The sequence below is a fragment of the Pseudoalteromonas caenipelagi genome (genome assembly GCF_013140855.1).
GTDB lineage: Bacteria > Pseudomonadota > Gammaproteobacteria > Enterobacterales > Alteromonadaceae > Pseudoalteromonas > Pseudoalteromonas caenipelagi.
The window spans coordinates 1-57,494 of record NZ_JABBPG010000015.1; the positions used below are offsets into that span (position 1 = coordinate 1).

Sequence of the window (57,494 nt, forward strand, 5' to 3'; positions counted from 1 at the left end):
GTCTGGTGGTAAGTCCCTCAGCAGCAGCTAAACCTGCTCATTTCACCTTGCGCAAATGGAATGACTTCGCTTCGCTCACTGTCATTAAACATTTGCACCTTAGCTTCGCTCATGTCGCTAACCTTTTCACGTTCTACACTTAGCTAAACTGAATTCCTCAAAAAGGATTTTGCATCTTAGGCTCGTATTTTCTAATGCAAATGAATATTCTTACTACAAATTATAGTGAGGATTTATACATGATGGACCTTATCCACTGGTTTGATTTATTGGGAGTAATGGTTTTTGCAATATCCGGAACTTTAATCGCTCATAGTAAGCACATGGATGGTTTTGGTGTGGTTGTATTAGCGACTGTTACTGGAATAGGCGGTGGTACACTAAGGGATATTATTTTAGATGTGCCCGTTTTTTGGTTACATGATACGAGTTATTTTGTAGCAATATTTGGCGCTATTCTCATTTGCATCCTATTTTTAAATAGCCATAGAGGCCTCCCCAAACAGATGTTACAAGTAGCAGATGCATTTGGCCTCGCATTTTTTGCGGTTATGGGCGTGCAAAAAGCATTAAATATTGGAATGCCAGATACGACGGCGATTATTATGGGGGTGCTTACTGCTTGTTTTGGTGGTTTGATACGCGATGTGCTTGCTAGAGAAATACCGTTGCTATTAAAAGGTGAGCTTTATGCAATCACTTGTATATTTGGTGGTATTGTTTACACACAAATGTTGAATTGGTCATTTTCTGTCGAAACGGCGATGTTGTTAGCTATGGCAGTAACCCTTGCATTGAGATTACTGGCAATGCGCTACAACTTGATATTACATATTTTTAAATATGCAGATTAATTAACATACGAGGGACAAGGATATGTCACTTGCCAAAATATACACTCGGGCTCAGGTGGGGATCGATGCACCACAGGTATCTGTAGAGGTGCATTTAAGTAATGGTTTACCTGCTTTTCATATCGTCGGTTTACCAGAGACTTCCGTAAAGGAGGCAAAAGAGCGTGTTCGCTCAGCGCTTACCAATTCACGGTTTTTGTTTCCAGAGCAAAGGATCACTGTCAACCTTTCCCCAGCGGATTTACCCAAAGAAGGGGGAAGGTATGATCTAGCGATTGCCGTTGGTATTTTGGTAGCATCTGGACAATTAGTTAGCCAAGAGCTTACATCCTACGAGTTTTATGGAGAGCTGGCACTCAGTGGTGAGGTGCTAGGGGTCCATGCCGTTTTACCCTGTGTTTTAGCTGCAGAAAAAGCAAAGCGATGCTGTTATCTGCCAGTTGCCAATGACGAATTAGCGAGTTTAGCACCAAATGCCAATAGGAAGGCAGTGCCTTCTTTAGAGGCGCTTTGGTTAGATATGCAAGGGCAACAATCTTTACCGCTTAATCAAGCTTATCAAAAAGATGTCATTGAGCCTGTAGAATATCTCGATATGGATGAAGTTAAAGGACAAGAAAGCGCAAAACGGGTGCTTGAGATTGCGGCTGCCGGTGGTCACAATTTGTTGTTTTTAGGGCCTCCAGGAACAGGAAAGTCAATGTTAGCTCAGAGAATGCCGACAATAATGCCGGCATTACCTGCAGACGCGGCGTTGGAGACAGCATCTGTATATTCGCTTATTGGCCAGCATATTGACATGCAAAACTGGTGTCGGCGCCCCTTTAGAAGTCCACATCACACTTGTTCTGCCGTTGCTTTAGTAGGGGGCTCATCAAAGCCTAAACCTGGGGAAATCTCGTTGGCCCATAACGGCGTTTTATTTTTAGATGAACTACCTGAGTTTGAAAGAAAGGTACTTGATTCACTTAGGGAGCCGATGGAAACAGGACAAGTAACTATATCTCGAGCAGCTCGGCAAGTCGATTTTCCTGCTCGTTTTCAGTTAATAGCTGCACTTAATCCAAGCCCGACCGGTAATTACGATGATAAGCGAGCGACAGCAGATCAGGTTTTAAAGTACTTATCAAAAATATCAGGTCCATTCATAGATCGAATTGATCTGCAGATAGAATTACCGCGATTGTCTACTTCTCAATTGCAGAGTGAACATCAAGAAGAGAGTAGTGCACAAATAAAACAACGCGTTGAGCATGCATATATGATTGCTTTGCGGCGACAGAATAAGAGTAATGCAATGTTGAATAATAGAGAATTGCTCTGCTATTGCGCATTAGGGTTGCAAGAGAAACACTACTTGGCAAAGGCTGTAGATAAGCTACAGTTATCGCCACGTTCTTACCATCGCATTTTGAAGGTAGCGAGGACAATAGCTGATTTAAGTGCTGAGCCAAATATAACCCTCAAGGCGTTACAAGAAGCGTTGAGCTATCGAGCATTCGAGCGGTTAATTAGCCAGTTAACACGTTATTAAGTAGAAAGCATGTAGCCCTTACCTCGGACTGTAACAATCCGTTTTTGGTCTTTTTCATCACCTAGCTTTTTTCTCAAACGACCAACAAGCACATCAACCGTCCGATCATTAGGACTCCAATCGGGTTGGCCGATATCTTCAGAAATTTTCTCTCGAGAAGTCGCTTTACCTGCGTTTGCAATCAAGCATATGAGTACTTTATGTTCAGCTTCTGTGAGACGAGACTCTTCACTGTTCTGATTAATCAAAGTGCGATTATCTGGGTGTAACTTAAAATCTGCATATTCGATAAATTCTTCTGACTCATCTTCCTCGTTACTTTGAGAAATACGCTTATAAAGAGCCCGCATTCTAAGTTCTAGCTCAAGTAAATCTACTGGCTTGCAAACATAGTCATCGGCGCCTTGTGCAAGGCCTGCAATACGATCGGCTTGTGAATCTCTGCTAGACAGCATAATGACACCGATGTTAGTTAAGGTGTTGATTTCTTTAGCTAACTCAAGTCCATCTGTAGCAGGTAAAACAATATCTATGATTGCCAAGGAGATTGGAGCATCGGAGTTGCTAGCTTGTTGAATTAACCCAAGTGCATTTGCACCAGTGCTATCAACTTTTATTTCGAACTCAGTTTGGGCGAAATGACTTAAAATACGCTTGGCTAATAGTTCGTCGTCTTCTACCAGTAATACTTGAATACTCATAATTTCGTTATCTATTCAATAATTACGTTTATATTAGCACTGTAAAATCGTCACTGAGAAGCTTCAGGTGAATTTTTTGCAATAAAAAGCGATAGAAACAGATAATTGAAAAAAATATGTATATAGGAATCTGTTTCTTCGATAGGGATATTGCATAAATATGCGAGCGAGATACGACTTAGAAAACAACTTAAAAAGTTTGTTTAGAGAGAGCAACAGAGTATTGCTCTCTCTGTTGATGCTATTTCTTATAGATATATTCCCACCATTGAGGCTGATCTTTTAGGTGCATATCAAAATACGCTAGCATGGTATCCCACCATTGAAACCTTCTATCTCGGGCTAAAATTTGGTGATTGGCTCCTTTATATTCGATTAGCTCAACGTCTTTACCAAGAATCTTCAACGCGGTATACATATTATGGCTTTCTCCTGGGGGGACATTGGTATCTGCATCGCCATGAATTAATAATAATGGAGTTTTTATCTTATCAGCATGAAAGACGGGGCTATGTTGTGAGTAAAGGGTAGGGTTATTCCATGGAAAGCTATTCTTAGAAGCTTCTCCAGAATAAAGATAACCCCACCAACCTTGACCCCAGTAAGATGTAATATTTGAAATACCTGCATGCGCGATAGAGGCACTGAACATGTCCGTTTTGGTTGCCAGTAGCATTGTCATAAAACCACCATAAGATGCGCCTAGATTACCAATACGTTTTGGATCGACAAATGAGTAGGTCTGAGTAAATGCCTTGGTGCCATCGATAATATCTTGCGCGGTATTCTCCCCCCAAGCATTTACGTGTTGAGCTGAAAACTTTTGGCCAAACCCTGTCGCGCCTGTTGGTTGCAGTACATAAACAACGTAGCCGTTAGCGGCCCACAAATTAAAGGGATAGCGGCCTGTAAAAGCTCGAGACACCGGTGACGTTCCGCCATAGTAGTATACAAGAGCTGGATAGCGCTTGGTTTTATCTAAATCATGAGGAAGATAGACACGGCCTTCTATCTCAACACCAGATTTATTAGTAAAATTAAACTCCTCTAACTTTGCTATATCACTATTTTTGTAAGCCAGTTTTTGCGAATCCCAAAGCAGCCTTGTTTTGTTGTTACTCACTGAGATGCGCTTTAACTGTTGAGGTACGGAGGCTTGAGTTCCTGCTACTAATAAATCAGCTTTGTTACTGTGAGTGATGTCAAATTTATCTACAACGTCGAGGCCGGTATCTATCTGCTTGAAGTGTGATTTGCTTTTATCGAATAAATACAACTGCTTAGTGTCTTTATCAGTTACAAGTAATACAGCATCATCATTACTTAGTACCTTGACCTCACCGATAGCAGGGTTAAAATTTTTGCTTAGTGGTTTAGGGTTTTTCCCAGTTTTGTCTAGCCAAAATAACTGGCCGTCATAATTATTAGCGAGCATGCCATCAGGTAAGGCTTTACCAATACCACCTGCAAAGTCGGGGCCGGCGACGATATAAAGGCCATCTTTTGCATATCGGGCTTTGTTAAAGGTTCGATATGAGCCTAATTGTGTTTGTTTGCCATCAGCTAAGTCTATTTCTAATAACTCGGTGAGCATATGAGGTGGGGCTTTGTAATCTTGCAAAGTACGGCTAACTAAAATAGTGTTGCGTTGTGCATCATGATCTTCGAGGTGATGACTTAACTTTCCTTCTGTCAGTGCATTAATAAGACCAGAATTAATATCAAGCAGATATATCTGAGTATTGGTGCGTTCATATGACCATCTATCTTCCAACCCTTGGTAATGCTTTACTAGAGAGTTAGAGTCACTCGGACTATTAGACCATGAAAAAATTAAGGTAGTATCATCAAAATATTCGAAGCCACTTGCACCGTCTAACTTTTCTGCAATGACTTCAGTCGTCATTGTGCTTAAGTTTAGTGCTTTCAACTGTTGGTCTTGGACATAAGCAAGCTGTTTGGAATCGTTGCGCCACGCTGTGTTACTAGCTGTTACACCATCTAATCGATATATCGTCGTACCATCTTGCTGTTTTAGCAGGGTGTCTGTTACGGGCGTATTGCCGTTGAGATCAGAGTAGTGCCGTTCAGTGGTAATATAAAAACGACCATTTGGCGATATTGACAGAGCACTGATTGTTGGGGCATCAAACAACTGCTTCGCAGACAGTGCTATTTTCTTGTTGTTATGCAGCGTTATCTGGTCATGTTCCGAGCTAGGAGTATAGTCAATGCTTACGTCATTCCAATTATTGACTTGTTCGGTGACAACGATGATTTGGTGGTCGCCAGTGGCAGCATAAAGGTCATAACTTTCATTGCCTGATAATAATGCTCCATTTAAAAAGACATGGGCTTTTTTGACACCCGATATCTTGAGTTTTCCTTGTACGAAGCGAGTGGTAGAAAAGTTGAACTTGAGCGCTTGCATACCAGGCAAAGTAAGGGCATTGATATCAGCTAAGCTTTGCCATTCGATGTCGTTACCAAACACAGATAATGCATCACTTGAACTTTGCAAACGAGGGAGTAGCGTTTGTATTATTTTACTTTGGTGAGCTGTGTTGTTAGGTTTTATACTGTTGTACGTTGGTATTGGGCCAAGAAACTGAATTTGCTGTTCACTTAATGGCGCAGCATGTAGTTGCATTGCTAAAGTTGAAACAAGTAAAGTGGCCGCAGTGCGTAAAATCATGTTTGAGCCTATTGTAGGTAAAATTTTTGCCCCAATATAGCATATATATTGGCCATGTCAGCAAAGTTGCGATTAGCTATTATCGCTTTTGTTTTAAGGAGTTTAGGTTGTTTTTATTGGTTACATATATGGTGTTAGCCATTGGAATTTCATTTTTATGTTCTGTGATGGAAGCTGTGTTGCTTAGTATTACACCAAGCTATATTGCAGTATTAAAAAAAGATAAACCCAAGTTAGCTAAAAGAGTTCAACAATTAAAAGACAGCATTGATAAGCCTTTGGCAGCAATCTTAACGCTAAATACCGTGGCTCATACCGCTGGTGCGGCTGGTGTTGGGGCGCAAGCTGCTGTCGTTTTTTCTGATGCAGCTGTAGGCATTGCATCGGCGATAATGACCTTGTTGGTACTTGTGCTATCTGAAATTATTCCAAAAACACTAGGAGCAACTTACTGGAGAGCTCTGACTCCTGTGGTGTCAGGTGCATTAATATGGTTGGTACGGGTACTTAAGCCATTTGTTTGGCTCTCTGACATGTTGACTCGAGTAATGGGTAAAAAAGAGAATGAAGCTCATTATATTCGCCAAGAAATCGAAGCGATGGCAGAGATTGGCTCTGAGGCGGGGGCGTTGCAACAAGAAGAAACGGAAACTATCAGGAGCCTACTACGTTTTCGACATGCAAAACTAGAGCATGTAATGACACCAAGAACCGTACTCTTTAAAATTCAAAAAGATATGACGGTTAACGACTACTTATCAGAGCATGGCTCAGTGGCTTTTTCGAGGATATTGGTTTTCGATAAAAGTGGTGATGACATCATAGGGTTTGTGCATAAAAATGATATTATGCTTGCTTATCATAGGCTTGGTGAAGACTATAAAATAAGTAAGTTGGTTAAACCTCTCTATACGGTACCTGAGACACTTGATGCGCCAGCTTTATTTCAAACGTTGTTGGAAAAACGTATTCATATTGCATTAGTCATTGATGAATATGGCGACATTCAAGGTATCGTAACTCTTGAAGATATGCTCGAATCATTGATGGGGATGGATATTATCGACGAACGAGAGCAATCGACTAACATGCAGCAAGCAGCTAAAAAGAAATGGCGTGAGCGCATTGATGGCCACAGCCACTTAATTGAAACGGATACCGAAGAGCGTTAAGAATTCGAATTCATCATCCGAAGCCAAGAATGAACCCAACGAATGAATTCGGACTTGGCTTTTGGACGACTTATTAAAAAGCCCTGCATAAGCAAATTGTGCTTATAACGATCCAGATACTGCAACTCTTCGATGCGTTCAATCCCCTCTGCAACAATACCAATTTGTTCGCTTTGGGCTATGTCTATTAAGCTATCCACGATAACCTGTGAGAAGCGGTCGGAGTCAATATGTGTGATCAAAGAGCGATCAATTTTGATTTCTGTAAATGGCAGTGTTTTCAATTGATTGATATTAGTGAAACCCGTTCCAAAGTCATCTAAAGAAATAGAAAATCCTCTCATGCGCAAACGATTAAGCGTTTCTAACTGAATGGTGCTGTTGAGAGGCGTATGTTCGGTTATTTCTAAAATAACGTCTTCGGGCTTCAATCGGCTGAGCTCCAATATTAAAGCGAGTTTATTTGGGCAATTAATGTCATCTAATTGCACAGGGGAGAGATTAAATGCCAATGTTACCTTGTGTGGCAATTCAGTACGGATCTCTCTGAATTCTTCGGTCGCTTTTTCGAATAGCTGGAAAGTAATCAGGTTTATTAAATCTAAATCTTCCGCCAGAGTAATAAACTGCTCTGGTAGTATTGTGTGGGTATGCTCAGGTGTCACTATACGCGCCAGTACCTCAACACTTTCGATTGATTTGGTTGCTCGGTTTACCTTAGGTTGATAATAAGGTGTGATCTGGCGGTGACTGATAGCGTGCAGAAGTTCTGATTGCGTAATGGGCTCGATATGTCGCTTCTCTGGTGCGATAAATGATTCAAGTTTTTTCAGCAACCTATCCACCTCTTTTAATTGCACGGGTTTGGATATATTACCAATGAGGTGGGCATTAGACTGACGCGCTAGATTTGAAGCAAGATCAATTATTTTTGTGTCCATGTCCGAAATGATGATTACTCCGCCGGGATATTTTATGTCACCAAGCTGGCGAATAAGCTCCATACCATCCATTTCGGGCATATTTAAATCAGTAAATATTGCATCATAACGACGTGGTGCTTGCGCTATTTTTTCAAGCGCTACGGTAGCACTAGTGCAAGTAGTAATTTCATTCACGCCTAACTCTGTCAGCATAGCTTGCATGACCATAAGAATGGCTTGAGAGTCATCTACAACCATTACCTGCCGAGTCGTTGCATTCATATTCATGATCCTTTATTCAACACACACCCTCACATCAGTTTAGTACACGGTGTTCAAATGTATAGAAACGCCATAGCTAAATGTCGTGTTTGTCACTTTGCATTTTAGCTGGGATAATGCAGAAAACAGGTATCTCTTTGAAATTATGACCAGAATCGAATTTACTATTTTAGACCAGAATTTCTCTGTACTAGTGAGTAACGCACAGTTAATGCAGGTATTTTGTGAGCAACAGGCTCTGCCTATCGAAGTGCATTCACAAGGTGTTGTGAAATCGCGCATTACTCAGGGTGAACTACAGTTTGATGTTACACAATTAGCTCAGCAGCAGTTGGGTATCTCTGTTGATGGCCAACAGTGGCAATGGCTTGAGTTACCAACTACACCGACAGAACGCAAAAAGAATTTTATAGGACTTGCTGCGCTGGGTTTTAAGTTAGTAAAAAGTGCAAACGTTATTAAAGCTGCTTTGGCTGGGGCATCAATTGCAGGTTATGCGTGGCTATTTTCATGGCAGTTTGCACTTATGTTGGTAGCTTGCTTAGTTGTGCATGAATATGGTCATGTGCGTGCGATGCAGTACTTTAAAATAAAAACCAAAGGCATCTATCTTATTCCATTTGTAGGTGGTTTAGCGGTGAGCGACGATAAGATCACAACGAGGTGGCAAGATGTCGTGATCTCTTTAATGGGTCCTGCTTTTGGCTTGATCACGTCGGTATTTGGGGTTGTATTGTACTATGCAACTGAGCTAGAGATTTTTGCTGCAGTTGCGGTGCTTAGCGCGTTACTCAATCTATTTAATCTATTGCCGATTTTACCACTTGACGGTGGCCACGTGTTGAAGAGCATCAGTTTTTCTATGCGCTCATGGGTAGGATTATTGGTTTGTATGGCCGGTGTGGGGTTTGGTTTGTGGCTCAGTTATACATTTGGTCTAATGCTGCTGGTGTTCTTTTTATTTGTAGGTAGTCTTGAGATATTGTTTGAATGGCGTGCCCGACATGCTTCTCATTTGCTACCTTTGGATAGGTATGGGCAAGTGTTTTCTGCAGTTATGTATATCCTTGTTGTCGCAGGACACATTGCGGTGATGATGCATTTTGCAGACTCAGAGAATGTGATTTTGAGCCTGCCGATGAAGGTGCTTTCCAGCTAGTTAAAAATAGCAGCTATGCCCAAGTGAGCATAGCTGCAATGATCACACCGCTGAAAATAAGTTGGATGAGGCAAAACCCCATTATATCTTTAGCTTTTAATCCTGCTATCGCGAGCACGGGGAGAGCCCAAAATGGTTGAATTAAGTTGGTCCAAGCGTCTCCCCAAGCGACCGCCATAGCGACTCTAGCAATGTCAGCTTCTAGCATTTGCGCTGCAGGTATCACAATAGGGGCTTGTACAGCCCACTGTCCACCGCCAGATGGCACAAAAACATTCACTAAGCCTGCACTTAAAAAGCTCCAAAAAGGTAGAGTTTCAGCGTTACTGATAGATACAAACGCAGATGAAATTTGTTGTGCAAGCCCTGATTCAACCATTACGGCCATGATCCCAGCATAAAAGGGAAACTGTATAACAATCCCTGCGCCTCCTGTAATAGCTTGATGCAAGCTGGCAAGTAAACGGGCCGGAGTTTGATGTAGTAAAATGGCTAGGAATAAGAAGATCGCGATGACACTATTAAGATTGAGCGTTCCATCAGCAAAAACAAAATAATGCACTAAATAACTACAGCCTAATAAACCAATCAATGTACCGAGTAATTTACTATGCTCAAGCTTTTGTGCAGGAGTCAGCGTCCTTTCATCTACTTTTTTTTGTTCAATATGTTCTTCTAGTTTGCTTTTATCAATCAGTATTTGCTGATTTTTGGGTGGTAGCAGCAGCGCATTAACTAACGGCAATAAAATAAATAAAAGTAATAATATGAGTAGATTAAATTGTGAAAACAAAGTTTCTTGAGTTGCTATAACGCCAATGCTTGAAGATACAAAATGTCCTTCACTGGCTATCGTTAATGGTACTGAGCCTGATAAGCCGCCATGCCATACGATAAAACCGGAATAGGCACTAGCAACTAAAACTCTGTAATCTACTGCCACTTGCTTAGCCAAAGCTTTAGCAAACAAAGCGCCGATGACTAAGCCAAATCCCCAATTAATCCAGCTGGCGAGCATAGCTACTAAGGTAACCATGATAATGGCAAGCACAGGTTTTTTTGCCTGTTTTGCTAGCTTATCGAGAGCCTTAATACATATTGGCGTACTGGCTAGCATATACCCTGCAAGTAAAATCATGAGCATTTGCATTGCAAAAGTAAGCAGCTTCCAAAAGCCTTGGCCCCACGCGGTAACAGCTTGTATTGGAGAGAATGGCGTGACGAGGCTAGCTAAAGCGAGTACGATAAGCGTCAGCAATAAAACAAAAATATATGGGTCGGGTAGGTAGCGCTCTACTAAGTTACTGATTGGGCGAGTGACACGGTATAGCATAGATCATCCTGATATTATTTTTTGCACAATAATAGCTAACATTTACGCCAAAAGTTAGCCTTTTAGGCTAACTTTACAAACAAACGAAATATAAAGCTTTTTGTTAGTTATTGTTTTAAAAGAAATTTAAGTTGGCACGATAAGTGTATTAGACTAAATAGATACATAAATTAGTAGATAAAAAGAGAGGATACCATGGCAGGACAAGGTTCAGGTGGTAACGTAATAGCGGCAATTTGTAATATCTTTTTCCCTGGATTAGGGCAATTAGTACAAGGACGCATTTTAGCAGCGCTGATTTTTGCAATCGTTGTATTTGGTGGATATGCACTATGGTTTTTAGTTGTGCCCCCAGTCATTGGTGCGGTAGTACATCTATGGTCTATTATCGATGCGGCTCGATATACGAACTACTCAGGTTACGAGCGCCGTTAACCACAAAGCGAGCGTTAACACGCTTAATAAAGTTGATAAAACCACACTACTTGCCAGCACCGATTGCTGGCATTGTAGTTGGCGAGCAACTAAATATGCATTTACCCCAAGAGGCGATGCACTCATCAAAGTGAGTACTGCAACTTGTTTAGTTGGTAACTGCATTCCCCACTTCGCGAGTGCAAATACCGCACTTGGTAGCACAATTAATTTAATCACACTAACGCATAAAGCGCCTCGCCAAGCCCCCTTCAATGAGTAATTGTTCAAGCTTGCTCCCAAAGCAAGTAATGCCCCAGCTATTGCCGGTTCAGCTAATAAAAGTAGCCCCTCTTGCAGTGCTTGTGGGAGTTTGAGGTTCACGTAATTACACAGTAAACCGGCGCTTATACTCACTACGATTGGGTTAATTAGCAATGGTTTAAATGCCGTGACAAAACGTCCTTGAAAGGCGCTTGCGAGTAGAAAAGTACAGCCAAACAACAATGCACTGTGGAATGTGATTATCACAAACACCATCGCTCCATACTCAGGCCCTAAACTTGCAATAATGATTGGTAAGCCAACGAGGATAGTGTTTGAGTAAGTACTTGCTAATGATAAGACTGCACTATCTGCAGTGTTTTTTTTCATAACAAGCGTTAACGCGGCAAAACAGAATAAATAGACAGTGAGCACTGGTAGGTAAAAACTTAACATCACCGAGCTTGATAATGCATGACTGAGATCGGCTCGATACATACTAATAAATAGAAAGACGGGTATTGCAAGGTTAAATATAAACAGCCTGAGTCCATCTAGTGCCGATGTACTAAATATATTGAGTTTTGCACAACCGTAGCCAGCCAAAACCACAAATATTATAGGAAACAAAATGGACAGTGCAGTCATGTTGATGCTCATTAGTTGAAAACCGACGCATTGTCTTAGTTTACATGGCATGTATCAAGGGGAACAGCGTATAATAGCTGTATGGCATAGTTAGTTTGAGTCGTATTTTGGAATATCAATTTATCAAAGATCCTATTATGGGTTTTAGAGTTAAAATGAGTGATGAGCACATGCTGGTGGGGCGCTGGTTAAATGAGGAGCTGCCTTTTGAGCAGGTCGCTATATTGCTTGAAACCGCAAATGATTTACCTATTAGCAAGCAAGTAATGGTTGTTGACGGTAAAGAGATCCGACTTACTTTGTCACATGAAGAAGCACTCTTTGAATCACACGCATTGTTTCATCAATCGGATGATATAAGTAAGTATGCGGATGATGCGTTGGAGCTCGATGAGCATGGCCTTGCAAGTGGCTGTGGCTATGAAGATTTTATGGAGTTATTGCTAGCGTGGCATCAATTCACAAATCGAAGTTGATGCCACAACATACATTAGCTGGTTGGCGCCCCATAGATCTGCTCTGCGCGATTAAATAGTACCCATGATGTTAAGATATACTTGTCATTCGATATGGGCTTATTACCACGATGCGTATGGGTAAAATAACCTGGTGCAATAACCATGGTGCCTTTTTTCGGAGCGATTTTTTTCTGTTGATAATAAAACTCAGTTTCGCCACCTTCATCAACATCATTAAGGTAGAACATAAATAATAATACGCGGTGCAAAGCTTCGTTATGGCTTTGCTGTGGATAGACCTCGCTGTGCCAATATGGATAACCTCCTTTATTAATTTCGTATTTTTGTGCCTGTATGTTTCCTAAACGAAATAGTTGTTGGGTAAGCAACGGAAGTTGCGGTTTCCCTACTTCTTCAAAGTTATCGAAGGTAACATCAACAGGCTCACCTGTCTTAGGATGGTATACCTTCAGCCCAAATGCTCCGATGATCATAAATAAGTGCTCCTCTATATATTTAAATACATGCTGAGCTGTCACTTGTTGTATATGTTGCAGAGGTTGGGCATATTCTTGATGCGAGTTTAAATACAGATCTTGGCTAATTTTTTTGCTAAGGTCGACGCCGCCAGAGGTGATCCCTTGTTTTAAATGTGGGCTTTGTTCAAATAGGTCGATAAATTGGTCACAAAACTCAGCGCTTAGCGCGTTGTCATAAACGCGTATAAAATCTGTCATTATTTTACCTACAGTTATTGGAATTATTATGTTGTCTGAAAAACTGATGCCGCGATTTAGCGAAACCGATGTTCTTGGTCATATAAACAATACCGTACTACCCGTATGGTTTGAAGCCGCCAGAGTGCCTATTTTTAAAATATTCACACCAGATCTTAATCCACATCAATGGAAGTTGATTGTGGCAAAGGTAGAAGTTGTTTTTAAAGGTGAGCTATTTTATGGGCAAGAAGTTGAAATAAAAACGGCCATAGAGCATATCGGTAGCAGTTCATTCGTTATATTACAGCAAGCGTGGCAGCATGGTCAGTGTTGTGCAGAAGGTAAAACGGTGATGGTTAGATATGACTTTGCAGCAAAAGGCGCGCAATCACTCTCAGAGGATGAACGCGCGCAGCTAACAACATTTATGGTGTAGTGTTTACTCGAAATTGATGACCAATTGCGGCTGAGATACAGGGCTTAACTTGGTAGGTGTAGTATGTATTGTCAGCCGTATCATGTTTTACAATTTCAAGTACTTCAAAGTCATTGAGCTCAATAACTCGGCTACCCGCGGTATGCTCGCAGCGTGATTTACTATCGGCTTCGTTATTGAAAATGAAGTTTTCTAAGATCTGAGTCACTTTGTTTTCATAACTTGTCGCCCTTCGCTTAAACTTTTCTCCTACCTCATTAAGCTCTGCCATTGATTGCGCAAGACTGGGATCGTTTTGTACGGCTGATGGTACCTGCTCTTTTGGGGTTGTTTCTATTTTAAGGTTCAAGCCATCGTCAAGGTCGCTAATAATACCAGTTGTTGTTGTGCTGACATCATTGAGTGCACCAGTATAGGTCGCTAATGAGGCTAATTGGATAAGCAAATATAAGCCTGCACCAAAACGAACTAGGCCTGTAGTAATTGGAAAGCGATAGCCTGGTGGGTGCCACAAAGCGTGTAAACCAAAAGGTCTGAGCACAAGCAATGCCAGCAGGTAGAGAGGAATAGCAAATTGGATGATAAGCAATACCACTAAGCTGGTAATAAAGAACCAAACGGGTATTGATAGTAGGACTGCAAAGTTATGTGTATAAGGTAAATTATCTGCACTGACACCTGTAATACCATTCACTTGGCCAGAAGCTTGTACTAAAGCGTAATTGGCAACGAAGGCATAAAAAAGCAAAATAATGGCTTTGCCGGGCAAGCTGTCCCAAATCTTAATAAACTTTGGCCAAAATTCGCTTAATATGGCAATCAAAACCAAAACGGTGATAGGCACAGTGAAAGTGTTATTTGGTATACCTTCATGCAGATATAAAATACTGACAACAATGGCAAGTAAATAACACTTTTGAGCTAAGTTCAAAGAACACCAAAATGACGTCAAACGTTGTTGATAGTGTTTTAGCTTATCTGTTAAAGATTGATAGTAAGGTAGCTTTTTTATCATTGTTATGGACGGAAGATAAAGGGATGTAGTTAAACTACATCCCTTCAATAGTTAAAGTAAAGGTTTCAGATATTTTCCTGTGTGTGACGCGCTACATTGTGCGACGTCTTCAGGTGTGCCAGCAATAAGGATTTGTCCGCCACCAGCCCCGCCTTCTGGGCCTAAGTCGACAATCCAATCTGCGGTTTTTATCACATCAAGGTTGTGTTCAATCACCACAACGGTATTGCCGTGATCACGCAAACGATGCAGTACAACAAGAAGTTGTTGAATATCGTGAAAATGTAGACCGGTAGTGGGTTCATCTAAAATGTATAGGGTTTTTCCTGTATCACGTTTAGATAGCTCTCGGGCTAATTTAACGCGCTGAGCTTCACCACCAGAGAGTGTTGTCGCTGCTTGTCCAAGACGAATGTATGATAGGCCAACATCCATTAAAGTTGTTAGCTTTCGGTTGATCGCGGGGATCTTATCGAAAAACTGTTGCGCATCCTCTACGGTCATTTCCAGCACTTCGTGGATGTTCTTACCTTTGTAAAGTACTTCCAAAGTTTCTCGGTTATAGCGCTTACCAGCACAAATGTCGCAGGGCACATACACGTCCGGTAAAAAGTGCATTTCAACTTTTATAACACCATCACCTTGACAGGCTTCACACCTTCCCCCTTTAACATTGAAGCTAAAGCGGCCGACTTTATAGCCTCTGGAACGCGCTTCTTGTGTGCCTGCAAACAGCTCACGAATGGCAGTGAAAATACCAGTATATGTTGCTGGGTTTGAACGCGGAGTACGGCCAATTGGGCTCTGGTCGATATCAATTACTTTATCGAAGTGTTCAAGGCCTGATATAGACTTGTGCGGTGCAGCCTCTGCTGTCGTAGCGCCATTGAGCTCAGTGTGCGCTAGTTTAAATAAAGTATCATTAATCAACGTCGATTTTCCAGACCCAGAAACCCCAGTAATACAGGTCATTAAGCCAAATGGTATTCGCAAGTCGACATTTTTTAAATTGTTCCCTGAGGCACCAAATAATTCTAGCCACTTATCATTGATTTGGTGGCGTTTTTTAGGCACTTCAATTGCTTTAGCACCACTGAGATATTGGCCTGTCAATGAGTTTGGATTATTTACTATGTCGTCTCGACTACCTTGCGCGACCACGTAGCCACCGTGCACGCCAGCGCCAGGGCCAATGTCGATAATATGATCAGCGGCACGGATTGCATCTTCATCATGCTCTACAACAATAACCGTATTACCTAAATCACGTAAGTGGGTGAGCGTGCTGAGCAATCGGTCGTTATCTCGTTGATGCAAACCAATAGAGGGCTCATCAAGTACGTACATAACCCCAACAAGACCTGCGCCAATTTGACTGGCTAAGCGGATCCGCTGTGCTTCTCCACCTGATAGGGTGTCGGCACTGCGTTCTAGAGATAAATAGTTCAGGCCTACGTTGATTAAAAATGACAGGCGGTCACGAATTTCTTTGAGGATTTTTTCGGCGATCTGGGCTTTTTGGCCTTGCAAAGTTAGCGTATCAAAAAAGTTCATTGCGTCGCCAATACTCATGGTTGTTACATCGGGCAACGTGGTTTGGCCGATAAACACATTACGCGCCTCTTCACGTAATCGCGAGCCATGACAACTAGGGCATGCTTGGCTAGTTTGATACTTACTTAATTCTTCTCTCACCGAGCTTGATTCTGTTTCACGATAGCGGCGGTTCATATTATTAAGCACGCCTTCAAACTCGTGATTTCGAGTGATCAAATCGCCACGGTCATTGCGATAATTAAATGCAATTTTTGTCTTTCCAGAACCTTCTAAGATAACTCTTTTAGCTTCATCGGGAAGTGCCTGAAAAGGGACTTCCAAATCAAATTGATAGTGCTCGGCAACGGCTTGAAGCATTTGATAGTAATAAAAGCTACGCTTATCCCAGCCTTTGATTGCGCCACCACTTAAACTGAGTTCTGGGTTTTGTACCACTCTATTAGGGTCAAAATACTGGCGAACGCCTAATCCATCGCAACTTTGACAAGCGCCAGCAGGGTTGTTGAATGAGAATAGTCGAGGCTCTAACTCAGTCATGGCATAGCCACAAGTTGGACAAGCAAAGTTGGCCGAGAAGATTAACTCCTGTGTTTTGGCGTCATCCATATTGGCGATCACGGCAATGCCAGATGACAACTCAAGGGCTGTTTCAAATGACTCAGCTAGACGTTGTTGCAGTCCGTCTTTCACTTTAAATCGATCAACAACTACTTCGATAGTATGCTTTTTATGTAACTCAAGTGTTGGAGGATCGGATAGGTCACACACTTCACCATCAATACGTGCTCGTATATAACCTTGGCTTGACAGCTGCTCTAGAAGCTTTACGTGCTCACCTTTACGGTTTTTAACAACAGGTGCTAACAGCATTAATTTGCTGCCCTCAGGTTGCTCTAGCACTGAATCGACCATCTGGCTGATAGTTTGTGCTGCTAAGGGGAGGTCATGTGTTGGACACCGAGGCTCGCCAACTCTGGCAAATAGAAGTCGCAGATAGTCATAGATTTCAGTGATTGTGCCAACGGTAGAACGAGGGTTATGTGAAGTTGACTTTTGCTCGATAGAGATGGCCGGAGATAAACCTTCGATATGATCGACATCAGGCTTTTCCATTAACGATAAAAACTGTCGAGCGTAAGCTGAAAGCGACTCAACATATCTTCTTTGACCTTCAGCGTAGAGCGTATCAAATGCGAGTGATGATTTTCCTGAGCCCGACAGACCAGTGATCACGATTAGCTTATCACGAGGTATGCTCAGCGAAATGTCTTTAAGGTTGTGCGTTCGAGCGCCCCTGACTTCTATTTTATCCATTTTGACCTAATTACAAGTTGAGTGGCAACGATTGTTAGCGCAACAGTATCGCATACTTTGCCAAAAATTAACGTATCTTTGCTAAACGAACTAAACTAGGCTTTAGGATCAATTACTGAACAAGTGTGCAGGTGCGTGTGATACGGCCATGTATAGGACTACTATTACTAATAGTAAGTAATTTAGCCATTGCAACGTCGAATAATTGTGAGCTCATTGTGCGCTTTGAAAATTATTCGGCCCAATCTTTACAACATGAGCAAATGCGTTGGCATGGTTTGGATGTGGATTTTGCGAAGGCTTTACTCGACGAAGCTGGGTGTAGTTACCGATTTGTCAGCTTACCTTGGGGTAGAGCATTAAAAATGCTCGAGCTGGGCGACATCGATTTAATGCTCAGTGTCTCAAAAACCGCACAAAGAATGCGCTTTGCCTATTTTATCGGACCTCAGCGAGAGGAAAATATTGTCTTTGCAACTAATGTCACAAGGCCTTTTTTTGTGCAGTCTCTTGAAGCGCTTTTTTCATTACCTAAACCCGTCGCCATTCAACGAGGGGCTTATTATGGAGAAGCTTTTGAGGCGCGGATGAAAAAGGAAATCGATTCTGAAGACAAGTTTATTTACGTACCTGACAATCAATTAAAATTAAATTTGCTACGCCATGGACGGATCTCTGGATTCTTGGAAGAAAAATATAATATTGTTTATCAAAGAGAGTACAACCCTGACTTTATTGAAATCGAAATAGCGCCTTTTATCATCAATGTTGAGCCCGTTTATATTGCTTTAAGCAAAAAGAGTGTGAGTAGAGCGATAATTGACAAGTTATCGAGCGCTTTTGAGCGCCTTAAAGATGCAGGAAAATTTGAGCAAATTTTAAAAAAGTATAAGTTAGACTGAGTTTTTTGGTAGACTGTGGCGCGCTTAAGTAGGCTAAACAAACAGGTATTATGTCTAATCAATCATTAAATCTTCTCGAAAAACGCGCAGCGTTGTCACTTGCCAGTGTCTTTGCATTTCGTATGCTAGGACTTTTTATGCTTATGCCTGTGTTGGCTATTTATGGCCAATCGCTCGAGCATGTTTCTCCCATGTGGATTGGATTGGCGATTGGTGCATATGGCTTAACGCAAGCGCTATTACAAATTCCTATGGGATGGTTATCTGATAAGTTTGGGCGTAAGCCTATCATTATTGTTGGTCTGGTGATTTTTGCAGTTGGCTCCGTTATCGCTGCGCTCGCTGACTCTATTTATTGGGTTACCGTAGGTCGAGCTTTACAGGGAATGGGCGCGATTGCCAGTGCGCTACTAGCGCTTGCCGCTGATCTTAGTCGAGATGAACAGCGACCAAAGGTCATGGCTGTAATTGGCATGTGTATCGGCTTGAGCTTTGCTTTTGCGATGTTACTTGGGCCTATGGTTGCAGCTGCATTCGGTATTTCAGGCGTCTTTTGGTTAACGGCAATCCTGGCATTATGCGGTATCGTTATTATTCTTTTTGTGGTGCCAAGTGCGGTTAACAAAGCGCCAAAAGGAGACACCATTGCCACGTTTAGAGATATTCGTAAACTAAGTCGCCATCCTCAACTACTACGCCTAGACATGGGCGTTATGTTATTGCATTTATCACTGACTACTATGTTTGTGGTATTGCCGGGGCAACTCATTGCTGATGGCTTAACGGCAGATACGCACTGGAAGCTATATATTCCCGTGTTATTACTCGCATTTGTATTAATGGCACCTTTGATGATCGTGGCAATTAAAAAGCAAAAAGAACGCGAAACCTTTTTGGCAGCAATCGCTTTACTTGTTGTAAGCACATTTGGCCTCATGTTATGGGCTAATTCAGTGCTGGGCATTGCTGTTTGTATGCTGTTGTACTTTATTGCGTTTAACTTCTTAGAAGCGACAATGCCTGCGTTGGTATCACGTATTGCGCCAGCATCACAAAAAGGCTCTGCGATGGGGATTTTTTCATCAGGGCAATTTTTTGGTGCGTTTTTAGGCGGAATTTTAGGAGGTTATATTGCTCAATACAGTGAAGCGAACGCAGTGTTTGCGGCAGTGGCCTGTGTTGGGGTAATATGGTTATTTATTGCATGGCGAATGCAGATCCCACCGAAAAGCAAGGTTATCAGCCTAATCACTGAGCTGTCTGACCCACAGCAAGCAGAAGCATTGGCCGATAAATTGGTTGCTTTACCCGGTGTGATCGAAGCGATAGTCGTTAGTGAAGAAAATCGCAGCTATCTGAAGATAGATGATAAACAGTTTGATTTAAACCAAGCTAAGCAAATACTTGGCTTGCATTAATAGTGTGAGGAGAGGGTGCCATGGCACGCGGTGTAAACAAAGTTATTTTGGTAGGTAATCTAGGACAAGATCCTGAAGTTCGTTATATGCCAAACGGTAATGGTGTTGCGAATATTAGTATTGCTACTACAGACAGCTGGAAAGACAAAAATACAGGCCAGTTGCAAGAACGCACCGAGTGGCACCGAGTGGTGCTATTTGGCAAGTTAGCTGAAGTTGCTGGTGAATACTTACGTAAAGGGTCACAGGTATATATTGAAGGCCGTTTACAAACGCGTAAGTGGACTGACCAAAGTGGTCAAGAGAAATATACAACAGAAATTGTTGTTGATATGGGTGGCCAAATGCAAATGTTAGGCGGCCGTAACGAGCAGCAAGGCAATGCACCGTATCAAGGTGGGCAACAGCAAAATAACCATGCTCAGCAGCAATACAACCAAGCTCCACAGCAGCAACAGTATGCCCCTCAGGCTCCTCAGTCACAGCAAGGCCACTCGCAGCAACAAAGTGGCGGCTATGCGCCAACACAGCAAAACAGCGCAAGCCAAGGTGGTGGTTTTGCACCTCAGCAGCCACAACAAAGCGCACCTCAACAGCAAGGTGGTTTTGCACCTAAACCAGCTCAGTCTGGTGGTTCGTCTAACCCAATGGAACCGCCGATTGATTTTGATGATGATATTCCATTCTAAATGAAAACAGAAAAGCGCATTATATCAATAACTTAGATTTTAAAAAAGCCTGTCTTTACAGGCTTTTTTGTTTCGGACAAACCGATTTTCGATCATTCCTCAAAAGTATTACGTCAGTTTTGGCAGTTATGGTGTCATAGCTGTCTGTCAGCAATCACTATAAAGTAGCGCCTTAATCTTAACCTTAGCGAAGTCTCATTGGTATTTCATAAGGCACCTCTAGCACATTGAAAGGAACTAAGTAATGTTGAAGCACACACTAATACGATGTGGGAGTTGTATTGCCATAATGCTTGTCTCAATAACATCACAAGCTGAAGAAGCATCAAAAGTTGCCACTTTGGAAAATGTCACCATTAATTATCACTTTATGGATGATGAGTCTGTTGAAAAAAAGCATGAAATTAACGATCTAACCAATCAAGCATTCTCTGCTTACACAAAGTTATTTGGCGGCTTGCCTAGAGATGAAAAGGGCAAAGAATATTCTGAAATTACAATTCATGTAAACAAAGGAAAATACCTAGGAGGAGAGGCTGATCCCAAATTAATTATGCTTTCCTGGCGTGAAGGTAAGACATTTGGATTTGCTACATGGCAGACAATATTACTACATGAATTATTTCACTTATGGAGTGGTGAATCTATTCGCTACCAAGACGGACGAGAACATTGGTTTAATGAAGGATTTTCAGAGTTTTATGCCTATAAGACCGCCGTTGAATTGGGCTTGATATCCTCGAATGAAATGTTGGCGGTGGCCTCTTCGGTTATTGGGTATTACTTAAGCGCTTCTAGGCTTGGTGAGCTTTCCATGAGAGACGCTGGGCGAACAAATAAAGCGAAGTTCGATAATTACTTTCTGGTATATAGCGGTGGCTGGACTATGGCGATGGCACTCGATCACGATATAAGAAAAAGAACGAATAATAACAAAAGTATAGATAATCTTATGCCATGGCTTTACAGCAATTTTCATAGAGATAAAAGACGCTATACTTTACAAGATATAAATCAGGGTATTAGGCTAAATACAGAACTTGATTATTCTAAGTTTTTGGATTCTTATGTGGATGGTAATGCTGTACTTCCTATCTCCGAGTATTTACCGATAAGCGATGCTCTATGGGCGCTTACATTGCACAAGAAAAATAAAAGAGAGTTCACTGAGTTATACGAAACATTAGGTATTAAGGATTCTAATCAGATTAAAGTAATGGTGAGATAAATGGCAGTGTCTTTCATTCAGGTAAGTAACTTTTTAGATCTCTTGATTCTTAAATTTAATCTCTGCTTACCTTTTATAGGTGCGGTGGAGTTGTAAGCGCAGTCATCTGCAGTTCGAAAGATTGATATACCTTTAACTAAAACACGATTTTCAGTTGACTCTAGAACTCGATATTTTATTGTTTTTTAATTAATAATTTAATTATTCGCAGCTAAGATTATAACGTTTTCTAACCTATTCATTGGGTTAGTTTAAGCAAGCAGAAAAATACGTACTGTGCACCCTGTCACCTTGAGTTTTATCTACTACTGTACAACACTTAAGCTATGAGAGCGGAACTAGGTAGTATAAGGTGTAATGGAACGTGCAGTCTAATTTTAAATCACTCAACTGGCGTATGTTTGCAGTGGGCTCAGTGGTTGTGTTTGCTTTAAATATACTGTTACTGCATTTGTTGCATTTGCAGATCCATCAGCGTGCTGAAGCCGTTGTGGAAAGAGTAGCAAAGTTGCCAGAAGAGCTCAGAACCCAAAGCAATATTACTGCGATAGCCCAGCAGTTTAAATTTGAGTATATAGCAGATGATAAGCCAGTGCCTGATGAGGCAACTCGCTTTTCTGTCGCAGGTATCTCTTTGAATTTAGTTCATCAAAAGCCTTATCAAAAGCACGCATATATCATCCTATTTTTTAACATCTTGTTTGTTGGTTTATTGGTTTTTGTTTACCGCTGGTGGCAAGTTTACCAAGTTAGACCAAAGCGCTTTCTGTCAGATGAAAAATTAGATATTCAACACAGTTCAGCGATGAGTGCGGTCGATCCAAAAGTTGCAGATAGCAGTTTGTTCAAGGTGTTTTTATTGATCCGCTGGACAGCCAAAATTGAGGGAAGTTTAGATGAAAAAAGCCACTTCTCTGTAGCGCTTCATAAGCACTTACCAAGCTCTATGAATTACTCAGTAAAATACCTAAATTCAGGTGCTTTGGCGGTAACCTTTGAAAAGGTGGCGTGGGGAGATGTGATTGAATTGGGGAAAAAGCTCCATGAAATTATGTTTCGCGCGATTCGCGTGCTTCGAGGCGATCTTTCCCGTAAGCAAATCAAAGTGGGAGGCTGTTTTTATCAGCATGAGGCGGAACAAGCGAATGTATATCAATTAGCCCGAGCTGCGCTAGAAATAGCAAACAATAATGTATGGCAACATGTGCATATGATGCCATTAGACAAAACTCATGCAAACGCGATGCAAAGCAATGAAGATGACTTTATTCGTTGTATTGAAAACAGACAGTTTGTGTTGTTTTTCCAACCGTTGTTTGGATTTGAGCAACAAGACATTATTCAAAATGAAGTGCTATTAAGGGTAAGGCACGCTCAGTTGGGATTGATCGCCGCTAAACAGTTTATCCCTCAGTTACATAGCAAACACAATTTGGAGGTGCTTGATAAAACGATTGTTATGCAGGCTATTACGATATTAACCAAGGAGCCGCATAAGGCCAATGTTAGTATTAATCTTCATATTGAAAATTGGCTCGATATTGACTTTATACATTGGTTGGTTGCAGCGATACGCGATGCAAGCCAAGTTAAGAAGTTAACATTCGAAGTAAGTGCTGATGATTACTATAAATATCACCAGCAAATTAATGTGCAACAGCTGTTTTTTACTGGTGTCAATGCTGCGCTTACCATTGATCACGTCGAGTCACCGCTGATGGTAAATACGATTCGAGAGAATCAGCTTATTTCAGCAGTAAAATTAGGTTTTGGGCTTGTTCATAAAGTTCAGCAAAGCGCGCAACAACAAAAGACTATAAAACAAATTGTGTACCAAGCCAAACGTCTAAACGTAGCAGTTTATGCGGTAGGTGTTGAAACACAAGCCGAGCTGGATTGTTTGAAGTCACTTGGGGTGCATGGTGCGCAAGGCTATTATTTTGCAGAGTTATTACAGCAGCTTGAGCTAGTACGTTATTAGACCCCGATAGCGCAACCCATCTAGCCCTTGTAAACCGCCAGTGTGGATAGCTGTAATATGGCTGCCTGGTTTAAAAAAATCTTGTTCAAGTAGTTGCCATAAAGCGTAAAACAGCTTTCCGGTATAAATCGGCTCTAATGGTAAAAGACATTCTTTTCGCATCTGTTGACAAAACTGCCACAAAGCGGGTGAAAATTTGCCGTATCCGCCATCATGAAAGTCACACATTAGTTGCCAGTTGGATGTGTTGGTTGCTTTGGGAGCGAGCTGCATGATGTCGTTGACCAAATACTCTGCTTGCTTTAATACTGCAATGCCTATGACTTTAGTTGTAACTGGGCTGGCGTTTATTAAGCCTGCGAGTGTACCGCCACTTCCTGTAGCGCACATCACGTAGTCACTTGTTGGTAAACTTTGAGCAAGTTCTTCAAGGCCAAGCATCGCATGTTGATTACTGCCACCTTCTGGAATGAGGTGGCACTGCGGGAATTGAGTTAGGAGCTCGTGTAAATAGTCAGGCTGGTTTCTTAAACGGTAAGTTGCCCTATCAACAGCGTGTAAATTTAAGCCGCAAGCGCGTGCCATGCGAATAGTTGGATTTAGCTCATCTAAATGAGGTCCTCGTATTATCACGTGACCCTGAAGGTTAAACAGTTTGCAGGCCATACTTACAGCATATAGATGGTTGGAAAATGGGCCTGAAAAGGTCAAAAATGCGGCTTTTTTTTGTTGCTGCATGGCAATCAGATTATACTTTAATTTGCGCCATTTATTACCGGCAATATGAGGGTGCAACAAATCGTCTCGTTTAACCGTGAGGGTAATGTTTTTTTGAGTTAGTAACGGGTGCTTTATTACCTGTAACGGGGACTCTGGAAAGTTAAACTGTCTAAAACTCATACTAATGTCTGGTTTGCATCGAGATATTCGAATAATTCTAACAGCTATCTTGTAAAATATGTCCAGATTACTGGCAAGGTTGCGGTTAATAGTTGTAAACTCAGATATTAATGGCACAAAGCTTGTGTTTTGCTTTGTAAGTACATAGCATTAAGAACTAACTATAAAAAATAACAAAGACCAAATAATTGCCGCGTTTTTGGGAATGGAATATATGCGAATAGCTCCTTTATCTTTTTTTGTCTCTGCCACATTGATGGCTGCCTGTGCGACATTCAACACAATGGCGCAAGATACAGCAACGGTGAATGCCATTGAATCAGAACTTTCGGTCAAACAAGCTGAATTAGATAACTACACGCAGATATTAGACAAGCACTTAGGCGAAGAAACTCGGCTTCAGGCGCAGTTAGATCTATTAAGAACTCGTTCTTCCGATTTGGATAAAGAAAAGAATCAGGCGCTAGATGCGATGAATGACCTTTATCGCCGCTTAATTGATGATCCCTCCGTAGATATTTCAGAAGCCCAAACCCGCTATAAAGAAGCTGTTGCAGAACATAAGAAGAATAAAGATGATATTACGATGCAGCTAGCGGCTATAGCTTCGCACCGTAAAGACATCGAACAAATTAGAGTGACTAAGCATACTTTAATTAACACTCTTGAAAATTTAAAAGATCAATTAAGTACCGCTCGTGTTGAGCGTTTGCGCAATGAATTTACACGAGAAGGCACCTTAGAGGTGGACCACACGATTAACTGTAAGCGTACAGAAACACTCGCGGCTTGTGAACAACGCGGGCAGCAAATGGCATTGCAAAAAGCTACTAAACGCTTCGTTGATCAGTTGTTTGCAAACCTAACAGAGCAGCGTCTTGTTGAACCTAAACGTAATCTCGCAGGGGCACAAGTACAAGTACTTAACAGTCATGTTGTGAGCAGTGCATTTAGTGGACAAGGTAACTACAGTGTGAACTTAAGTGTGAGCATGCGTGGTGATGTAAATAATAGCCGCCTCTGTAGCTTGATTAGTGTTGATAATCGCTTTTGTGCTGAGTATGGTACGCCAATGGCTGGTACCGTTGGTACTTATCAAGCCAATTACCCAACGGTATATAATGACAGTCAATTAAATTTCTCTGAGCAAACGACCACTATTCCCAGTCATGTTCAGGTGTCGACGCTCAATGCTGAACCAATCATTGAGGTGACAAAGCCAAACATTCAGGTAGCACCCGAAAAAAAACCACCAGTCATGGTTCCCGTTACTTTACGCTCTAACGTGTATGATGACGAAGTTTTTATCAATGGGGTGAGTTATGGTTCGACTAAGCTGTCAGTTAAAATTCCAGCCGGCACCTACGATATTGAAATACGCAAGTTAGGTTATAAACCTTATAAAAAGCGTGTGACAATACGAAAAGCACAAACAATTAATGCAAAGCTTGTAAAAAAGCCTGAGTCGATTGCTGTACCGACACCAAAAAGTGAGCAAGACGGCACGACAGTCTCCGCTACTGTAATTTCACAAACACCAAAGAATGAAGTGGTGATAGTGCCCGCTGGGTCGTTCAAAATGGGTGACTTAGTCGGAACCGGGTTAGCGAATGAGCGGCCCGTAGTGGAAAAAGTGCTTAGCAACTCTTATGGTATGCAAAGCACTGAAGTGACGGTGGGTGAGTTCAGAACATTCATAGAAAGTACAGGGTATCAAACTGCTGCAGAAAAAGGCCGTGGTTGCGCCTATTACAAAGATGGTGAGCCTGTTTGGGAGCTAGACTATAACTGGCAGTCACCTGGCTATGAGCAAGCTGAGAACTTTCCTGTGGTATGTGTCTCTTACGAAGATGCTAAGGCTTATGCTAATTGGTTATCAGCTGAACAAGGTGAGCAATTTCGTTTACCAAATGAAGTTGAGTGGGAATATGCTGCAAGAGCTGGCACAACTTCAGAATACCCTTGGGGAAATGAAATAGGGAAAAGCCTTGCTAACTGCGGTTGGTGTGGCAGTGAATGGTCTAATAAAAGCGCAGCACCTGTGGGTGAATTTCCACCGAACTATTATGGACTGTACGACACTGTAGGAAATGTATGGGAGTGGACTCAAAAAAGAGCTTCTCAAAGTGGTGTTACGGTGCGTGGTGGTGCTTGGAACTTTGCACCCAGCTTAGCTCGTGTTTCTACTCGACTGGAGTTAGCAACAGACTTTCGAGCAAATTACATTGGTTTTCGCTTAGTGCGAGAGCGATAGAACAGTATAACGATGGGTGATGCGCAGCATCACTTAATTTAAAGTATTTCTTTAAGGTTACCCAGCCTCATGTTTAAAAAATTACGCGGATTATTTTCCAACGACCTATCAATTGATTTAGGTACAGCTAACACTCTTATTTATGTAAAAGAAGAAGGTATTGTATTAAATGAGCCTTCGGTTGTCGCGATTAGACAGGAACGAGCTGGAGGCCCTAAAAGTGTTGCATCAGTCGGTACTGCCGCTAAGCAAATGTTGGGCCGTACGCCTGGCAATATCAAAGCGATTCGACCAATGAAAGATGGGGTTATCGCTGACTTTTATGTAACAGAAAAAATGTTACAGCATTTCATCAAGCAAGTGCACAATAACAACTTTATGAGACCAAGTCCTCGAGTTTTAATTTGTGTACCTTGCGGTGCAACTCAAGTTGAAAAGCGTGCCATTCGTGAGTCAGCAATGGGGGCTGGAGCAAGAGAGGTTTACTTAATAGAAGAGCCTATGGCGGCAGCGATCGGTGCAGGTTTACCTGTATCAGAAGCGACAGGCTCTATGGTTGTCGACATTGGTGGCGGTACAACAGAAGTTGCTATCATTTCTCTAAATGGCGTGGTGTATTCTTCATCAGTGCGCATTGGCGGTGATAAATTTGATGAGGCAATCATTAACTATGTACGCCGCAATTTTGGTAGCTTGATCGGTGAAGCGACTGCAGAGCATATCAAACATGAAATTGGCTCGGCGTTTAAAAGTGATGAGCCGGTATCAATCGAAGTGCGTGGTCGCAATTTAGCAGAGGGTGTACCTCGCTCATTTACACTTAACTCTCACGAAATACTTGAAGCGTTGCAAGAGCCGTTAATGGGGATTGTGAGTGCAGTGATGGTTGCGTTAGAGCAGTCACCTCCTGAGTTGGCATCAGATATTTCTGCTCATGGTATGGTATTAACTGGCGGTGGTGCTCTACTAAAAGACCTAGACAGATTACTAATGGAAGAAACAGGCATTCCTGTTGTAGTTGCAGATGATCCTCTTACTTGTGTGGCAAGAGGCGGCGGTAAGGCGTTAGAGATGATCGATATGCATGGTGGCGATGTATTTAGCTACGACTAATGAACTTACTATTTGGCCGTACGGTATCACTGCAACTGCGCTTAACAGTCGCAGTGATGCTCAGCATAATACTTATTGTTGGCGACCGCTTTACACAAGGTGGTAATATGATCAGGACTAGCCTGCATACAGCGGTTAGTCCTTTGTTGTATCTAGCAAGTATGCCCTATGAGGCATTTAATAGTGGCGCTAAAAGTTTGCAAACACGTGAGCAGCTTAGCGAAGAAAACAATACACTTAGGCGTAAGCAGCTGTTGCAAAGTGAGCAGCTACAGCAGTTACAGTTTTTACAAAAAGAAAATCAAAAACTCAGAGCACTATTAAATGCATCCGCTCGGCAGAAAAATACTAGGCAAATAGCGCAAGTGTTGTCTGTCCATTCAAACCCATACAGTCACCAAGTTGTTATTAATCGGGGCACCATAGATGGTGTGACGGAGAGTCAGCCTGTTATTGATGAAATGGGACTGGTAGGGCAATTAACTCAAGTGGGAACAACAACATCACGGGTCTTGCTGATGACGGATATCACACATGCAACGCCCGTCAGGATACTACGCAATGATGTGCGTACTGTAGTCGAAGGCATTGGCAAAATAAATAAGTTAAAGTTATCCCATGTCCCGCATAGTTTAGACGTACGAATTGGCGATGTGCTAGTAACATCTGGATTAGGTGGTACGTTTCCAGAAGGTTATCCGGTGGCTGTTGTAACGGAAGTTAACCGTGATGAAGGTTTGCCGTTTGCTCAAGTATATGCTGAGCCCATAGCCCAGTTAGATAGGGTTCGCTTATTACTGATCTTAGGTCGTACATCACAAGAGAGCTTAGATAATGATTAAGCGCTATTACTTCCTTATTGCATTTAGCGTATTTTTAGCATTGGTTATGGCGTTAATGCCACTGCCGATATCTGCTGAGCCATTTCGTCCAGATTGGGTTTTATTGGTGTTAATGTATTGGTCTTTGGCTGTACCTCATCGTGTTAATATTGGTTGGGCGTGGGTTGCAGGTTTACTGATGGATCTTGCGATTGGTGCGCCACTGGGTGTTAACTCATTAACTTACTCTATTTGTATCTATATCACAGTAAGTAATTTTCAAAAAATACGTAACTTTTCAATTTGGCAGCAAGCTGTGTTAGTTGGGTTGTTTTTAACTCTGTACCACTTACTGCTGTTTTGGTTAAACCACTTTTTACTCGATGTGTATTTTAGTCCTCATTATTTGTGGCCAGCACTCACAGGTATGCTATGTTGGCCATGGATTTTTTTATTGCTACGTAAATACCGTCGACAATTCAGGATCCGTTAATGACACCAAGCTTGTATTTGGCATCAGCATCTCCAAGACGTAAACAGCTCCTCGCTCAGTTAGACTACGATTTTATTCAATTTTCAGTAGATGCAGATGAAACGCAATTGAATAATGAGCCTCCTTTACAATACGTTGAGCGTCTAGCGCGTTTGAAGGCTCAATCTGGAGTTGCTCAAGGTTACACTGACAGGCCCGTATTAGGCAGTGATACGGTGGTCGTGATTGATAATATCGCGTTGGGTAAGCCCAAAGATGAACAAGACTTTCTGAGTACAATGGCTCTTTTATCAGGACGCACTCATCAAGTGTATACTGCGATAGCCTTGGCAGACAGTCAGCATACTTTGAGTACTGTGGTATGTACCGATGTGACTTTTAAACAGCTAAGCCGTCAAGAAATGCATCAGTATTGGATAAGTGGTGAGCCGTTAGACAAAGCGGGGGGTTATGGTATCCAAGGTCTTGGTGGAAAATTTGTTACGCAACTATCGGGTAGCTACTTTGCAGTAATGGGTTTACCTTTATATGAAACTGATCAATTAATTAAAGAGTTTACTAAAGGCTATTATGAGTAGTGAATTATTAATAAATGTGACGCCCAGTGAGAGTCGCGTGGCACTCATTGAAAACGGTGTACTGCAAGAAGTGCAAGTAGAGCGGATCGGTAACCTCGGTATTGTTGGTAATATTTATTTAGGTAAAGTGAGTCGAGTATTACCTGGTATGCAAGCTGCTTTTGTGGATATTGGGTTAGACAAAGCGGCGTTCTTACATGCATCTGATATCGTCAATAGCGCATCTTTTGAAGAAGGTGTGGATGAGCAGCCGATCAAAAAAGTGCAAGACATCAGAGAGCTTGTTAAGCAAGGCCAGTACATTATGGTGCAAGTGGTAAAAGACCCGCTAGGTACCAAAGGCGCGCGCTTAACCACAGACATTACTATTCCTTCACGATACCTTGTTTTTATGCCAGATGCGACACACGTAGGGGTGAGCCAAAGGATTGAAACCGAGCAAGAGCGAGCTCGTCTCAAAGAAATTGTGTCTGAGTATAATGATGAAAATGGTGGCTTTATTGTTCGTACCGCCGCCGAAGGTGCAAGTGAAGCAGAGCTGAAACATGATGCCGAATTTTTGAAAAAATTGTGGCGAAAAATTGTCAGTCGACGTAAAAAAACCAGCAAAGCTGCGATTTTACATGAAGATTTAACACTCGCATTTAGAACTTTAAGAGATTATGTTGGCGAGGATATGGAGCGTATCCGAGTTGACTCAAAGTTGACGTATCAAGAGCTCAAGGCGTTTACAGAAGAGTTTGTTCCCCTACTAGGAAAGGCGCTAGAGTATTATCCTGGTGAAAGACCTATTTTTGACTTATTTGACGTTGAAAGTGAGATCCAAAAAGCCCTACACAGAAAGGTTGAGTTGAAATCTGGGGGATATTTGATCATCGACCAAACGGAGGCAATGACCACGGTTGATGTTAATACTGGCGCATTTGTTGGCCATCGTAACTTAGAAGAAACGATTTTTAATACCAATGTAGAAGCCACTTCTGCCATAGCTAGGCAGCTAAGGTTACGCAACCTTGGCGGTATTATTATTATTGACTTTATTGATATGGTTTCGGATGAGCACAAGCGTCGCGTGCTACACTCATTAGAGACAGCCTTGGCTAAAGATCGTGCGAAAGCGAACATTAACGGCTTGTCGGCTTTGGGTTTGGTGGAGATGACCCGTAAACGTACCAGAGAAAGCCTTGAGCATATTCTGTGTGATGTTTGCCCGGCATGTTCTGGAAGAGGGTCGTTAAAAACCGTAGAAACAGTATGTTATGAAATTTTGCGAGAGATAGTTAGGGTCAATCGTGCTTACGATGCAGATAAGTTCATGGTTTATGCGTCACCCGCTGTGAGCGAAGCACTCATCAATGATGAGTATCATAATTTAGCGGAATTGGAACTCTTCATTGGAAAACAGGTCAGTATTCAAACGGAAAGCTTATATAGCCAAGAACAGTTTGACGTCGTAATGATGTAAGGTGACGTAGTGCCCAATGCAAGTTAAAACTTTTTGTTTCTTTTGTGTTCGTAAAATATGGCAGGTGTTTGCGATAACACTTGTTATGCTTGCTGTGTTGGTTTCTATTATCAAATATAGTTTGCCTTATGCCAATGATTACCGAGAAAGTATAGAAGATATTATACATCAACAGTTTGGTGTGGATTTAAGCTTAGGCTCAATTAGTGCTAGCTGGGAAAGCAGTGGGCCAGCGCTAGTGTTAGAAAATCTTACCTTTGTTGATAATGAAAGCGCCCCGATTGCTCTATCGATAAAAAAAACCAGTTTACAGCTGAACCTACTAGAATCATTAAAAAATTGGCAGATAAGGTCAAACTACTTTGTAATTGATGGATTTTCTGCACAAGTTAATTTAGCACAGTTGGCACAAGCTAACGACGAACAGAGTGCTGCATTTGAGCAGCAATCACTAATTGAAAGTTTATTTTTAGGTGAAACTGGACACTTTTCTATTCAATCCAGTCAGTTAAATTTGCGTACAAAAAATGGCTTTATCCATACCTTATTACTGAATGATTTGACTTGGCAAAACAGCCCCCAAAGCCATCAAGGAGAAGGAGAGGTGGCTATCCCGGGGCTTCAGCAAGGGCGCTTCTCTGCTCGTTTGGCGTTAACAGGGAGCACACTGCGAGATCTGGCGGGGAAAGTATATTTACAAGCGCAAAATGTTGATGTTGCTGAGTGGCTCACAGAGCAGCTTTCAACTGAGCAAAAGCATATATCGACAGAGCTAAATGGGGAGCTCTGGTTAGCGCTTGATAATGGTAAAGTGCAAGATGTCACAATCAATACACTACCGAGCAAAGTTCAGTGGCAAGATGCACAGCGAACACATCAATTAATTATGCAGCAGGGGCAATTGCAACTCATACCCACCCAAGGACAATGGCAATTACGAAGTTCTGAACTGTTGTTGAGTTTAGATAATCAAAACTATATCCCCGCTAAGTTGCAGGGGGAATTTGGCGAGCTCAATCGCTCTGTTTGGTTTGAAGATGTCAGTGTTGGGCTTATCAAAGAGCTGTCTCAATTGTTGAATATTGATGGTATCAATGCATTAGCCAATGCAGAGGTTACAGGTCAGCTCCAGGGGCGTATCGCTTGGTCTCCAGCATCTTCATATCAAGTATGGCTAAACATGGATAACCTAGGCTGGTCGGCATTCAATGGCATCCCAAGTTTAACCGATGTAAGAGTTGAAGTATTATGGCAAAGCACCGGAGCTGCGGTGCATGTTTTTAGTGAACAATCAGCACTGGCGTCACCTGGCACATTTAGAAAGCCACTTGACTACGAGCAACTCAATGCGCAGCTACAAGTTTATAAACAAGATAATGTGTGGCATATCAGTAGTGACTCTTTATGGTTCAATAATAAAGCACTAACGATTGCCGGAGAAATGCACCTCGCATTGACGGCGCAGCCAACCTTAGACCTTTATGCCGAAGTATTAGGTGGAAATGCAAAAACGGCAGGAGACTATTACCCTCGCTCGGTGATGTCTAAAAATTTAATTGAGTACCTTGATAGGGGGATTTTGGCTGGACAACACCGCAAGAGTCAAGTTTTGTTGTCAGGGGCTTTAGAGGCATTTCCTTATGAACAAGGTCAAGGCCAATTTGAAGTGCTCTCTCATATAGATCATGCTGAGTTTTTGTTTGCGCCAGATTGGCCTGCAGTTAAAAACGCAGATGTTACCCTGCACTTTGCAAATGAACGTATGGATATTTACGCTAATCAAGGTGAGCTCATAAACCAACAGCTTACTAGCCCAGTGATTGTCAGCTTACCTAATCTTAATCAGGCTGATAACCTGTATGTTGCTATTAATCACGAAACAGATGCTCAAACATTGTTGCCCTTTTTTGATGCGACGCCACTAAAGGACCCCCTTGTTAATATCTTAGAAGTGGTTCAGGGGCGAGGGCAAGTGCAAGGACAAGTAAACCTTGATATAGATCTGAACACTTTGGATGTGAATGCTTCAGGAAAAGTCCACTTAGATAATACGAACATATTTCTCAAACAGCCGGGTATGGCGTTATCGGGTGTGCGCGGTGTATTGCATTTCGATGATGACCGTATAGAGCTGAAACAAAGCTCAGCAACATGGCTTGATATGCCCATCAGCTTTGATGTGAACGCAGACGGTGATAATCGCAAATATGAGGTTAATGTTGATGCGACGTTATCGGCACAAGCTGACAAACTCATTCCTTACGCTCATGGGCTGTTGGATGATTTTATTGAAGGAACAAGTGAACTGCACACGAATGTTAATTTAAAGTTCAAGGAGCAAGGGTTTAATTACAGCGCTCAGTTTCAGGCAAACTTGAATGGTGTTACCAGTCACCTACCAAGTCCATACCAAAAAAATAGTGAAGAAGAGTGGGCGTTCAATGCTTTAGTGCAAGGCGATGATATTTCAAATCTTATTACTTTTAACTTAGCTGATAAACTATTCTTTAACGGTATTTTGGATAACCAAACTGGTCAGCTAAGTCAGGCACAATTAAGCGTGGGCCAAGAGAATAAAGGGCTGAGCGGCAAAGGCTTCCATGTAGCAATTTCACAACCGAGTATCGTGATTGATTCATGGCTAACGTTTATTGATCGGTTAATTTCCTTGCCCAGCGATTCATCGCAGAACGACTCTCTATTACCACCGCTAGAGATGATAACGGCAGAGTTTGCTAGCGCGCAATTTGCTGATATTCCTTTTACGGATTTGGAAATGCGGCTATTGCCAAATGCAGATGGTATGACCATGAAGTTAAATGCCAAAGAGCTTAGAGCAAATGTATTACTTCCACAAAAACAGTCAAGCAGACCAATTAGAATAGATAGTGACTACTTGCGAATTAACTTGATTGAGCAGCCAGAACCAAGTGAAAAACGCCGTGATTCAGATTTGGACTGGTTAACACGTATTCCAGCAATTGAATTTAATTGTGGTGATTGTAAATTAGGTAACTATCAACTCGACAAAGTGAGCGCTTCATTATTTGGCGATGGGAAACAGCTTACCATTGCAGAATTAGTTGTAGACAAAAATGATCATGTACTGAGAGGTAAAGGTCGCTGGGTTGCTGGGCGCAGTTACGTTGATGGGATCTTAAATAGTAAAGACATCGGCGAGCTATTTGATGAGTTTGATCTTACCTCGACGATTAAGGATTCTCGAGCGAATGTGGCATATCAATTAAATTGGCAAGGTGCTCCCTATGATTTTGATATCGCTACTTTAGCAGGTGAGGTTAATTGGGAGTTAGGAGAGGGTCACTTGACTGAGATAAGCGATCAGGGGGCCAGAGTTTTTTCATTACTCAGTTTAGATTCGCTGATCAGGAAGTTAAAGCTAGATTTTAGAGACGTGTTTTCAAAAGGCTTTTTTTATAACCAGATGAAAGGCAGCGTTCAGATAGACAAAGGGATTGCGTATACAAAAGACGCCAAGCTGGATGGTGTTCCGGCTGATTTGAGTATTCAAGGTTACGCAGATCTTAATACCCAAGAAATTAATTATGATTTAGCTGTGGCGCCGCAAGTGACTTCCAGCATTCCAGTTATAGTGGCATGGATGGTTAACCCTGTTTCAGGTCTAGCGGCATTAGCGCTGGATAAGGTCATACACTCTGCCCGAGTGATTTCAGAAATTAAATTCAAAGTAACGGGTACCATGAGTGAACCTGTTGTACAAGAAATAGACCGTAAAAGTCGTGAAGTTGAGATACCTCAAGCAGCACAGAATGAGCCACCTAAGCCTCAACTTGGACTTGAATCGGACAAACCCCTACAATTAAATGACCAAGGTAGTACGCCAATTTCGGGATAGCAGCGTTGTTTAATTGAGCATATTGGAGTCACTATATGTCAATCTCACATGTGGTCGCAGTGCAAATGTGTTCTACGATGAACCCTGAGAAAAACTTTTTACAATTAAAGCAGTGGCTAACTGATTGTAATCTAAAAAAACCAACACTCGTTTGCTTACCAGAAACATGGCTGGCATTTATGCAAACGGCTGAGCAGTCTTTAAGCTTATCAAAACAGTACGAATACTGGTTAACTCAGTTAGGACAGTTATGTAGGGCTTTTAATATCTGGATTGCCGCTGGCACAATGCCAGTTTATGGTGAGCAAAATAAGTATTATGCAGCGAGCTTTTTACTGAATGAAAGGGGAGAGGTTGTTGCCCGATACAATAAAATTCATTTATTTGATGCTGATGTCGCTGATGGTAGTGGGGGTTATCGTGAGTCAAAATCAACGATAGCAGGCACAGATGTTGTGGTTGTTGATAGTCCATTTGGCAAGATTGGTCTAAGCGTATGTTATGATCTGCGCTTTGCTGGATTGTTTCAAGCTATGAGTGAGCTAGGAGCTGAGTTATTTTTAGTCCCTAGTGCTTTTACGACCGTTACAGGGCAAGCTCACTGGGCACCTTTACTACAAGCACGGGCAATTGAAAATCAGTGTTATATCGTTGCAGCTGCGCAATGTGGTGAGCACGAAAATGGCCGCAAAACGCATGGACATAGCCTAATATTATCACCATGGGGTGACGTTATGGCAGATGCGCAACAAACTTTAGGCTGCATCAGTGCACAGATAGATTTGGCACAACTGCATCAGCTTCGTAAGGACATGCCAGTACAGGTCCACAACAGATTTAAGAGTGAGTTTTATGAATAGTGTCGAACAGCGTTTACTAACAGACAGTCAACTTGATAGAGAGCAGCTAGAGCAAACATTAAGTTATATCCATCAACATAAAGTCGACTATGCGGATTTGTATTTTCAATCGAGTCATCATGAAACGTGGGTGCTCGAAGATGGTTCAGTGAAAGAGGGCAGCTATAATATCGAGCGTGGTGTTGGGGTTCGCGCCGTTGCGGGTGAAAAAACAGGTTTCTCTTATTCTGACGCAATTAATTTAGAGGCTTTAAACAAAGCAGCTATGGCGGCACGTAGCATCGCTCAGGCAGGTGAAGAGAAAACAGTGCAGGTATTTAGCGAAGTAGATGTTAAGCGCCAGTTTGAACCAGTCCAGCCTATTCAAAGTATGACTGATGCAGATAAGGTCAGCTTGCTTAAAGAAGTTGAAAATGCGATTCGAGAGTGTGCACCTGATGCGCAGCAGGTGGTGAGTTCTATTTCAGCTGTATATGAAGAAGTGCTCATTGCAGCCAGTGATGGCACATTTGCGACAGATATTCGTCCTTTGATCCGCTTAAGTTGTTCTGTACTGCTAGAAAAAAATGGTCGTCGAGAACGAGGTAGTGCCGGCGGCGGTGCCCGTTTGGATTATGGTTATTTTAAAGAGTTAGTGGATGGTAAGCCTCGCTGGCTAGGATACGCTCAAGAAGCCGTCCGCCAAGCAAAAGTTAACTTAGAGGCGGTTGATGCGCCAGCTGGCACAATGCCTGTTGTATTAGGTGCTGGGTGGCCTGGCGTGCTATTGCATGAAGCTGTTGGTCATGGTCTAGAGGGCGACTTTAACCGTAAAGGGGCGTCAGCATTTAGTGGTAAGGTAGGTGAAAAGGTAGCCTCTAGTCTATGTACTGTTATTGACGATGGCACGATGGCCAATCGTCGAGGCTCACTGAATGTCGATGATGAAGGAACACCAGCGAGCTACAACGTACTGATCGAAAATGGTATTTTGAAAGGGTATATGCAAGACAAACTAAATGCCCGTTTGATGGGCGTTGCGCCGACGGGCAATGGGCGCAGAGAATCTTACGCCCATTTGCCGATGCCAAGAATGACAAATACGTACATGCTACCAGGCCAAGATAGCAAAGAGGATATTATTGCCAGTGTGAAAAAAGGTATATATGCCCCCAATTTTGGCGGTGGTCAAGTTGATATTACTTCAGGGAAATTTGTATTCTCCGCATCTGAAGCCTACCTCATCGAAGATGGAAAAATTACTCAGCCTATAAAAGGTGCAACATTGATTGGGAATGGTCCCGACGTAATGAATAAGATTTCCATGGTCGGTAATGATTTACAGCTAGATCGAGGTATTGGGGTGTGTGGTAAGGATGGTCAAAGTGTACCAGTCGGCGTTGGTCAGCCGAGTTTAAAAATTGATGAAATAACGGTTGGAGGCACAGCCTAACCCCACTTCACTTTTTCGGGCTTAAAGTTACTTTAAGCCCGACTCACCTATTTCCAAACTCTTATCCAAACCTGAGGCTAATTACCTCTATGAGAGCAAATGTATCTGTGTGATTGTATCTTCTGTTTTTACCTAAGGCATAATCGCCTCTTTTAAGTACTGAAATAGCTCTTTGTAACCTTTCGCTGGTTTCTCAGCTTTGAACTCTTTGCTCGCTTGTCTGACAAGTTGACGCATTTTTTGGCGCTCAAGTGTTGGGTATTGCTCAAGTAAGTCGTTTATTTTACTGTCACCTTGCTCAATTAACTCATTTCTGAGCAGTTCTACTTTATTAAGTAGCACATCTGCTTGGTTATTTTTGTTTAGCATGACAGCGATGGCTGCTTCAATTTCTTCGACATTTTCTGTTAATCGCAATGTTTTAGTTATGTAGTTGATGTGTCGTCTATATGCTTCAGATTTTTGGCGAATTTTGTCTGCAACAACCATCGCATCAAGCAAATCGCCTGTTAGCGGTAATTTGTCTCGTTGCTTTTTAGGCATGCTTGCCAAGTCTTGTGCTAATTGCTGGTATTGCTGCGCATCACGCTTAAGTTCGCTTTTTGATACGTAGATGATTTCTTCTTCAGTGTCAGGTTTATTTTGCTTAGCCATGGTTTATTCAGGTTTTACCGATTTATACTTCAGTATACCAATTTTATGACATAAATGCTTTGCCATAATGGGGCGAACGTTTAGATGTGTGTTAGCATTAAATAAGCGTATAAATTACAAGAGATGGAAACGATGGTGCAGTCTCAACAACACCCAATTTATAAACACATAGATGATGTAAAACAAGCTGTTTCGGAAGCGTTAAGCCATGCAAAAAAGCTTGGTGCAACGGCGGCTGAGGCGTCAATGTCGAGTACATCAGGGTTATCAGTTAGTACCCGAATGGGAGAGGTTGATACAATAGAGTTTAACCAAGATGGAGGCTTGGGGGTTTGTGTTTATGTCGGTAATCACAAAGGAAATGCATCAACCGCAGATTTAAGCCCTGCAGCAATTAAAACCGTGGTTGAAAAAGCGATTGATATTGCCAAGTTTACATCGGATGACCCTTGTAATGGTGTTGCGGACAAAGAGTTACTGGAATTTTCTCCCCCAGATTTAGATTTGTTTCATCCCTGGGATGTGATGCCTGAGCAAGGGATTGCGATGTGTTTAGAAGCTGAAAAAGCAGCATTAGATGCTGATGATCGCATTGTTAATTCGGATGGCGCTAGCTTTGCTAGCCACCAAGGGTTGCGGGTCTATGGTAACAGTCATGGGTTGATAGCTGGTTTCCCAAGAACTCGTCATACTCTGAGCACGGTTGTAATTGGTAAAGATGGTGAGCAAATGCAACGAGATTCTGCTTATACTATTTCCCGTGAACAGCAAGGATTAAAGTCTGCTACAGAAGTAGGCTTGGAAGCTGCGCAGTCAACGTTAGCCAAGTTAAATAGTCAAAAGCTATCGACCATGAAAACCCCAGTCATATTTCGTGCTGATATAGCCAATAGTTTATTTGGCCACCTTGTTTCAGCGATTGGTGGTGGGGCTTTATATCGTAAATCGAGTTTTTTACTGGACCAACTTGGAAAGCAAGTGTTTAACTCATGTGTCAATATTATTGAGCGTCCTCACTTACCAAAAGGCCTTGCTTCAAGTCCATTTGATAGTGAAGGTGTAAAAACCATAGATAGAGACATCATCCATGGTGGAGAACTGCAAACTTACCTATTAGCCAGCTATGCAGCTCGTCGATTAGGTATGACAGCGACAGGACATGCTGGTGGCATTCATAATTGGCTAGTGCAACAAACACATGATGATCTTTGTGCGTTATTGAAGGAAATGGGCACTGGGCTATTAGTTACAGAATTAATGGGACAAGGTGTGAGCACTGTAACGGGTGACTATTCGCGAGGCGCAGGTGGCTTCTGGGTTGAGAATGGTCAAATACAGTATCCTGTAAGCGAAATCACGATTGCCGGTAACTTAAAGGATATGTTCCAAGGCGTACAAGCGATAGGCGGTGACATTGAATATCGTGGTAGTGTACAAACCGGATCGGTTCTTATCGATTCAATGCAAATCGCAGGTGCTTAGTGTTCAAAAAAGGAGCTTTAGGCTCCTTTTTTAAACTAAAAACCAAGTAGCGGTGCCTAAAAATGCAAAAATCCCCACAATATCCGTGACTGTTGTGAGCACAACACTTCCGGCAAGTGCGGGGTCTATATTCATGCGCTTGAGAATAATAGGAATACTCGCGCCAGCAATACCTGCAGCGAGTAGGTTCATAAACATCGCGAACGCAATGACCGCACCAAGGACAAAATCCCACTGCCATAATGCAACAACGCCTGCAATTAAAATTGACCATAAAACGCCGTTAAGGGCCCCGATAGCCAGCTCTTTGCTAAGAATGAACTGTTGGTTTGTTTGGTTAATATGGCCTAGTGCTATACCACGAATCACTAAGGTTAACGTCTGGCTCCCTGCTACTCCACCCATACTTGGCACAATCCCGTTTAGCACGGCTAAAAATGGCAAGATATCGAGCGTATTTTCGAAAAAACTAGCGACAAACGCTGCTAGTAAAGCTGTTAGTAAGTTAATGCCTAGCCAAATTGAGCGTCGTTTAGAACTTTTGAATACGGGGGCGAAGGTATCTTCTTCATCATCGAGACCTGCCATACTCATTAAGCTGTGTTCAGCATCTTCGCGAATTACATCAACAATGTCATCGATGGTAATACGTCCTAATAGATGCGCGTTATCATCTACAACCGCAGCTGAGATCCAATTATGACGCTCAAACAGCTGTGCGACTTCGGTTTCATCCATCGTGATAGGAATAGACTCTTTGTCAGAATCCATTAACTCACTGACTAACTTCTCTGGAGGGTTAGTTAGTAAACTATTTAAAGATAACGAACCAATAAAGCAGTTATCTTTATCAACTACATATAAGTCATCAGTTCCATCAGGTAACGTTCCTCGTAAACGTAAATACCGTAACACAACATCTAAGGATACATCGGGTCGTATTGTTACCGTATCGGTATTCATTAAAGCGCCAGCAGAGCGCTCTTGATATGATAAGGCCTGTGTGGCACGTTCCCTATCTTGGGAGTCCATAGCCCCCACAACATCTTGGTAAACGGTCTCAGGTAAGCTTCGTAAAACTTCACCCAAGTCGTCATCATCCATATCTTCGGTAGCGGCAGCAATTAGTTCAGGTTCCATTTGAACAATGATGCTTAAACGCACATCTTCAGAAAGCTCTTCGAGTACATCACCTTGGATATCAGGATCAACGAGCTGCCATAGCTGACGGCGAACCTTATGAGGTGAAGACTCTAAAAGTAGGGCTGTATCGCAGGGGGCCGTTTCAGCCAAAATACGCCTAACTTGAACAAACTGCCCACTATTTAAAGCCTGCGTTACTTGTTGCAGTTGTTGCAGTGTATAGTCTTGTTCAAGGGCTTCAGGCATAGGCTTCCTTCAATATCATTGATTTTTTAATTTTAGTGCCTAAGAAGAAAAGCTGAAGAGCCAGCTAAGAGATGGTTGGAAAGTTAGGCACGCTTCACGACTAAGAGTTTAACTTAAATACTGACAGCTTACCAAGGTATAGGGAAATTTAAATTGCTTTAACTCAGAGCTAACTTATTCTTGCTCATAAAACTTTTGATCAATTAGCTCACCAATGGCTTGCAAAGCACCTTGCGCATCGGGACCGTCACAGACCACTTTAACTTCTTTACCTTGGCTGCTTTCAAGTAATAGCAAAGCAAGTACGCTGTTACCATCTGCAGATTTATCGTCTTGATATAGCGTTATTTGCGCGTCAAATTTAACGGCAAGTTGCGCCAACACGGATGCTGCTCTGGCATGTAAACCGCATTTATTTTGAATCAAAAAGGTATCTTCACAACGCATATGTTAATTATCTTGCTCTCTGTGGCGAATTTTAATGTTTGGATGGGTGCGAGCAAAGCTCTCACCGATGGTTTGTGCCAAATAAACAGAACGATGTTGGCCACCTGTACAGCCTATTGCAATGGTGAGATAGCTGCGGTTATTACGTTCAAGATGCGGTAGCCAAGTTTGTACAAATGTTTGAATCTGCCAGGTAAATTTTTGCACAATACTATGACTTGCCAAATAGTCTTTAACTGGCTGATCTAAGCCAGTTAAAGGTTTAAGCTCGGGTTCCCAGTGAGGGTTTGGCAAAAAACGCGCATCAAAAACGTAATCGGCTTCTTTAGGAATGCCATGCTTAAAGCCAAAAGACTGGAAAGTTACGATAAGCTGTTTGTCTTTTTTACCCAATATACGCTCACGTATTGTCTCAGCTAATTGGTGTACGCTGAGATCGGTAGTATCAATCAACACATCTGCACGAGTAGTGAGTACATCAAGCAGCTGTTTTTCTTCCCGAATAGCCAAGTCTAAAGGAAGATCATGCATCGAGAGTGGGTGCAAGCGGCGGGTTTCTGAAAAGCGTCTAATGAGCGTGTTATCATCACTGTCTAAATAAAACAGCATTGGATTAGCAAATCCAGGAAGGTATTCGAGAATATCATTAAAATCCTGCTGTTCTTTGGGTAGGTTACGGACATCGATACTGACCGCAATTTTGTCGAAGTTGTCGGATACGCTGCGCACTAACGATGGCAACAAATTCACAGGGATATTATCTACGCAATAATAGCCTAAGTCTTCTAATACGCGCAGCGCTACTGATTTTCCTGAACCAGAGCGGCCGCTAATGATGATTAATTCCATTATGCTTCTCTTGGTAACCTAATCTGCAGAAGCAATAATGGCATAAAGTTCCTCATCATTACCAGCGTTCCTTAACTGTTTACAAAATTCTTTATTATTTAACTTCTCAGCTATGGCAGCTAACGTCTTTAAATGTTGCTCGTTATCCCCATCAGGTACGATTAAAGCAAGAAAGATATCTACAGGTCGGTTATCGATGGCATCAAACGGGACACCTTGTTTGTTAACCAGTAACATAGCGGTCACATGACTAATGCCCTCAATACGACCATGAGGAATAGCGATACCTTTTCCTATCCCAGTACTTCCAAGCTTTTCTCTCGTCATCAAAGCATTAAGAATGTCATGTGGATTCAAGTCGGGGAGTTGCTCGTGAGCAAGCTCGCTAATGTACTCAAGAACGCGTTTTTTGCTATTAAAAAGGACCGCAGCTTTGGTGCAGTCCTTACTTATTATAGAGCTTAATTTCATGGTTAGTGTCGAGTAAGCTTCTCTTTGTGTTTAATTACTTGGCGATCTAGTTTATCAATTAAGCTATCGATCGCGGCGTACATGTCTTGATGTTCGGTTGAAGCAAATAGCTCTCCACCGTTAACATGCAAGGTGGCTTCCGCTTTTTGTACAAGTTTTTCAACATCTAAGATCACATGCACGTTATTGATGTGGTCACAGTGCCTTTCTAGCTTCGCAAACTTGTTGTTGACATAGTCTCTTAATGAATCGGTAATTTCTACGTGACGACCAGTTAAATTTAGTTGCATAAGCATTTTCCTTCTTTGGTAATCGTCTAAATCAGGCTTTTTCGCTGATTTGACGGTGGAATGGCTAACGACTCCCGATATTTCGCTATGGTACGTCGGGCCACCTTTATTCCTTGCTCCGCTAATATGTCTGCTATTTTACTATCGCTTAACGGTTTTGCGGTGTTTTCTGCAGCAATTAGCTTTTTGATAAGCGCTCGGATCGCTGTTGATGAGCACTCACCTCCATTCTCGGTACTAACATGGCTTGAGAAGAAGTACTTCAACTCGAAGATCCCCCTAGGTGTGTGCATATATTTTTGCGTGGTTACGCGAGATATAGTCGACTCATGCATTTCAACCATCTCGGCCACATCATTTAACACCATAGGACGCATTGCTTCAGGGCCATGTTCAAAGAATGCCTGTTGTTGTTGCACAATGCAATTAGTAACTTTCATTAATGTTTCATTTCTACTTTCTAAGCTTTTAATGAACCATTTAGCTTCTTGTAAATGTGAGCGAATAAACTGACTATCTGTACTAGATTTGACTGAGCGAGACATAGCCGCATAGTGGTCATTCACGCGAATTTTAGGCATGCAATCAGGGTTCAACTCAACAACCCATCTGCCTTTCACTTTCTTTACTGACACATCAGGAATAACGTACTCAGACTCTTCTCGAATGATACTTGCAGCTGGCTTTGGATTCAGTGAGTGGATTAATATCATCACTTCTTTGAGGTCTGCTTCCTTGAGTTTGGTTTTTTTCATCAAGGTGCGATAATCGCGACTTGCCAGCAAATCAATGTGTTCATTAAGGATCATCTTGGTTTCACTCAACCAAGGTGTTGTTTTTGGGTCAAATTGATTCAGCTGTATACACAAGCACTCTTGCAATGTTCGAGCGCCGATACCAATAGGGTCAAACAACTGGATTCGCTTAAGTACGGCTTCAACTTCATCTAGTTCAATGAGCTCACCACTGTTACCATCGTTTAAGCTTTCTAATATGTCTTCGGTGCTAAGCGTCAAAGTGCCATTATCATCAATCGCCTCAACGATCGCCACTGCAATACCACGATCCGTAGGACTAAAGGGAGTGAGCTCTAACTGCCACATCAAATATTCATGTAATGTTTCAGTTGTCTCACCTTGATAAATCGTTTCGTCCTCAGGCATTGGGCCGCTGCTAGCAGCGGGGGCCGCGCTCATATATTCGTCCCATGTCACATCCATAGCGAGTTCGTCACTTAAGGTCTCTTTACTTAATGCTGCATCAGAGTCCATTTCGTAGTCACTAACAGGTTCTACATCCTGATTATCAGAATGAGTGTCGTCTTGACCATTATCTTTACCATTTTTTTCCTGTTCGCTGCTTGATGTCTCTGAATCAGATTCATCCACTTCAAGAAGTGGGTTGCTATCTAGCGCTTCTTGAATCTCTTGTTGTAAATCCAGCGTACTCAACTGCAACAAACGAATAGCCTGTTGTAGCTGTGGTGTCATGGTAAGTTGCTGCCCCATGCGCAGCTGTAACGATTGCCTCATGTACCTTTAACAATCCTTCTCGTTCTCTATTATTATTGTGACTAAGCGTATATTAACTATAGCTTGAATTGCTCACCAAGGTAGACATCTCTGACTGTTTGATCCGCTAAAACATGTTCAGGGGTACCAGATGCAATCAGTTCACCATGTGACACAATGTAAGCTTTTTCACATACATCAAGGGTTTCTCGAACATTATGATCGGTAATAAGTACGCCTATGCCTCTATTTTTCAAATGTTCAATTATTTTCTTTATATCTAACACTGAAATAGGATCAACACCAGCAAAAGGCTCATCTAAAAGAATAAACTTAGGATTTGCGGCTAAAGCGCGAGCAATTTCTACTCGACGACGCTCGCCACCTGATAATGCCATCCCCAAACTATCTCTGATGTGTTGAATGTTAAATTCATCAAGTAGTTCATTTAAAACTTGCTCGCGCGCTGCTTTATTTAGCGAGTTACGCGTCTCTAATATGGCCATCAGATTTTGATAGACTGTTAGTTTTCTAAAAATAGATGATTCTTGCGGCAGATAACCAATGCCTAAACGGGCACGGTTATGCATTGGGAGTAAAGTGATATCATGATCATTGATACATACTTTGCCATGATCACTTGGTACTAACCCAACAATCATATAGAAACTCGTTGTTTTTCCTGCTCCATTTGGTCCGAGTAAGCCCACGATACTACCCGCTTCAACGGTGAGACTGACATTTTTAACGACCTGTCGCCCTTTATAGCTTTTTGCCAAAGCAGTTGCGGTTAATACACTCATAGCTAATTACCTTGACCTACTGGTTTGGTTTTTTTCTCAGGCACGAGAATGGTGTGTACTCGTGCGCTATCTTGTTCACCACGTTCAGCACTTATAAGTTGTCTATCTATGTCGTAAGTGATTGATTGAGCTCTGATAATCTGTCCTGCTTGGTTAATTATCGCATTGCCTTTTATTACTAAGGTACGATTTGCTACATCATAACGAATTTCAGAGGCACTAGCGGTTAATGTACTACCATCAGATTGTGTTTCTGAGAAGCGTGCGGGTGTGCCTGTTGCCACTAGTAACTGCTTATTGTCACCAAGTTCTTCTCGGCGATGGACTTCCAATCTGTCAGCGTTAATTTTACGGTTGCCGTGAATAATCTCTACATTTTGTTCAAAAATACCAATATTAGTTTTAAGCTGAGCCTGCTGTTTGCCCGCTTTTATAGAAACCTCATTGGCAATGCTGCTTTGCTGAGCGAAGCTAGGTTGGCACAACAAGGTTCCAACAAGTATGGCTGTAATAAATAGTTTATTGGTCATAATAAATGGTTCGAGTATGGTTAATTAGTTCAATAACATCAGTGTTCAAATCTGCATATAGCCCTTTGCCTGTGATTTTTAAGCTCGGGCCTGTGATCTCTACAGGTCGCTCTGATTGCATCAGTCTTGCGTCTATTTCAACACGGATATTATCCGCCTTTATCAAAGTTATCATTGCACCTGTTGTTAAGTTTTTAGCTTCTACATTGCCCTCTAACATTAAGGTATTGTTCTCATATAAAGTGGCTTCTTTAGAAGAAATAAGCCAATTTTGTGGGCCGTTGTAAAGAGTAAATACCGGCATTGTAAAATGGCTAAAGCCAAGTTCTTGGTAGAGTTCCATTTTATCCGCTGTAACAGTATAACTGCGAATACCTGCTTCATTATATGAAGTTTGCTCTAACTGTGTTGCGATGTAATCTGGCTTAGCAATAACATCGCTTTGATTTTGTGTTTTAGGCGTTGTTTGTGTTAAATAGGGATACCAAAGCCACGTCATTGCAGCGACGAATACGACAAACAGGGCTACGCGATGGCTACTCATAGATTAGCTCTCAACTTGGGACAGACGCTTACTGCGAATGAAATTGCACAGCTATTTGGTAAGGTAGAAGCCACCAAATGAATTGACAATGAATTACAGCAATTTTCGGGCTCAGCTGCTATCACTGTAGTTGCCATTTACAGTACTCCTGCTCTTAACAAATCTTGGGTATTGAGCGCACCGATAGGGCGGTTATTACGATCTATGACAACTAAGCCATTGATTCGTTTCGTTTCCATAATGTTTAGCGCTTCGGCTGCTAACATTTCCTCATGTGCAGTTGTACAGTTAACCGTCATGGCTTGGTGAATTGGGGTGGCGTGTAGGTCGACTCTTTGTTCAATGATACGACGTAAATCACCATCGGTGAAGATACCTACAAGTTGTCCTTGCTCATCAACGATGGTTGTCATACCAAGTCCTTTTGCAGACATTTCAAACAAGGCATCCTTAATAGTGCTTAAGTAAGGAACTATCGGTACTTGTTCTTCTTTGTGCATAATTTCACTGAGTGTTAAAAGTAAACGTTTGCCAAGTGCTCCACCAGGGTGTGATAAGGCAAAATCATCAGCAGTAAACCCTCTGGCTTCTAATAAAGCCACAGCTAAGGCATCACCCATCACAAGTGTTGCAGTGGTACTGGCAGTTGGCGCTAGGCCCAAAGGGCAGGCTTCTTGTGATACTGCAACGCATAAATGCACGTCTGATAGTTTTGCCATTGAAGACTGATGATTGCCAGTCATAGCAATGGTTTTAGCACCGATACGTTTGATAACAGGAATAATATTTAAAACTTCACTGGTCTCACCTGAGTTAGAAATAAGCACTACGACGTCATCTTTGGTGATCATTCCCAAATCGCCATGACTTGCTTCACCTGGATGAACGAAAAAAGCTGGTGTCCCTGTACTTGCAAAAGTAGCGGCTATTTTATTACCAATATGACCAGATTTGCCCATACCTACCACGATAGTGCGACCTTGGCAGTCATAGATAGTTTGGCACGCTTTGGCAAAATGCTGATCTATGTGCTGACCTATTTCGTCAATGGCCTGGCGCTCTATTGCAATAACTCGTTGTGCGGTATCAGTAAACTGCTTCGATAACATGACTGAAGATCCTAGATAATGTAATACATATAGCCAACAAACGCAGCCAATAAAGCGCCGCCTTCAAGGCGATTAATACGACGGGTTTCAGTAAAGCTTAAGCTCATGAAAACCAAGGCTAGAGTTGCCCCAAGCATTATAAAGATATCTCGCCCTGCAATATTAGCATCTATACTTGAGGGGTTAATGATGCCTGCAATGGATAAAACAGCCAATATATTGAATATATTAGAGCCAATTATATTGCCAAGCGCAAGGTCATCTTCTTGTTTCAGAACGCCGGCGATACAGGCTGCTAATTCTGGCAAGCTGGTGCCAATAGCAATAATCGTTAAACCAATTAGCAAATCACTCATGCCAAAGTATTTAGCGATGTCTACCGCAGCATCTACTAAATAGCCTGAACTAATGGGTAATAAAACCATACCCACAACTAGCCAAAATAGCGCTTTGCTTGTTGGTACATCATTTGGTACTTCCTCACATGCTTCACTGATGAGCGGATCAGCTTCAGCGCCACCTTTTTTGGCTATTACCATTAAAATCAGTAGAAAAACGACAAAACCAGCTAACAACGCTGAGCCTTCCAACAAGCTAAATTGGCTATCGCTAACAATAAACCAAGCGGCTAAAGAAACTAGTATTAACAATGGTATTTCTCGCTTTAGAATACCGGAACTTACAGAAAGAGGTCTTAATAATGCAGTTACACCCAGCACCAATAGAATATTAGCAATATTAGAACCTATAGCATTACCTACCGCTGTATCTGTTTTGTCTGCTAGTGCGGCTTGGGCCGCAACCATCATCTCTGGTGCCGATGATCCCATAGCGACGATGGTCAACCCCACGATCAGTGTGGGTACGCCAAAATTACGCGCTAGAGCAGCGGCACCAAAAACGAAGCGATCAGCACTCCATACTAATGCGGCGAATCCCAGAATAAGGATGACAAAAGATAAAAGCATAAAAAGCAAGGCCATTGTTAAAGTTACAATGACGCAAATGGTATCAAATGTGTACTCAAAAGTATAAGTAAAAGAGGCAAGCTAGTTATTTGCGAGGTGCCTTATTCAGGGGTAAGTCAGACACTATATATTACAAAATTTTACGAAAACTTTTTTCCTTCATAAGGCAAAAAAACGTATTATGTCACAATTCGTAAATGTAGATGTGGAGAGCGACTTGTCGCAAGCAATTGTAGAGATCAAGGATGTGACTTTTTCACGGGGTGAAAGGACCATCTATAAAAACATGAGTTTCTCCGTTCCGAAAGGAAAAATCACAGCCATTATGGGTCCAAGCGGCATTGGTAAAACGACAATGTTACGTTTAATCGGTGGCCAGCTTAAACCTGATAATGGCGATATTTTGTTCGAGGGACAAAGTATCCCTAGGATGTCTCGCAAAGCGCTTTATGATGCGCGTACTAAAATGAGTATGTTGTTTCAAAGTGGGGCGCTTTTTACTGATATGTCGGTTTTTGATAACGTTGCATTTCCCTTGCGAGAACACACTCAATTAAGTGAAGATTTAATCCGACTTGTGGTTTTGATGAAGTTGCAAGCTGTTGGCCTTCGTGGTGCAAAAGACCTGATGCCGTCAGAGTTATCTGGTGGTATGGCAAGGCGAGCTGCTTTGGCAAGGGCGATAGCGCTAGACCCTGAGTTAATCATGTATGATGAGCCATTCGCCGGACAAGACCCCATTTCAATGGGGGTTTTAGTGAAACTAATTAAATCACTAAACGAAGTGCTAGGACTGTCATCATTAATCGTGACACATGATGTGAATGAAGTTCTGAGCATTGCTGACCATGTCGTGATTATTGCAGAACAAGGGGTTATTGGTAGTGGTACTCCTGAGCAAATGCAACAACATGACTCTGCGTTAGTGCAGCAGTTTTTAAAGGGTTTGTCTGATGGACCTGTGCCATTTCATTATCAGGCGCAAAACTATCAAGAAGAACTGTTATCAGGGGGTCAGTAGTGATCGATTTTTTTCAATCCATCGGGCATAAAACGTTAAGCCGATTCGCTTCGCTAGGCCGAGCGACGCGTATGCTTATTGGTGCATTGGTTAATGTACCAAATTTGCGTAAAGGGCCCGCGTTACTGGTCCGTCAACTGTATATGGTTGGACATCAGTCGTTACTGATTATCATGGTTTCGGGGTTATTTATCGGCATGGTGTTAGCCCTTCAGGGGTATACCGTACTGGTAGGTTATGGCGCAGAGGATAGTTTAGGTCCTCTCGTTGCTTTGAGTTTATTAAGAGAGCTAGGTCCAGTGGTAACCGCGTTGTTGTTCGCTGGTCGGGCTGGTAGTGCGCTAACTGCTGAAATAGGGTTAATGAAGGCCACTGAACAGCTTTCAAGCTTAGAGATGATGGCGATAGACCCTTTAAGAAGAGTTGTTTCTCCTCGTTTTTGGGCTGGTTTCATTAGCATGCCGTTGCTTGCGCTTATCTTTTCTGCGGTAGCAATTTTAGGGGCGCATCTTGTTGGTGTAGATTGGCTTGGTGTTGACTCAGGCAGTTTCTGGTCAATCATGCAGTCTCAGGTGTCTTTTGAAAAAGATATCTTAAACGGCATGATCAAAAGCTTCGTGTTTGCACTTATTGTGACATGGATTGCGCTGTATAAGGGTTATGACTGTATTCCTACATCAGAAGGGATCAGTAAGGCGACAACCGAAACAGTAGTCCACTCTTCATTGGCAGTTTTAGGTTTCGACTTTTTATTAACTGCTGTGATGTTTTCAGGTTAAAAGGTTTTAAAACAAATGAATACACGGAAAATTGAAATATTAGTTGGCTTATTTGTCGCATTGGGTGTAGCTGCATTTGCGGTACTGGCTTTAAAGGTTGCAAATTCGGGTATCTCGGGTAGTGGAGAAACCTATACGCTTAACGCTAAATTCGAAAATATCGGTTCGTTGAAGACCCGAGCACCAATTAAAGTTGGTGGTGTAGTTATAGGTCGTGTAGAGGGGATTAGTATTCATCCGCAAGAGTTTGTGCCAGTGGTCGCTATGAGTATTGATGCAAATTATGAGTGCCAGTTTTCAGATACGACATCAGTGTCTATTCTTACTTCAGGGATCTTGGGGGAGCAATATTTAGGTATCTCTCCTGTGATCGCTTCGGATTCAGCTAAAAATACTTGCTTGGGTAATGAAGTGACGAACACGAGCTCTGATGTAGATGATCTAGATGATTTATTTGGCGTTCAAAGTAAAGCATTAAAAGATGGTGACTTAGTGACAGATACAAAATCAGCCTTAGTATTAGAAGAGTTGATTGGACAATTTTTATTTAATCAAGGTAGTGAGTAATAGCCATGTTAGTAAGAATCTTTATTGCTGCCGCAACATTGTTGTTGAGCAGTATTGCGTTGGCTAATGAGCCAGTTGATATGAATGATCCCTACAAAATGGTGCAACAAGTAGCTGATAATACCTTTAAGCGCATCACCAAAGATCAGGATGTCATTGTGGTAGATAAGGAGCATTTGCGGGTTATCGTAGAGCAAGAGCTATTACCTTATATTGATTATAAATACGCAGCTTATCGTGTCCTAGGTAGCTATATCCAAAAAGTGAGAAATATCTCAAACAAAGAGGAAAAGCAGCAAGCAATTGAACACATTAAGCAGTTCATTGAAGTGTTTAAAAACTATTTAGTTGCAACCTATGCCGGTGTGTTTACGCAATATACAAATCAGCAAGTGGAGTTTTCTCCAGCAAGAGACTTTGCAGATGATCAAATTGCCATTGTTAAAACCACGATTGTCGAGCCTGGCAAGCCAGATATAAAAATTGATTTCAAAGTTCGTAAGAGCTCAAACAATGAATGGCGAGCTTACGACATGATGGCTGAAGGAATTAGCTTGTTAGATGCAAAGCAGTCTGAGTTACATGGCATTTTGCGCCAGCAAGGCATAGAGCATGTCATTGAGCTTTTGGATAAGAAAAGCCGTCTACCTGTGCAATTTAGGGGGGATGATGGCAGCAAGTAAAGTTCAGTTCCGTACAGTGGAAAGCGATCTTATTCAAGTTACAGGTGAATTGACGAGAAATAGCTTGGTTGATGAACGACTTCTTAATCAGCAGCTAGAAAACGTGCAGTCAGTACGTTATTTTGATCTTTCTGAGGTTTCTAGGGTTGACACGGCGGGCTTAGCTTGGTTAATTCACTCTTTAGGTAAATTGCAGCAGCAAGGTAAACGCCTTGAGCTTAAAAATATACCTGATCAGCTCCATAGTTTAATGGCATTAGGTCAGGTATCAAACTTATTTGAGTGAGTCTAATGGAAACAAACCAAGTCGAAACTTTATTAAAAGAAGCCCTATCTTTAGAAGAAGTCATAGTTAAAGCCAATGGCAACCACTATGAAGTGATAGCGGTAGGCGAGTGTTTTGACGGGTTAAGTCGCGTGAAAAAGCAACAGCTTGTCTATGGACCTTTAATGGGCTCTATCTCGGATGGAACAATACATGCTGTAAGTATAAAAGCATTTACGCCAACGGAGTGGCAAAGAGAACGCAAATTTATTTTACCGCAATAACGGAGTCACAATGGATCAGTTTGTTATCCAAGGTGGCACCGCTTTGGCGGGTGAAGTCACTATATCTGGTGCTAAAAATGCGGCACTTCCTATTTTGTTTGCTGCGTTACTTGCTGATGGCGAAAGTCACTTTTCTAATGTTCCTCAATTAAGAGACATAGGCACAACTGAAGCTTTATTGAAGACATTAGGTGCTGGGATAAAGTGGCAAGGTGATGTGCTGCATGTTGATGGTAGCTCGGTAGACAAAGTACTTGCACCTTATGAGCTAGTAAAACAAATGCGCGCTTCTGTATTAGCGCTAGGTCCTCTACTTGCGCGTTTTGGTGAAGCGCAGGTATCTTTACCTGGTGGTTGTGCAATCGGCGCTCGGCCTGTTGACATTCATATCCGTGGGCTTGAACGCATGGGGGCCGTTATCACTGTCGACAACGGTTATATCAACGCGCAAGTAGACGGTTGTTTACAAGGTGCCGAAATTTACATGGAAATGGTGAGTGTTGGTGCGACTGAAAACTTACTCATGGCCGCCACATTAGCCGAAGGCACTACCATCTTAGAAAACGCGGCGCGTGAACCTGAAATTGTTAACCTCGCAGATTGTTTGATCGCTATGGGCGCCAAAATTAAAGGTGCAGGGACGAGCCGAATTGAAGTTCAAGGGGTTGAAAAGCTTAACGGGTGCGAGCATAAAATCCTACCAGATAGAATAGAAACGGGTACTTTTCTTGTCGCTGCAGCGATGGCTAATGGTGAAGTGCTGTGTAAAAACACCGACCATCTATGTCTAGAGCCTGTATTAGATAAGTTACGTGCCGCTAATGCGATTGTCGAAGTGAATGATGACAGTATTTATTTGGATATGAGAGGTCGTAATTTAACGGCAGTTAATATTAAAACGATGCCTCATCCTGGTTTTCCGACAGATATGCAGGCACAATTTACTGCGCTAAATGTTGTTGCTCAAGGGAATGCGACGATTACCGAAACCATTTTTGAGAACCGTTTTATGCACGTGCCTGAATTACAGCGTATGGGCGCCAATATTCGTTTAGAAGGTAATACTGCAATTTGTGGCGATACCGATAAGCTAAGTGGTGCTCAGGTTATGGCGACTGACTTAAGAGCGTCAGCAAGCCTAATTTTAACGGGTATTGTAGCCTGCGGAGAGACGATAGTAGACCGTATCTACCACGTTGATAGGGGCTATCAGCGTATTGAAAATAAGCTGAGTAAGTTAGGTGCAAAAATAAAACGCCGACATAACTAACTTAATTAGTTTTTGATAAAAAAAGCGAGTTTGAGACTCGCTTTTTTATTTCTTACCCTATTAATAGCAAGTTGTTAGGGTAAATGGTTAGACGTTATTTACGCTTTAAGAATACGCCAGACTCAACATGGTGTGTGTAAGGAAATTGATCAAAAATAGCGATGCGTGACACGGTATGTGTCTCACAAAGTAGTTCTAAATCACGCTCTAGCGTGTCTGGGTTGCAAGAGATATAAATAATATTGTCGTAGTTGGCTACCAATCGACAAGTCAGTTCATCCATTCCTGCTCGAGGTGGGTCAACCAAAATGGTTTGACAGTTATAATCTTGCAGATTAATGCCATTAAGCCTTGAAAAAGAGCGTTCTCCTTTCATCGCTTGTGTAAACTCTTCACTAGACATGCGGATGATATCTAAATTCTCAACTTTATTGGCCGCAATATTATATTGCGCAGAATGTACCGAGGATTTTGATATTTCTGTCGCAAGAACTCTATTGAAACTGCCTGCTAGTGCGATAGAAAAATTACCGTTACCGCAGTAAAGCTCTAACAGATCATTTTGCAGTGGAGCGCATATAGACTGAGCCCAAGCGAGCATTTTCTCATTCACTTTTGCGTTTGGCTGAGTGAAGCTATTTTCAACTTGTTGATATATATAATCTTGACCATTTACGGTCAGTTTTTCGGTTACAAAGTCATCACCAAAAACTACTTTTTGTTTTCTGGCTCTGCCGATAAAGTCAATCTTATAAGTCTGTTGTAATTCTTGACGCAAGTGCTGCATTGCAGTTTGCCATTGCTCATCTAATGCTTTGTGATACAACAGACTCACTAAAATTTCGCCGCTGAGCGTTGATAGGTAATCGATTTGGAAAAGTTTTCGTCTTAGCACTTCATTATGACGCAGCTTATCCATCATGACTTGCATCATTTCTTGTATTAAAGGTGCTGCGGGATCAAATTGGTCGACGCGTATTTTTTGCTTGGTTTGTTGATCAAACATGATATGAAACAAATCATCGCCTTCATGCCAGACTCTAAATTCAGCGCGCTGTCTATATTGTGTTTTCGGTGAGTCATACACTTCCAATTCTGGTGCATTGAATTTTGCGAATTGCTCGCTAATGCGTTGTTGTTTTTCTGCGAGCTGTTGCTCGTAGACAGAAGTATCGATCAGAATGACAGCCATAATTACAAGTACCTTACAAAACCAGAGGCGCTATTGTAGGGAGCATTGTGAATTTGTCCAGTTTATCGCATAAAAATTGTTTCTTTTTTATACTAAAACACTACAGCTTAGCTTATTTTGGTCGATAACAAGGAACGGGTGGTTGTGCTTTAGGCAAAGTGACCGCGATATTTGGAGCCATGTTATGAAAATTGGACAATTACATCAATTGCTTAACCCAGCAATGACAAACAAAGCAAACAAACCTAATACGTTTGTGCCTAGTATTAAACTCAATTCAGATAGTTATTTTGGAGACAAAAATAAACTGGCTGCAATGGTTTTAGATGACAAGCTAGCCCAAGCTTTGGGTATAGAGAAAAAAGCAGAAAAAGAAAAGCCACTATTCGATTTCGAAGCGATAACCAAAAATGTATTAGATTTTGTTACTGCTGCAGTTAAGCGTGCCAAAGTAGATGGTAAAGATGATGATACGCTCAAAGATATGTTAGGTGCTGCTCGCAAGGGAGTGCAAATGGGTATTGATGAGGCTACCGAAGAATTAAAAGGCGTCAATGCATTTAACGATGAGATAGAGCAGGGAATTGAAAAGGCAAAAGATGGGATCTTTAAAGGGTTAGATGAATTTGAAGAGTCACTATTTAGTCCTAAATCTCAGACTATGCAAGTGAGCGAAGCGCAGTATGCCAGTTTATCGAACCAAGCAGAGTACAGCTTTACAACGGCTGAAGGTGACGAAGTCAAGATCACCTTTAATGATGCAAGATCTGAATCAAAAGCGGCAGCGTATAGTCAAAAAGGCAATGACCATGGACTTGCTATTGGTCAACAAAGTAATCATGAAGTGAGCTTTTCCATTGTCATTAATGGTCAGTTGAACCTTGAAGAGCAGCAAGCCATTAATGAAATGATGAAAGACGTGCGTAATGTCAGTGATTCTTTCTTTTCTGGCGCCTATGACGATGCGTTCGAAAAGGCTCAATCACTTAATATCGAAAGTAAGCAAATCGCTAATTTCACCATGGATCTTCGACAGTCTAAAACCACCGCTGCAATTAGCCAATACCAGCAATCTAACCCGGTGAAAGATATTGAAAAAGCGCTTCAGCCACTAGACAAGCAACTGGAGAATATTCACGATCAAGGTAAGAAGCTTGGCATTGAACAGCAGTTGCCGGATATCTTAGCTTGGATTAACGAAGGACAGAATCGCCTCAACGAATTTCTTGATTATGCGAAAGGATTTTTTGAACAGTTAAACATAAGAGAGCAAGACAAGAAGTAATTTATTTTTAAGGTTTGTCATGGCAAACTGCTGCAGGTGTAAAGTAGAGGAGTTGTAGTAGTTTGCCGCACATTATGGTTTTTGATTCAGGCATAGGTGGAACGAGTGTCTTAGAGCATATTCAGTCGTTGGTTCCTAATGCAGAATATAGTTATGTGATGGACAATGCCCTGCTTCCTTACGGTTTGCAGTCTGAGCAAACAATTCAAGCTCGTTTGGCTTGCTTGGTTAAACGTGCCGAGCAGTTTCCTAATTCTGTTGACCTCATCGTTATTGCCTGTAATACGGCCTCTACTCATGCGCTGGCAACAACCCGTGAAATAACGGATATCCCAATTGTTGGTGTAGTTCCTGCTATAAAACCAGCAGCACTAAATAGTCAAAACAAGCATATTGCTTTACTTGCTACGCCAGCGACGTCAAATAACGCCTACACAAATTTGCTGATCAAAGAATATGCAAAAGACTGTAAGGTCGATTTGCACCATTCAACAAGGCTGGTGTCGCTAGCTGAACAGCTATACTGGGAAGAGGTGGTTGATCTTGATTTGCTTAACCGAGAGTTAGCATTAATCGACATTGATGATCAGGTAGATAGTATTGTACTTGGCTGTACTCACTTTCCTATACTGAAAACACACTTGAGTGCGTATTATGGATGTGGTGTTCAGTTAATTGATTCTGGCGCTGCGATCGCAAAGCGTGTCAGGTTTTTACTTAGCGATATAATTGAGCCGGTAAGTGATGCGAATAAAAAGCCGCTGCAATTTTATGCAACGGCTCCTACAAAGTTAACGTGTAAAAGTCAGATTAACCTAAAGGCAATTACACTTAATTGCTAGTCTCTTCCTCTTCACCGTCGAACTGCTTTTGTTTTGCTGCACGCACTTTCAAGGTGCGCTGTTGGAATTCCTTGTCGTTCAGTTGTGAAATAGCGTTATCTGCATCTTTTTCTGCCATTTCCACAAAACCGAAGCCGCGGCGTTTGCCTGTATTTTTATCCTTTAGTAGACGAACGCTGAATACTTGCCCTTGCTGAGCAAATAGTTCACGCACAACACCTTCATTTGCTTTGTATGGAAGATTACCTACATACAGAGTTTTAGTAGTGACTTCACTTTTGTCACCTGAAGGCGGTTGAGATGTTGAGAAAGCAACGGCAAAGCCGCCAATGATAATACCAATAGCAAACACAATTGGAGTACTGACTTGGATGCTAGAAAATAATAGCTGCATGACGATAAATCCAATAATGGCCAGTATAACGGTAATTAAATAAGATTTTTGAGATAATGATTTCATAATAAGGTTACCAATAAACAGGGGATATACATTAATTTAACAAATAAGGAAGCTATCTTAACGAGAATAATAAACTTCGCAATAATAAAAATAGATATAGCTCAGAAAATTGCATTAAAAATAATCAAAAAAGAACGAAATCACCCAAATCGTTCACTATATGTTCAAACGAAAAGATCTTTGAAAAAAACACTTGATCAAAAAAAGGATCGCCCTATAATGCGACCCCACTGACACGGAGCGCTACGCTGAATAAGCAAAGCAACAACGAGTCAGCGTCGAGTAAAACTTAAATTTAAAAATTCTTAAA

The 57,494-nt window shown here is 41.9% G+C and carries 54 protein-coding genes; 31 read left to right on the forward strand and 23 right to left on the reverse strand.

What is annotated here, in order from left to right; translation table 11 throughout:
- The first annotated feature begins 239 nt into the window (after positions 1 to 239).
- Both HG263_RS21215 and HG263_RS21220 read left to right on the forward strand, forming a co-directional pair.
- Complete coding sequence (locus HG263_RS21215; RefSeq protein ID WP_171628118.1) at positions 240 to 854, forward strand: trimeric intracellular cation channel family protein; 615 nt, start codon at positions 240 to 242, stop codon at positions 852 to 854.
- 22 nt (positions 855 to 876) lie between these two features.
- Positions 877 to 2,388 carry a YifB family Mg chelatase-like AAA ATPase gene (locus HG263_RS21220; RefSeq protein ID WP_171628068.1) on the forward strand — a complete coding sequence of 504 codons (1,512 nt, stop codon included), beginning with the start codon at positions 877 to 879 and terminating at the stop codon, positions 2,386 to 2,388.
- Here the strand turns inward: HG263_RS21220 and HG263_RS21225 are convergent.
- Positions 2,385 to 3,089 carry a response regulator transcription factor gene (locus HG263_RS21225; RefSeq protein WP_171628069.1) on the reverse strand — a complete coding sequence of 235 codons (705 nt, stop codon included), beginning with the start codon at positions 3,087 to 3,089 and terminating at the stop codon, positions 2,385 to 2,387. The genes HG263_RS21220 and HG263_RS21225 overlap by 4 nt on opposite strands.
- A gap of 241 nt (positions 3,090 to 3,330) precedes the next feature.
- Entirely contained in the window at positions 3,331 to 5,784 is a 2,454-nt protein-coding gene (locus HG263_RS21230) for an alpha/beta hydrolase family protein (protein WP_171628070.1), read from the reverse strand.
- A gap of 107 nt (positions 5,785 to 5,891) precedes the next feature.
- Between HG263_RS21230 and HG263_RS21235 the strand changes: the two genes are divergently transcribed.
- Positions 5,892 to 6,956, forward strand: coding sequence for a hemolysin family protein (locus HG263_RS21235; RefSeq protein WP_171628071.1), 1,065 nt, complete (start codon positions 5,892 to 5,894; stop codon positions 6,954 to 6,956).
- Here the strand turns inward: HG263_RS21235 and HG263_RS21240 are convergent.
- On the reverse strand, positions 6,953 to 8,161 hold the full coding sequence (locus tag HG263_RS21240; protein ID WP_171628072.1) for an EAL domain-containing response regulator: 1,209 nt from the start codon (positions 8,159 to 8,161) through the stop codon (positions 6,953 to 6,955). The genes HG263_RS21235 and HG263_RS21240 overlap by 4 nt on opposite strands.
- A 145-nt stretch (positions 8,162 to 8,306) precedes the next feature.
- Between HG263_RS21240 and HG263_RS21245 the strand changes: the two genes are divergently transcribed.
- Positions 8,307 to 9,320: a site-2 protease family protein gene (locus tag HG263_RS21245; RefSeq protein WP_171628073.1), complete on the forward strand. Its 1,014-nt coding sequence runs from the start codon at positions 8,307 to 8,309 to the stop codon at positions 9,318 to 9,320.
- A 13-nt stretch (positions 9,321 to 9,333) separates the two neighbouring features.
- Here the strand turns inward: HG263_RS21245 and HG263_RS21250 are convergent, their stop codons facing one another.
- Positions 9,334 to 10,653: a short-chain fatty acid transporter gene (locus HG263_RS21250; RefSeq protein ID WP_171628074.1), complete on the reverse strand. Its 1,320-nt coding sequence runs from the start codon at positions 10,651 to 10,653 to the stop codon at positions 9,334 to 9,336.
- A gap of 195 nt (positions 10,654 to 10,848) precedes the next feature.
- On the opposite strand from HG263_RS21250, the gene HG263_RS21255 reads away from it, so the two are divergent.
- Complete coding sequence (locus HG263_RS21255; protein ID WP_171628075.1) at positions 10,849 to 11,088, forward strand: hypothetical protein; 240 nt, start codon at positions 10,849 to 10,851, stop codon at positions 11,086 to 11,088.
- On the opposite strand, the gene HG263_RS21260 is transcribed toward HG263_RS21255, so the two are convergent.
- Positions 11,068 to 11,979 carry an AEC family transporter gene (locus HG263_RS21260; RefSeq protein ID WP_171628076.1) on the reverse strand — a complete coding sequence of 304 codons (912 nt, stop codon included), beginning with the start codon at positions 11,977 to 11,979 and terminating at the stop codon, positions 11,068 to 11,070. The genes HG263_RS21255 and HG263_RS21260 overlap by 21 nt on opposite strands.
- Positions 11,980 to 12,074: 95 nt before the next feature.
- On the opposite strand from HG263_RS21260, the gene HG263_RS21265 reads away from it, so the two are divergent.
- The gene (locus HG263_RS21265; RefSeq protein ID WP_246240057.1) at positions 12,075 to 12,455 is read left to right on the forward strand and encodes a YacL family protein; all 381 of its coding nucleotides are present in this window, start codon (positions 12,075 to 12,077) and stop codon (positions 12,453 to 12,455) included.
- A gap of 14 nt (positions 12,456 to 12,469) precedes the next feature.
- On the opposite strand, the gene HG263_RS21270 is transcribed toward HG263_RS21265, so the two are convergent.
- Positions 12,470 to 13,174 (reverse strand): 2OG-Fe(II) oxygenase, encoded by a 705-nt coding sequence (locus tag HG263_RS21270; protein WP_171628077.1) that lies wholly within the window; start codon positions 13,172 to 13,174, stop codon positions 12,470 to 12,472.
- A 28-nt stretch (positions 13,175 to 13,202) separates the two neighbouring features.
- Between HG263_RS21270 and HG263_RS21275 the strand changes: the two genes are divergently transcribed.
- Positions 13,203 to 13,592, forward strand: coding sequence for an acyl-CoA thioesterase (locus HG263_RS21275; protein WP_171628078.1), 390 nt, complete (start codon positions 13,203 to 13,205; stop codon positions 13,590 to 13,592).
- Here the strand turns inward: HG263_RS21275 and HG263_RS21280 are convergent.
- Together HG263_RS21280 and uvrA are read right to left on the reverse strand one after the other, a co-directional pair.
- The gene (locus HG263_RS21280; protein WP_171628079.1) at positions 13,582 to 14,607 is read right to left on the reverse strand and encodes a hypothetical protein; all 1,026 of its coding nucleotides are present in this window, start codon (positions 14,605 to 14,607) and stop codon (positions 13,582 to 13,584) included. The genes HG263_RS21275 and HG263_RS21280 overlap by 11 nt on opposite strands.
- A 51-nt stretch (positions 14,608 to 14,658) precedes the next feature.
- Complete coding sequence (gene uvrA / locus HG263_RS21285; protein WP_171628080.1) at positions 14,659 to 17,478, reverse strand: excinuclease ABC subunit UvrA; 2,820 nt, start codon at positions 17,476 to 17,478, stop codon at positions 14,659 to 14,661.
- 218 nt (positions 17,479 to 17,696) lie between these two features.
- Here uvrA and HG263_RS21290 point away from each other — a divergent pair, with 218 nt between their 5' ends.
- From HG263_RS21290 to HG263_RS22735, 5 genes are all read left to right on the forward strand, one after another.
- Positions 17,697 to 18,380 (forward strand): substrate-binding periplasmic protein, encoded by a 684-nt coding sequence (locus HG263_RS21290; protein ID WP_343044025.1) that lies wholly within the window; start codon positions 17,697 to 17,699, stop codon positions 18,378 to 18,380.
- Positions 18,381 to 18,430: 50 nt separating this feature from the next.
- Positions 18,431 to 19,798 (forward strand): MFS transporter, encoded by a 1,368-nt coding sequence (locus HG263_RS21295; RefSeq protein ID WP_171628082.1) that lies wholly within the window; start codon positions 18,431 to 18,433, stop codon positions 19,796 to 19,798.
- A gap of 20 nt (positions 19,799 to 19,818) precedes the next feature.
- The gene (gene ssb, locus HG263_RS21300; RefSeq protein WP_171628083.1) at positions 19,819 to 20,487 is read left to right on the forward strand and encodes a single-stranded DNA-binding protein; all 669 of its coding nucleotides are present in this window, start codon (positions 19,819 to 19,821) and stop codon (positions 20,485 to 20,487) included.
- 244 nt (positions 20,488 to 20,731) lie between these two features.
- Positions 20,732 to 21,715, forward strand: coding sequence for a M1 family aminopeptidase (locus tag HG263_RS21305; RefSeq protein ID WP_171628084.1), 984 nt, complete (start codon positions 20,732 to 20,734; stop codon positions 21,713 to 21,715).
- A 364-nt stretch (positions 21,716 to 22,079) separates the two neighbouring features.
- The gene (locus tag HG263_RS22735; protein WP_171628085.1) at positions 22,080 to 23,696 is read left to right on the forward strand and encodes an EAL domain-containing protein; all 1,617 of its coding nucleotides are present in this window, start codon (positions 22,080 to 22,082) and stop codon (positions 23,694 to 23,696) included.
- Here HG263_RS22735 and HG263_RS21315 read toward each other — a convergent pair.
- Entirely contained in the window at positions 23,682 to 24,596 is a 915-nt protein-coding gene (locus tag HG263_RS21315) for a 1-aminocyclopropane-1-carboxylate deaminase/D-cysteine desulfhydrase (RefSeq protein ID WP_171628086.1), read from the reverse strand. The genes HG263_RS22735 and HG263_RS21315 overlap by 15 nt on opposite strands.
- 214 nt (positions 24,597 to 24,810) lie before the next feature.
- On the opposite strand from HG263_RS21315, the gene HG263_RS21320 reads away from it, so the two are divergent.
- The 9 genes from HG263_RS21320 (at position 24,811) to tldD (ending at position 37,489) form a co-directional block, all read left to right on the forward strand.
- The gene (locus HG263_RS21320) at positions 24,811 to 26,850 is read left to right on the forward strand and encodes an SUMF1/EgtB/PvdO family nonheme iron enzyme (protein ID WP_171628087.1); all 2,040 of its coding nucleotides are present in this window, start codon (positions 24,811 to 24,813) and stop codon (positions 26,848 to 26,850) included.
- Between the two features lie 69 nt (positions 26,851 to 26,919).
- Complete coding sequence (locus HG263_RS21325; protein WP_070983148.1) at positions 26,920 to 27,963, forward strand: rod shape-determining protein; 1,044 nt, start codon at positions 26,920 to 26,922, stop codon at positions 27,961 to 27,963.
- Complete coding sequence (gene mreC / locus HG263_RS21330; RefSeq protein ID WP_171628088.1) at positions 27,963 to 28,805, forward strand: rod shape-determining protein MreC; 843 nt, start codon at positions 27,963 to 27,965, stop codon at positions 28,803 to 28,805. The genes HG263_RS21325 and mreC overlap by 1 nt, the downstream gene beginning before the upstream one ends.
- Positions 28,798 to 29,277 (forward strand): rod shape-determining protein MreD, encoded by a 480-nt coding sequence (gene mreD / locus HG263_RS21335; RefSeq protein ID WP_171628089.1) that lies wholly within the window; start codon positions 28,798 to 28,800, stop codon positions 29,275 to 29,277. Before mreC ends, mreD begins: the two co-directional genes overlap by 8 nt.
- The gene (locus HG263_RS21340; protein WP_171628090.1) at positions 29,277 to 29,855 is read left to right on the forward strand and encodes a Maf family protein; all 579 of its coding nucleotides are present in this window, start codon (positions 29,277 to 29,279) and stop codon (positions 29,853 to 29,855) included. The genes mreD and HG263_RS21340 overlap by 1 nt, the downstream gene beginning before the upstream one ends.
- Positions 29,848 to 31,320 carry a ribonuclease G gene (gene rng, locus HG263_RS21345; protein ID WP_171628091.1) on the forward strand — a complete coding sequence of 491 codons (1,473 nt, stop codon included), beginning with the start codon at positions 29,848 to 29,850 and terminating at the stop codon, positions 31,318 to 31,320. The genes HG263_RS21340 and rng overlap by 8 nt, the downstream gene beginning before the upstream one ends.
- A 16-nt stretch (positions 31,321 to 31,336) precedes the next feature.
- Positions 31,337 to 35,197, forward strand: a complete 3,861-nt coding sequence (locus tag HG263_RS21350; RefSeq protein WP_171628092.1) for a YhdP family protein — start codon at positions 31,337 to 31,339, stop codon at positions 35,195 to 35,197.
- Between the two features lie 35 nt (positions 35,198 to 35,232).
- Positions 35,233 to 36,057 (forward strand): carbon-nitrogen hydrolase family protein, encoded by an 825-nt coding sequence (locus tag HG263_RS21355; RefSeq protein ID WP_171628093.1) that lies wholly within the window; start codon positions 35,233 to 35,235, stop codon positions 36,055 to 36,057.
- Positions 36,050 to 37,489, forward strand: a complete 1,440-nt coding sequence (tldD, locus tag HG263_RS21360) for a metalloprotease TldD (RefSeq protein ID WP_171628094.1) — start codon at positions 36,050 to 36,052, stop codon at positions 37,487 to 37,489. The genes HG263_RS21355 and tldD overlap by 8 nt, the downstream gene beginning before the upstream one ends.
- A 132-nt stretch (positions 37,490 to 37,621) precedes the next feature.
- Here tldD and yjgA read toward each other — a convergent pair whose 3' ends face one another.
- Complete coding sequence (gene yjgA / locus HG263_RS21365) at positions 37,622 to 38,143, reverse strand: ribosome biogenesis factor YjgA (protein ID WP_171628095.1); 522 nt, start codon at positions 38,141 to 38,143, stop codon at positions 37,622 to 37,624.
- A gap of 132 nt (positions 38,144 to 38,275) precedes the next feature.
- Between yjgA and pmbA the strand changes: the two genes are divergently transcribed.
- Complete coding sequence (gene pmbA / locus HG263_RS21370) at positions 38,276 to 39,625, forward strand: metalloprotease PmbA (RefSeq protein ID WP_171628096.1); 1,350 nt, start codon at positions 38,276 to 38,278, stop codon at positions 39,623 to 39,625.
- A gap of 30 nt (positions 39,626 to 39,655) precedes the next feature.
- On the opposite strand, the gene mgtE is transcribed toward pmbA, so the two are convergent.
- From mgtE to HG263_RS21425, 11 genes are all read right to left on the reverse strand, one after another.
- On the reverse strand, positions 39,656 to 41,014 hold the full coding sequence (mgtE, locus tag HG263_RS21375; protein ID WP_171628097.1) for a magnesium transporter: 1,359 nt from the start codon (positions 41,012 to 41,014) through the stop codon (positions 39,656 to 39,658).
- A 174-nt stretch (positions 41,015 to 41,188) separates the two neighbouring features.
- Positions 41,189 to 41,461 (reverse strand): HPr family phosphocarrier protein, encoded by a 273-nt coding sequence (locus HG263_RS21380; protein ID WP_171628098.1) that lies wholly within the window; start codon positions 41,459 to 41,461, stop codon positions 41,189 to 41,191.
- 3 nt (positions 41,462 to 41,464) lie between these two features.
- Positions 41,465 to 42,310, reverse strand: a complete 846-nt coding sequence (gene rapZ / locus HG263_RS21385; RefSeq protein WP_171628099.1) for an RNase adapter RapZ — start codon at positions 42,308 to 42,310, stop codon at positions 41,465 to 41,467.
- Positions 42,311 to 42,328: 18 nt separating this feature from the next.
- A complete protein-coding gene (gene ptsN, locus HG263_RS21390; protein WP_171628100.1) occupies positions 42,329 to 42,781 on the reverse strand; it encodes a PTS IIA-like nitrogen regulatory protein PtsN in 453 nt (150 codons plus the stop codon).
- Between the two features lie 2 nt (positions 42,782 to 42,783).
- Entirely contained in the window at positions 42,784 to 43,071 is a 288-nt protein-coding gene (gene hpf / locus HG263_RS21395) for a ribosome hibernation promoting factor (RefSeq protein ID WP_171628101.1), read from the reverse strand.
- A 26-nt stretch (positions 43,072 to 43,097) separates the two neighbouring features.
- The gene (locus tag HG263_RS21400) at positions 43,098 to 44,603 is read right to left on the reverse strand and encodes an RNA polymerase factor sigma-54 (RefSeq protein ID WP_171628102.1); all 1,506 of its coding nucleotides are present in this window, start codon (positions 44,601 to 44,603) and stop codon (positions 43,098 to 43,100) included.
- A gap of 56 nt (positions 44,604 to 44,659) precedes the next feature.
- Complete coding sequence (gene lptB, locus HG263_RS21405) at positions 44,660 to 45,385, reverse strand: LPS export ABC transporter ATP-binding protein (protein ID WP_171628103.1); 726 nt, start codon at positions 45,383 to 45,385, stop codon at positions 44,660 to 44,662.
- Between the two features lie 2 nt (positions 45,386 to 45,387).
- Entirely contained in the window at positions 45,388 to 45,915 is a 528-nt protein-coding gene (gene lptA, locus HG263_RS21410) for a lipopolysaccharide transport periplasmic protein LptA (RefSeq protein ID WP_171628104.1), read from the reverse strand.
- Positions 45,905 to 46,459: an LPS export ABC transporter periplasmic protein LptC gene (gene lptC / locus HG263_RS21415; protein ID WP_171628105.1), complete on the reverse strand. Its 555-nt coding sequence runs from the start codon at positions 46,457 to 46,459 to the stop codon at positions 45,905 to 45,907. The genes lptA and lptC overlap by 11 nt, the downstream gene beginning before the upstream one ends.
- A gap of 137 nt (positions 46,460 to 46,596) precedes the next feature.
- Positions 46,597 to 47,568, reverse strand: coding sequence for a KpsF/GutQ family sugar-phosphate isomerase (locus HG263_RS21420; protein WP_171628106.1), 972 nt, complete (start codon positions 47,566 to 47,568; stop codon positions 46,597 to 46,599).
- An 11-nt stretch (positions 47,569 to 47,579) separates the two neighbouring features.
- Positions 47,580 to 48,536 carry a calcium/sodium antiporter gene (locus tag HG263_RS21425; protein WP_171628107.1) on the reverse strand — a complete coding sequence of 319 codons (957 nt, stop codon included), beginning with the start codon at positions 48,534 to 48,536 and terminating at the stop codon, positions 47,580 to 47,582.
- Positions 48,537 to 48,717: 181 nt separating this feature from the next.
- On the opposite strand from HG263_RS21425, the gene mlaF reads away from it, so the two are divergent.
- Genes mlaF through murA form a run of 7 tightly spaced genes read left to right on the forward strand, consistent with a single transcriptional unit; the run spans position 48,718 to position 53,405 of the window.
- Positions 48,718 to 49,557: a phospholipid ABC transporter ATP-binding protein MlaF gene (mlaF, locus tag HG263_RS21430; RefSeq protein WP_246240058.1), complete on the forward strand. Its 840-nt coding sequence runs from the start codon at positions 48,718 to 48,720 to the stop codon at positions 49,555 to 49,557.
- Between the two features lie 2 nt (positions 49,558 to 49,559).
- Positions 49,560 to 50,336 carry a lipid asymmetry maintenance ABC transporter permease subunit MlaE gene (gene mlaE / locus HG263_RS21435; protein WP_439332006.1) on the forward strand — a complete coding sequence of 259 codons (777 nt, stop codon included), beginning with the start codon at positions 49,560 to 49,562 and terminating at the stop codon, positions 50,334 to 50,336.
- Positions 50,337 to 50,351: 15 nt separating this feature from the next.
- Positions 50,352 to 50,903: an outer membrane lipid asymmetry maintenance protein MlaD gene (mlaD, locus tag HG263_RS21440; RefSeq protein WP_171628109.1), complete on the forward strand. Its 552-nt coding sequence runs from the start codon at positions 50,352 to 50,354 to the stop codon at positions 50,901 to 50,903.
- 5 nt (positions 50,904 to 50,908) lie between these two features.
- Positions 50,909 to 51,586, forward strand: coding sequence for an MlaC/ttg2D family ABC transporter substrate-binding protein (locus tag HG263_RS21445; RefSeq protein WP_171628110.1), 678 nt, complete (start codon positions 50,909 to 50,911; stop codon positions 51,584 to 51,586).
- Complete coding sequence (locus HG263_RS21450) at positions 51,573 to 51,872, forward strand: STAS domain-containing protein (protein WP_171628111.1); 300 nt, start codon at positions 51,573 to 51,575, stop codon at positions 51,870 to 51,872. Before HG263_RS21445 ends, HG263_RS21450 begins: the two co-directional genes overlap by 14 nt.
- 5 nt (positions 51,873 to 51,877) lie before the next feature.
- Entirely contained in the window at positions 51,878 to 52,135 is a 258-nt protein-coding gene (gene ibaG / locus HG263_RS21455; RefSeq protein WP_171628112.1) for a BolA family iron metabolism protein IbaG, read from the forward strand.
- Positions 52,136 to 52,145: 10 nt separating this feature from the next.
- Positions 52,146 to 53,405 (forward strand): UDP-N-acetylglucosamine 1-carboxyvinyltransferase, encoded by a 1,260-nt coding sequence (murA, locus tag HG263_RS21460; RefSeq protein WP_171628113.1) that lies wholly within the window; start codon positions 52,146 to 52,148, stop codon positions 53,403 to 53,405.
- Positions 53,406 to 53,499: 94 nt separating this feature from the next.
- On the opposite strand, the gene trmA is transcribed toward murA, so the two are convergent.
- Positions 53,500 to 54,597 carry a tRNA (uridine(54)-C5)-methyltransferase TrmA gene (gene trmA / locus HG263_RS21465; RefSeq protein ID WP_171628114.1) on the reverse strand — a complete coding sequence of 366 codons (1,098 nt, stop codon included), beginning with the start codon at positions 54,595 to 54,597 and terminating at the stop codon, positions 53,500 to 53,502.
- A 184-nt stretch (positions 54,598 to 54,781) separates the two neighbouring features.
- On the opposite strand from trmA, the gene HG263_RS21470 reads away from it, so the two are divergent.
- Positions 54,782 to 55,882 carry a DUF5610 domain-containing protein gene (locus tag HG263_RS21470; protein WP_171628115.1) on the forward strand — a complete coding sequence of 367 codons (1,101 nt, stop codon included), beginning with the start codon at positions 54,782 to 54,784 and terminating at the stop codon, positions 55,880 to 55,882.
- A gap of 74 nt (positions 55,883 to 55,956) precedes the next feature.
- The gene (murI, locus tag HG263_RS21475; protein ID WP_171628116.1) at positions 55,957 to 56,724 is read left to right on the forward strand and encodes a glutamate racemase; all 768 of its coding nucleotides are present in this window, start codon (positions 55,957 to 55,959) and stop codon (positions 56,722 to 56,724) included.
- On the opposite strand, the gene HG263_RS21480 is transcribed toward murI, so the two are convergent.
- Complete coding sequence (locus HG263_RS21480; RefSeq protein WP_171628117.1) at positions 56,714 to 57,184, reverse strand: RNA recognition motif domain-containing protein; 471 nt, start codon at positions 57,182 to 57,184, stop codon at positions 56,714 to 56,716. The two genes, murI and HG263_RS21480, sit on opposite strands and share 11 nt — an antisense overlap.
- Positions 57,185 to 57,494 lie beyond the last annotated feature (310 nt).

Coding starts and splice junctions, on each gene's coding strand:
- trmA (WP_171628114.1), bottom strand. CDS start 54,597: ATGGCTGTCATTCTGATCGATACTTCTGTCTACGAGCAACAGCTCGCA.
- uvrA (WP_171628080.1), bottom strand. CDS start 17,478: ATGGATAAAATAGAAGTCAGGGGCGCTCGAACGCACAACCTTAAAGAC.
- HG263_RS21320 (WP_171628087.1), top strand. CDS start 24,811: ATGCGAATAGCTCCTTTATCTTTTTTTGTCTCTGCCACATTGATGGCT.
- HG263_RS21420 (WP_171628106.1), bottom strand. CDS start 47,568: ATGTTATCGAAGCAGTTTACTGATACCGCACAACGAGTTATTGCAATA.
- rng (WP_171628091.1), top strand. CDS start 29,848: ATGAGTAGTGAATTATTAATAAATGTGACGCCCAGTGAGAGTCGCGTG.
- HG263_RS21325 (WP_070983148.1), top strand. CDS start 26,920: ATGTTTAAAAAATTACGCGGATTATTTTCCAACGACCTATCAATTGAT.
- rapZ (WP_171628099.1), bottom strand. CDS start 42,310: ATGGAATTAATCATCATTAGCGGCCGCTCTGGTTCAGGAAAATCAGTA.
- HG263_RS21400 (WP_171628102.1), bottom strand. CDS start 44,603: ATGAGGCAATCGTTACAGCTGCGCATGGGGCAGCAACTTACCATGACA.
- mlaF (WP_246240058.1), top strand. CDS start 48,718: ATGTCACAATTCGTAAATGTAGATGTGGAGAGCGACTTGTCGCAAGCA.
- HG263_RS21350 (WP_171628092.1), top strand. CDS start 31,337: ATGCAAGTTAAAACTTTTTGTTTCTTTTGTGTTCGTAAAATATGGCAG.
- lptB (WP_171628103.1), bottom strand. CDS start 45,385: ATGAGTGTATTAACCGCAACTGCTTTGGCAAAAAGCTATAAAGGGCGA.
- HG263_RS21245 (WP_171628073.1), top strand. CDS start 8,307: ATGACCAGAATCGAATTTACTATTTTAGACCAGAATTTCTCTGTACTA.
- HG263_RS21275 (WP_171628078.1), top strand. CDS start 13,203: ATGTTGTCTGAAAAACTGATGCCGCGATTTAGCGAAACCGATGTTCTT.
- murA (WP_171628113.1), top strand. CDS start 52,146: ATGGATCAGTTTGTTATCCAAGGTGGCACCGCTTTGGCGGGTGAAGTC.
- mreC (WP_171628088.1), top strand. CDS start 27,963: ATGAACTTACTATTTGGCCGTACGGTATCACTGCAACTGCGCTTAACA.
- lptC (WP_171628105.1), bottom strand. CDS start 46,459: ATGAGTAGCCATCGCGTAGCCCTGTTTGTCGTATTCGTCGCTGCAATG.
- HG263_RS21255 (WP_171628075.1), top strand. CDS start 10,849: ATGGCAGGACAAGGTTCAGGTGGTAACGTAATAGCGGCAATTTGTAAT.
- mgtE (WP_171628097.1), bottom strand. CDS start 41,014: ATGCCTGAAGCCCTTGAACAAGACTATACACTGCAACAACTGCAACAA.
- HG263_RS21230 (WP_171628070.1), bottom strand. CDS start 5,784: ATGATTTTACGCACTGCGGCCACTTTACTTGTTTCAACTTTAGCAATG.
- HG263_RS21450 (WP_171628111.1), top strand. CDS start 51,573: ATGGCAGCAAGTAAAGTTCAGTTCCGTACAGTGGAAAGCGATCTTATT.
- HG263_RS21250 (WP_171628074.1), bottom strand. CDS start 10,653: ATGCTATACCGTGTCACTCGCCCAATCAGTAACTTAGTAGAGCGCTAC.
- pmbA (WP_171628096.1), top strand. CDS start 38,276: ATGGTGCAGTCTCAACAACACCCAATTTATAAACACATAGATGATGTA.
- hpf (WP_171628101.1), bottom strand. CDS start 43,071: ATGCAACTAAATTTAACTGGTCGTCACGTAGAAATTACCGATTCATTA.
- tldD (WP_171628094.1), top strand. CDS start 36,050: ATGAATAGTGTCGAACAGCGTTTACTAACAGACAGTCAACTTGATAGA.
- HG263_RS21270 (WP_171628077.1), bottom strand. CDS start 13,174: ATGACAGATTTTATACGCGTTTATGACAACGCGCTAAGCGCTGAGTTT.
- HG263_RS21215 (WP_171628118.1), top strand. CDS start 240: ATGATGGACCTTATCCACTGGTTTGATTTATTGGGAGTAATGGTTTTT.
- HG263_RS21295 (WP_171628082.1), top strand. CDS start 18,431: ATGTCTAATCAATCATTAAATCTTCTCGAAAAACGCGCAGCGTTGTCA.
- HG263_RS21315 (WP_171628086.1), bottom strand. CDS start 24,596: ATGAGTTTTAGACAGTTTAACTTTCCAGAGTCCCCGTTACAGGTAATA.
- HG263_RS21280 (WP_171628079.1), bottom strand. CDS start 14,607: ATGATAAAAAAGCTACCTTACTATCAATCTTTAACAGATAAGCTAAAA.
- ibaG (WP_171628112.1), top strand. CDS start 51,878: ATGGAAACAAACCAAGTCGAAACTTTATTAAAAGAAGCCCTATCTTTA.
- HG263_RS21225 (WP_171628069.1), bottom strand. CDS start 3,089: ATGAGTATTCAAGTATTACTGGTAGAAGACGACGAACTATTAGCCAAG.
- mlaD (WP_171628109.1), top strand. CDS start 50,352: ATGAATACACGGAAAATTGAAATATTAGTTGGCTTATTTGTCGCATTG.
- HG263_RS21480 (WP_171628117.1), bottom strand. CDS start 57,184: ATGAAATCATTATCTCAAAAATCTTATTTAATTACCGTTATACTGGCC.
- ptsN (WP_171628100.1), bottom strand. CDS start 42,781: ATGAAATTAAGCTCTATAATAAGTAAGGACTGCACCAAAGCTGCGGTC.
- HG263_RS21425 (WP_171628107.1), bottom strand. CDS start 48,536: ATGCTTTTATCTTTTGTCATCCTTATTCTGGGATTCGCCGCATTAGTA.
- HG263_RS21340 (WP_171628090.1), top strand. CDS start 29,277: ATGACACCAAGCTTGTATTTGGCATCAGCATCTCCAAGACGTAAACAG.
- murI (WP_171628116.1), top strand. CDS start 55,957: ATGGTTTTTGATTCAGGCATAGGTGGAACGAGTGTCTTAGAGCATATT.
- HG263_RS21355 (WP_171628093.1), top strand. CDS start 35,233: ATGTCAATCTCACATGTGGTCGCAGTGCAAATGTGTTCTACGATGAAC.
- HG263_RS21260 (WP_171628076.1), bottom strand. CDS start 11,979: ATGACTGCACTGTCCATTTTGTTTCCTATAATATTTGTGGTTTTGGCT.
- HG263_RS21220 (WP_171628068.1), top strand. CDS start 877: ATGTCACTTGCCAAAATATACACTCGGGCTCAGGTGGGGATCGATGCA.
- mreD (WP_171628089.1), top strand. CDS start 28,798: ATGATTAAGCGCTATTACTTCCTTATTGCATTTAGCGTATTTTTAGCA.
- ssb (WP_171628083.1), top strand. CDS start 19,819: ATGGCACGCGGTGTAAACAAAGTTATTTTGGTAGGTAATCTAGGACAA.
- HG263_RS21445 (WP_171628110.1), top strand. CDS start 50,909: ATGTTAGTAAGAATCTTTATTGCTGCCGCAACATTGTTGTTGAGCAGT.
- HG263_RS21470 (WP_171628115.1), top strand. CDS start 54,782: ATGAAAATTGGACAATTACATCAATTGCTTAACCCAGCAATGACAAAC.
- HG263_RS21240 (WP_171628072.1), bottom strand. CDS start 8,161: ATGAATGCAACGACTCGGCAGGTAATGGTTGTAGATGACTCTCAAGCC.
- lptA (WP_171628104.1), bottom strand. CDS start 45,915: ATGACCAATAAACTATTTATTACAGCCATACTTGTTGGAACCTTGTTG.
- HG263_RS21305 (WP_171628084.1), top strand. CDS start 20,732: ATGTTGAAGCACACACTAATACGATGTGGGAGTTGTATTGCCATAATG.
- HG263_RS21380 (WP_171628098.1), bottom strand. CDS start 41,461: ATGCGTTGTGAAGATACCTTTTTGATTCAAAATAAATGCGGTTTACAT.
- yjgA (WP_171628095.1), bottom strand. CDS start 38,143: ATGGCTAAGCAAAATAAACCTGACACTGAAGAAGAAATCATCTACGTA.